Origin of the sequence: Pyrinomonas sp., assembly GCF_040289685.1 — a bacterium.
Lineage (GTDB): Bacteria > Acidobacteriota > Blastocatellia > Pyrinomonadales > Pyrinomonadaceae > Pyrinomonas.
In genome coordinates this window covers 85,480-143,150 of sequence record NZ_PSLQ01000001.1, presented here as the reverse complement: position 1 = coordinate 143,150, position 57,671 = coordinate 85,480, and the positions used below count along the sequence as shown (strand labels likewise).

The 57,671-nt window shown below is 60.5% G+C and carries 46 protein-coding genes and 1 pseudogene (2 of these 47 only partly in view); 25 read left to right on the top strand and 22 right to left on the bottom strand.

The annotated features are described in order from the left end of the window. The 8 genes and pseudogenes from C4334_RS00580 to udk form a co-directional block, all read left to right on the top strand. A protein-coding gene (locus tag C4334_RS00580; protein ID WP_352430126.1) for a PIN/TRAM domain-containing protein crosses the window boundary here: on the top strand, window positions 1-54 show its 3' end. The gene continues 1,065 nt to the left of window position 1, outside the view; 54 of the gene's 1,119 nt are visible here — the last part of the coding sequence; its start codon lies beyond the left edge, outside the window; its stop codon occupies window positions 52-54. Further along, window positions 51-779, top strand: a complete 729-nt coding sequence (ispD, locus tag C4334_RS00575; protein WP_352430125.1) for a 2-C-methyl-D-erythritol 4-phosphate cytidylyltransferase — start codon at window positions 51-53, stop codon at window positions 777-779. The genes C4334_RS00580 and ispD overlap by 4 nt, the downstream gene beginning before the upstream one ends. Before the next feature lie 62 nt (window positions 780-841). Then, entirely contained in the window at window positions 842-1,321 is a 480-nt protein-coding gene (gene ispF, locus C4334_RS00570) for a 2-C-methyl-D-erythritol 2,4-cyclodiphosphate synthase (RefSeq protein WP_352430124.1), read from the top strand. Window positions 1,322-1,474: 153 nt separating this feature from the next. After that, window positions 1,475-2,779: a thymidine phosphorylase gene (locus C4334_RS00565; RefSeq protein ID WP_352430123.1), complete on the top strand. Its 1,305-nt coding sequence runs from the start codon at window positions 1,475-1,477 to the stop codon at window positions 2,777-2,779. Between the two features lie 143 nt (window positions 2,780-2,922). Then, a pseudogene (locus tag C4334_RS00560) lies at window positions 2,923-3,741 on the top strand (WD40/YVTN/BNR-like repeat-containing protein); the annotation flags it as partial. A 192-nt stretch (window positions 3,742-3,933) separates the two neighbouring features. Continuing rightward, window positions 3,934-5,214, top strand: coding sequence for a NupC/NupG family nucleoside CNT transporter (locus C4334_RS00555; protein ID WP_352430145.1), 1,281 nt, complete (start codon window positions 3,934-3,936; stop codon window positions 5,212-5,214). Window positions 5,215-5,254: 40 nt separating this feature from the next. Beyond that, on the top strand, window positions 5,255-6,112 hold the full coding sequence (locus C4334_RS00550; RefSeq protein ID WP_352430122.1) for a purine-nucleoside phosphorylase: 858 nt from the start codon (window positions 5,255-5,257) through the stop codon (window positions 6,110-6,112). Window positions 6,113-6,265: 153 nt separating this feature from the next. After that, window positions 6,266-6,895, top strand: a complete 630-nt coding sequence (gene udk, locus C4334_RS00545; RefSeq protein ID WP_352430121.1) for a uridine kinase — start codon at window positions 6,266-6,268, stop codon at window positions 6,893-6,895. Between the two features lie 343 nt (window positions 6,896-7,238). Here udk and C4334_RS00540 read toward each other — a convergent pair whose 3' ends face one another. Continuing rightward, a complete protein-coding gene (locus C4334_RS00540; protein ID WP_352430120.1) occupies window positions 7,239-10,517 on the bottom strand; it encodes a hypothetical protein in 3,279 nt (1,092 codons plus the stop codon). Between the two features lie 642 nt (window positions 10,518-11,159). Here C4334_RS00540 and C4334_RS00535 point away from each other — a divergent pair. From C4334_RS00535 to C4334_RS00520, 4 genes are all read left to right on the top strand, one after another. Beyond that, window positions 11,160-11,549, top strand: a complete 390-nt coding sequence (locus tag C4334_RS00535; protein WP_352430119.1) for a cytidine deaminase — start codon at window positions 11,160-11,162, stop codon at window positions 11,547-11,549. Window positions 11,550-11,712: 163 nt separating this feature from the next. Continuing rightward, on the top strand, window positions 11,713-13,128 hold the full coding sequence (locus C4334_RS00530) for an amidohydrolase (RefSeq protein ID WP_352430118.1): 1,416 nt from the start codon (window positions 11,713-11,715) through the stop codon (window positions 13,126-13,128). 186 nt (window positions 13,129-13,314) lie between these two features. Continuing rightward, window positions 13,315-14,472 (top strand): energy transducer TonB, encoded by a 1,158-nt coding sequence (locus C4334_RS00525; protein WP_352430117.1) that lies wholly within the window; start codon window positions 13,315-13,317, stop codon window positions 14,470-14,472. 144 nt (window positions 14,473-14,616) lie between these two features. After that, window positions 14,617-15,312, top strand: coding sequence for a hypothetical protein (locus tag C4334_RS00520; RefSeq protein ID WP_352430116.1), 696 nt, complete (start codon window positions 14,617-14,619; stop codon window positions 15,310-15,312). Window positions 15,313-15,677: 365 nt separating this feature from the next. Here C4334_RS00520 and feoB read toward each other — a convergent pair whose 3' ends face one another. The 10 genes from feoB to C4334_RS00470 all read right to left on the bottom strand — a co-directional run bounded on the left by feoB (window position 15,678) and on the right by C4334_RS00470 (window position 27,156). Next, entirely contained in the window at window positions 15,678-17,843 is a 2,166-nt protein-coding gene (gene feoB / locus C4334_RS00515) for a ferrous iron transport protein B (RefSeq protein WP_352430115.1), read from the bottom strand. A 33-nt stretch (window positions 17,844-17,876) separates the two neighbouring features. Further along, window positions 17,877-18,143: a FeoA family protein gene (locus C4334_RS00510; protein ID WP_352430114.1), complete on the bottom strand. Its 267-nt coding sequence runs from the start codon at window positions 18,141-18,143 to the stop codon at window positions 17,877-17,879. A gap of 829 nt (window positions 18,144-18,972) precedes the next feature. After that, the gene (locus C4334_RS00505) at window positions 18,973-19,575 is read right to left on the bottom strand and encodes a DJ-1/PfpI family protein (RefSeq protein WP_352430113.1); all 603 of its coding nucleotides are present in this window, start codon (window positions 19,573-19,575) and stop codon (window positions 18,973-18,975) included. Window positions 19,576-19,796: 221 nt separating this feature from the next. After that, entirely contained in the window at window positions 19,797-20,855 is a 1,059-nt protein-coding gene (locus tag C4334_RS00500) for a DNA polymerase III subunit (RefSeq protein WP_352430112.1), read from the bottom strand. Between the two features lie 139 nt (window positions 20,856-20,994). Beyond that, window positions 20,995-21,663 carry a dTMP kinase gene (gene tmk / locus C4334_RS00495; protein ID WP_352430111.1) on the bottom strand — a complete coding sequence of 223 codons (669 nt, stop codon included), beginning with the start codon at window positions 21,661-21,663 and terminating at the stop codon, window positions 20,995-20,997. Next, window positions 21,660-21,965 (bottom strand): RNA chaperone Hfq, encoded by a 306-nt coding sequence (hfq, locus tag C4334_RS00490; RefSeq protein WP_352430110.1) that lies wholly within the window; start codon window positions 21,963-21,965, stop codon window positions 21,660-21,662. Before hfq ends, tmk begins: the two co-directional genes overlap by 4 nt. A 220-nt stretch (window positions 21,966-22,185) precedes the next feature. Then, entirely contained in the window at window positions 22,186-23,154 is a 969-nt protein-coding gene (gene miaA, locus C4334_RS00485) for a tRNA (adenosine(37)-N6)-dimethylallyltransferase MiaA (RefSeq protein WP_352430109.1), read from the bottom strand. Window positions 23,155-23,600: 446 nt separating this feature from the next. After that, window positions 23,601-24,998 carry a chromate efflux transporter gene (gene chrA, locus C4334_RS00480; protein WP_352430108.1) on the bottom strand — a complete coding sequence of 466 codons (1,398 nt, stop codon included), beginning with the start codon at window positions 24,996-24,998 and terminating at the stop codon, window positions 23,601-23,603. Beyond that, a complete protein-coding gene (locus tag C4334_RS00475) occupies window positions 24,995-26,134 on the bottom strand; it encodes a serine hydrolase domain-containing protein (protein ID WP_352430107.1) in 1,140 nt (379 codons plus the stop codon). Before C4334_RS00475 ends, chrA begins: the two co-directional genes overlap by 4 nt. 41 nt (window positions 26,135-26,175) lie before the next feature. Then, the gene (locus tag C4334_RS00470; RefSeq protein WP_352430106.1) at window positions 26,176-27,156 is read right to left on the bottom strand and encodes a Gfo/Idh/MocA family oxidoreductase; all 981 of its coding nucleotides are present in this window, start codon (window positions 27,154-27,156) and stop codon (window positions 26,176-26,178) included. Window positions 27,157-27,317: 161 nt separating this feature from the next. Between C4334_RS00470 and C4334_RS00465 the strand changes: the two genes are divergently transcribed. The 4 genes from C4334_RS00465 (at window position 27,318) to C4334_RS00450 (ending at window position 36,090) form a co-directional block, all read left to right on the top strand. After that, complete coding sequence (locus C4334_RS00465) at window positions 27,318-28,928, top strand: ArnT family glycosyltransferase (protein ID WP_352430105.1); 1,611 nt, start codon at window positions 27,318-27,320, stop codon at window positions 28,926-28,928. A 128-nt stretch (window positions 28,929-29,056) separates the two neighbouring features. Next, on the top strand, window positions 29,057-31,720 hold the full coding sequence (locus tag C4334_RS00460; RefSeq protein WP_352430104.1) for a DNA internalization-related competence protein ComEC/Rec2: 2,664 nt from the start codon (window positions 29,057-29,059) through the stop codon (window positions 31,718-31,720). Window positions 31,721-32,394: 674 nt separating this feature from the next. Continuing rightward, complete coding sequence (locus C4334_RS00455) at window positions 32,395-34,872, top strand: glycosyltransferase (RefSeq protein ID WP_352430103.1); 2,478 nt, start codon at window positions 32,395-32,397, stop codon at window positions 34,870-34,872. A 264-nt stretch (window positions 34,873-35,136) separates the two neighbouring features. After that, complete coding sequence (locus C4334_RS00450; protein ID WP_352430102.1) at window positions 35,137-36,090, top strand: glycoside hydrolase family 130 protein; 954 nt, start codon at window positions 35,137-35,139, stop codon at window positions 36,088-36,090. Between the two features lie 40 nt (window positions 36,091-36,130). On the opposite strand, the gene C4334_RS00445 is transcribed toward C4334_RS00450, so the two are convergent. Further along, a complete protein-coding gene (locus C4334_RS00445) occupies window positions 36,131-36,295 on the bottom strand; it encodes a hypothetical protein (RefSeq protein WP_352430101.1) in 165 nt (54 codons plus the stop codon). Here C4334_RS00445 and C4334_RS00440 point away from each other — a divergent pair. The 4 genes from C4334_RS00440 (at window position 36,282) to C4334_RS00425 (ending at window position 40,446) form a co-directional block, all read left to right on the top strand. Continuing rightward, window positions 36,282-37,655, top strand: coding sequence for a glycosyltransferase (locus C4334_RS00440; RefSeq protein ID WP_352430100.1), 1,374 nt, complete (start codon window positions 36,282-36,284; stop codon window positions 37,653-37,655). The two genes, C4334_RS00445 and C4334_RS00440, sit on opposite strands and share 14 nt — an antisense overlap. A 151-nt stretch (window positions 37,656-37,806) precedes the next feature. Further along, window positions 37,807-39,051, top strand: a complete 1,245-nt coding sequence (locus C4334_RS00435; RefSeq protein WP_352430099.1) for a glycoside hydrolase 5 family protein — start codon at window positions 37,807-37,809, stop codon at window positions 39,049-39,051. A gap of 215 nt (window positions 39,052-39,266) precedes the next feature. Continuing rightward, window positions 39,267-39,899 (top strand): Synuclein family protein, encoded by a 633-nt coding sequence (locus C4334_RS00430; RefSeq protein WP_352430098.1) that lies wholly within the window; start codon window positions 39,267-39,269, stop codon window positions 39,897-39,899. A gap of 211 nt (window positions 39,900-40,110) precedes the next feature. Further along, the gene (locus tag C4334_RS00425; RefSeq protein WP_352430097.1) at window positions 40,111-40,446 is read left to right on the top strand and encodes a 2-nitropropane dioxygenase; all 336 of its coding nucleotides are present in this window, start codon (window positions 40,111-40,113) and stop codon (window positions 40,444-40,446) included. Between the two features lie 263 nt (window positions 40,447-40,709). Here C4334_RS00425 and gcvPB read toward each other — a convergent pair whose 3' ends face one another. The 6 genes from gcvPB to C4334_RS00395 form a co-directional block, all read right to left on the bottom strand. Next, window positions 40,710-42,233, bottom strand: a complete 1,524-nt coding sequence (gcvPB, locus tag C4334_RS00420; RefSeq protein WP_352430096.1) for an aminomethyl-transferring glycine dehydrogenase subunit GcvPB — start codon at window positions 42,231-42,233, stop codon at window positions 40,710-40,712. A 27-nt stretch (window positions 42,234-42,260) separates the two neighbouring features. Next, window positions 42,261-43,625: an aminomethyl-transferring glycine dehydrogenase subunit GcvPA gene (gene gcvPA, locus C4334_RS00415; protein ID WP_352430095.1), complete on the bottom strand. Its 1,365-nt coding sequence runs from the start codon at window positions 43,623-43,625 to the stop codon at window positions 42,261-42,263. 1 nt (window position 43,626) lies between these two features. Next, the gene (gcvH, locus tag C4334_RS00410; RefSeq protein ID WP_352430094.1) at window positions 43,627-44,019 is read right to left on the bottom strand and encodes a glycine cleavage system protein GcvH; all 393 of its coding nucleotides are present in this window, start codon (window positions 44,017-44,019) and stop codon (window positions 43,627-43,629) included. A gap of 123 nt (window positions 44,020-44,142) precedes the next feature. After that, window positions 44,143-45,261, bottom strand: a complete 1,119-nt coding sequence (gcvT, locus tag C4334_RS00405) for a glycine cleavage system aminomethyltransferase GcvT (protein ID WP_352430093.1) — start codon at window positions 45,259-45,261, stop codon at window positions 44,143-44,145. A 498-nt stretch (window positions 45,262-45,759) separates the two neighbouring features. Then, window positions 45,760-46,551 carry an anti-sigma factor family protein gene (locus C4334_RS00400; RefSeq protein ID WP_352430092.1) on the bottom strand — a complete coding sequence of 264 codons (792 nt, stop codon included), beginning with the start codon at window positions 46,549-46,551 and terminating at the stop codon, window positions 45,760-45,762. Between the two features lie 232 nt (window positions 46,552-46,783). Then, window positions 46,784-47,419: a sigma-70 family RNA polymerase sigma factor gene (locus C4334_RS00395; protein ID WP_352430091.1), complete on the bottom strand. Its 636-nt coding sequence runs from the start codon at window positions 47,417-47,419 to the stop codon at window positions 46,784-46,786. Window positions 47,420-47,830: 411 nt separating this feature from the next. Here C4334_RS00395 and C4334_RS00390 point away from each other — a divergent pair, with 411 nt between their 5' ends. Both C4334_RS00390 and C4334_RS00385 read left to right on the top strand, forming a co-directional pair. Beyond that, window positions 47,831-48,655, top strand: a complete 825-nt coding sequence (locus tag C4334_RS00390) for a hypothetical protein (RefSeq protein WP_352430090.1) — start codon at window positions 47,831-47,833, stop codon at window positions 48,653-48,655. A 21-nt stretch (window positions 48,656-48,676) separates the two neighbouring features. Continuing rightward, complete coding sequence (locus C4334_RS00385) at window positions 48,677-49,801, top strand: metal-dependent hydrolase (protein WP_352430089.1); 1,125 nt, start codon at window positions 48,677-48,679, stop codon at window positions 49,799-49,801. 118 nt (window positions 49,802-49,919) lie between these two features. Here the strand turns inward: C4334_RS00385 and C4334_RS00380 are convergent, their stop codons facing one another. After that, window positions 49,920-51,077: an ATP-grasp domain-containing protein gene (locus C4334_RS00380; RefSeq protein ID WP_352430088.1), complete on the bottom strand. Its 1,158-nt coding sequence runs from the start codon at window positions 51,075-51,077 to the stop codon at window positions 49,920-49,922. 293 nt (window positions 51,078-51,370) lie between these two features. On the opposite strand from C4334_RS00380, the gene C4334_RS00375 reads away from it, so the two are divergent. After that, window positions 51,371-52,171: a hypothetical protein gene (locus tag C4334_RS00375; RefSeq protein WP_352430087.1), complete on the top strand. Its 801-nt coding sequence runs from the start codon at window positions 51,371-51,373 to the stop codon at window positions 52,169-52,171. 41 nt (window positions 52,172-52,212) lie between these two features. Here C4334_RS00375 and C4334_RS00370 read toward each other — a convergent pair whose 3' ends face one another. The 3 genes from C4334_RS00370 to C4334_RS00360 all read right to left on the bottom strand — a co-directional run bounded on the left by C4334_RS00370 (window position 52,213) and on the right by C4334_RS00360 (window position 56,146). Further along, complete coding sequence (locus tag C4334_RS00370) at window positions 52,213-52,938, bottom strand: tetratricopeptide repeat protein (protein WP_352430086.1); 726 nt, start codon at window positions 52,936-52,938, stop codon at window positions 52,213-52,215. A gap of 63 nt (window positions 52,939-53,001) precedes the next feature. Further along, the gene (gene ccsA / locus C4334_RS00365) at window positions 53,002-54,603 is read right to left on the bottom strand and encodes a cytochrome c biogenesis protein CcsA (protein ID WP_352430085.1); all 1,602 of its coding nucleotides are present in this window, start codon (window positions 54,601-54,603) and stop codon (window positions 53,002-53,004) included. 13 nt (window positions 54,604-54,616) lie between these two features. Then, window positions 54,617-56,146: a cytochrome c biogenesis ResB family protein gene (locus tag C4334_RS00360; protein ID WP_352430084.1), complete on the bottom strand. Its 1,530-nt coding sequence runs from the start codon at window positions 56,144-56,146 to the stop codon at window positions 54,617-54,619. Between the two features lie 496 nt (window positions 56,147-56,642). Between C4334_RS00360 and C4334_RS00355 the strand changes: the two genes are divergently transcribed. Further along, window positions 56,643-57,347, top strand: a complete 705-nt coding sequence (locus C4334_RS00355; protein ID WP_352430083.1) for a cytochrome c oxidase subunit 3 — start codon at window positions 56,643-56,645, stop codon at window positions 57,345-57,347. Window positions 57,348-57,531: 184 nt separating this feature from the next. Then, window positions 57,532-57,671, top strand: partial view of a M14 family metallopeptidase gene (locus C4334_RS00350; RefSeq protein WP_352430082.1) — the start only. 1,759 nt of this gene lie beyond the right edge of the window; only the first 140 of its 1,899 coding nucleotides appear in the window; its start codon is at window positions 57,532-57,534; the stop codon falls past the right edge of the window.

The window sequence follows — 57,671 nt, the reverse complement described above, 5'->3', positions numbered from 1 at the left end:
GCGCGATCAGCCATCACGCCGACGCGGCACATAGGGCAAGACGAGAACTCTTGAAACCATCTACGACCAACACGGCGATCATCGTCGCGGCAGGTGAGGGACGCCGCGCCGGATGCAGCAAGCAGTTTCGCCGTATCGCTGGCGCGCCGGTCTTGGTCCATACGTTGCGCCGTTTCGAAGCTTGCGCTTCGATTGCGCGCGTCGTGCTGGTGCTGCCTGCGGGCGAGGCGGCGCGTTTCTTCGCCGGTCTTGAAAGTTACGGTTTGAAAAAGGTCGTGCGCATCGTCGCTGGCGGTGCGTCGCGCATGGAATCGGTTTGGCGCGGATTGCAAGCGACGCGGGCGACGGCGACGAGCATCGTGGCCGTTCACGACGGCGTGCGACCGTTGGTTGCGCCAACGGAGATCGATGCTGTGGTCTGTGCGGCGCACGAGACGGGAGCCGCCCTTCTCGCTGCGCCCGTGACCGACACGATCAAAGAGGTCGATCTCGCGCACAACGTTGTGCGCACGTTGCCGCGCGGCGCTCTTCGTCGTGCGTTGACGCCGCAATGTTTCCGCTACGATCTTCTGCGACGTGCGTACGAGCAGGCCATGGCCGAGGGATGGGAGGAGACGGACGATAGCGCTCTGGTCGAACGTTTGGGCATCGCTGTGCGCGTCGTCCAAGGAAGCGCGCGCAACATCAAGATCACCGCGCCGGAGGACTTCTTGATCGCAGAGGCTTTGCTGCGCGAAGAGATGAGAGCACGGGGCGGCGATTCGGCGGCGCCCGTTTGAGTGACGGCGTGCTCCACATAGGAATCGGACACGATTTGAGTCGGCTCGTTTTGAGTAGAAGCATGTTCCGCATAGGTATCGGACATGATACGCACCGTCTCGTCAGCGGTCGTCCGCTCGTTCTCGGCGGAGTCTGCGTTGCGGCGGAATTCGGCGCCGAAGGCCATTCGGATGCGGATACGTTGACGCACGCGATCATCGATGCGATCTTGGGAGCGCTGTGCGAGGGCGACATCGGCACGCACTTTCCGGATCACGATCCACAGTGGAAGGATGCCGATAGCTTGCAACTGTTGGCGCGCGTCATGTGGTTGGCGAACGAGCGCGGCTACGCCATCGGCAACGTTGATGCCACCGTCATGCTCGAACGGCCCAAGCTGCGCCCATACATCCAAGCGATGCGCGAAAAGCTCGCTGCAGTGCTCGGCGTGCCGCCGGAGAGCGTCAGCGTCAAAGCTAAGACGGGCGAGGGCGTCGATGCCGTTGGCGAAGGGCGGGCCATTGCCGCGCAGGCAGTAGTGTTGTTGGTCCAGCGACGGTGAAGATGGCGAGCGACCCATCGCCCGTTCGCGCTGAGCGGCGCGCGCCCCTTTGCGCTTCGGTGCAAGGCGGTGTATAAATCGGCCTTTGTTTCGATCTTGGCGAAGACTTGCCACGGCCCAACATCATAACTTTGGGGGAAATTTCCGAATCGCATGAGACCGCAAGATGTCATTCGCCGTAAACGCGACCGCGGCGAGCTTTCGGAAGATGAAATCGCTTTCTTCGTGCGCGGCGTGACCACAGGCGAGTGGGCCGATTATCAAGCGGCAGCCCTTTTGATGGCGATCTTTTTAAACGGCATGAGCGAGCGTGAGCGGCTCGCGCTCACCGCGCAGATGCTCAGATCGGGACGGACGCTCGATTTCTCCCATATCTCGCAACCGAAGGTAGATAAACATTCGACGGGCGGCGTCGGCGATAAAACCTCGCTCGTGCTCGCGCCGTTGGCGGCGGCTTTGGGCTTGTGCGTGCCGATGATCTCAGGGCGCGGGTTGGGCCACACAGGCGGGACGCTCGATAAACTCGAAGCGATTCCCGGCTACCGCGTGCGCCTTTCGCTCGATGAATTCAGCGCCGTTCTCGAGCGCGTCGGCTTCGCCATGATCGGACAGACGGAGGAGATCGCGCCCGCCGACAGAAAACTCTATGCGTTGCGTGATGTGACGGCGACGGTTGAATCCATCCCGTTGATCGCCGCTTCGATCATGTCGAAGAAACTGGCCGAAGGGCTTGATGGTCTGGTGCTCGATGTGAAAGTAGGAAGCGGCGCTTTCATGAAACGGCGACGCGATGCGCGCGCCCTTGCACGCGCCTTGGTCGAAATCGGACGCGGCGCCGCAGTGCGCACGGTCGCGCTGCTGACCTATATGGACCAGCCCTTGGGACGAGCCGTCGGCAACGCGCTCGAAGTCGCGGAAGCGATCGAGACGTTGCGCGGGCGCGGCCCGCGGGATCTAACTCATCTTTGCGTCGAATTGACGGCGCATATGCTCGTCGTCGGCGGAACATGCGACGCGCTCGAGCGCGCGCGTCAGAACGCGCGCGCCGGTTTGCGAAGCGGCGCTGGTTTGGAGAAGCTTCGCCAATCGATTGAAGCCCAAGGTGGCAATCCATCGGTGGTTGATGATCCAAGCCTGCTGCCGCGTGCGCAGCGCGTCGCTGAACTTTCGAGCGATGAAGCGGGCTACGTCGCCGCGCTCGATGCCGAACGTGTGGGCGTTGCAAGCATGATCCTCGGTGCCGGTCGCGTGCGTGTGGAGGACGAGATCGACCCTTCAGTCGGGATCGTGCTCGCCAAGAAGATCGGCGACCCCGTGAAGCGCGGCGAGACGCTGGCGCGCATACACTACAACGACGAACGGCGTCTCGCAGAAGCGCGCGATCTGTTGCGTTCTGCCTACCGCTTCAGCGACGCGAGGCCGCGCCGAAAAGGGGTCATCGCCGAAGTCATCGCTTGAGGCCCCGCCGTTTGAAGAAATTGGTTCAGCGCGGCTCGCTTTGCGTCGTCGCTTGAAGAGGCCGATCCGGCGCGATTCGCCTTTATGTCATCTCGCGGCGTTTGCCGTCATTTGTCAGATAATCTCAGCGGAAAGGTTGAAAGATGAACAAGGTGCCCGTCGTTTACCGAGTGAAACTCTTTGCGCTGTTCGCTCTATTGCTGCTCGCTTCCGCGCACGCGCAAACGCAACGCCGGGTCTCAGGCGTTGCCGCCATCGACGCGCAGAGGGTGTTGTTCTACGGTTCAGGTGGCTTGCTGCGTCGCGTGGAAGATGGCAACGCGACCGATGTTGACCTTCCGGTCAAAGCGGACTGGACCGGCGCGGCGTTTGTCGATGGAAGCCGAGGGTTGCTCGTCGGAAACGGCGCAGACGGGACGCACATTCTCCTCACCGAAGACGGCGGGCGCACTTGGCGCGATGTGCGGCCCTCGGGCCTGAGCGATACGGCACGCCTGCATGCGGTCGCTTTCCCGACGGCGCGGCGTGCTTACGTCGTCGGTGAAACGACTGACGGGCGCGGCTTGTTGCTTCGCTCTGATGATGGCGGGAACGTTTGGCAGATCAAACAGACGGTAGCGGAGAAAGCTTTGCGCGGCGTATGGTTCGTTGATGCCGACGACGGTTGGGTGGTCGGCGACGGCGGGCAACTTCTGCGCACATCAGATGGTGGCGAGACGTGGAGACTTCAAGGCGCGCGCGATGACGCGACGAACCACCGGGCCGTCTTCGCGCTCGATGCGCAACGCGCATGGGCGGTCGGCGCGGCGGGCGACGTGCATCGCACTGCCGACGGCGGAGAGAGTTGGGAGCGCAGCACAGTAAACGGCGCACCTGATTTCGCTCTCGTGCGCTTTCTCGACGCTGAGCGCGGGGCGACCTTGGGCAGCGATGGAACGGTTTGGTTGACTTCGGACGGCGGCCGAAATTGGAGGCGCGCCAATGCGCCGTGGCCCGTGGTCGGTTTGGCGGTTGCCGACAACGGGGTGCGCATGTTCAGCGCCGATGGACAATCTTCGCCGTTGACGTGGACGGGGGCTGCTCCGCGTCAAACGCCGCAGAAGACGATTCACGAAGTGTTGAGGGAGAATCCGACGCCGCTTTCGACACGCCTCATCGGTCTGCTCGGAATCATCGTTCTACTCGGGATCTTACTGCTCCTCTCGAATGATCGGCGGGCGATCAAACCGCGCGTCATCTTTTGGGGCTTTGCGCTGCAGATCGTCTTCGCCCTGTTGATTTTGCGGACGCGGATCGGTTTTGCGATCTTCGATCGCATCGGCAAAGGGATCTCGAAACTGCTCGCCTTCTCCGATGAGGGCGCGCGATTCGTCTTCGGGCGTTTAGCCGACCCAACTTACATCGAGGCCATCGCGCGCAACATGCCGGACGCGGCCAATTTCATCAACCGTTACAGCATCGTCTTCGCTTTCAAGATACTGCCGACGATCATTTTCGTCGCTTCGCTATTCGCCATCCTCTACTACCTCGGGATCATGCAGCGCGTAGTCTACGCAATGGCCGTCGTCATGGCGCGCACCATGCGGACCAGCGGTGCCGAATCGCTCTCCACCGCCGCCAACGTCTTCATGGGCCAGACGGAAGCGCCATTGGTGGTCGCGCCATACGTCAAGAACATGACCATGTCGGAGCTGATGACCGTGATGACGAGCGGCATGGCCCACATCTCTGGTGGGGTGATGGCCGCGTACATCGGCTTAGGGATTGATCCCGTCTTTCTGCTGACGGCCAGCGTGATGACGGCGCCGGCGAGCATGATGGTGGCTAAAATCATGTACCCGGAGAAAGAGAAACCCGAAACGCTGGGCGTCGTTCGCATGGAGATGGAGCGCACCGATGTCAACGTCATCGATGCGGCAGCGCGCGGCGCGAGCGACGGCGTGCGGCTGGCGATCAACGTCGCCGCCATGCTCATCGCTTTCATCGCGCTGATCGCCCTGATCAACGCCGTGCTCGGATTGATCGGTTCTGTCACGGGCATAAACCAAGCGCTCGGACGGCCCTTTAACTTGGAGTTCATTTTGGGAGCGATCTTCGCGCCGCTCACGTTCCTGATGGGCGTGCCTTGGAAGGACGCGATGGCTGTCGGCAATCTGCTGGGAACAAAGTTGGTGCTGAACGAATTCGTCGCCTACCTGAAATTGTCTCCGTTGGGGGGCAACGTCCAAGGCATGCTTGAACCGCGTTCGATTCTGATCGCCACCTACGCTCTGTGTGGCTTCGCTAACTTCTCTTCGATCGGCATCCAAATCGGTGGCATCGGGAGCTTGGCGCCGAATCGCCGTTCGGACTTGGCAAGGCTGGGTTTTCGCGCGCTGATCGGCGGTTTCATCGCGACGTGTTTGACCGCTACGTTGGCTGGCATTTTGGTTTGAAATCGTTTCGGCGCTAGATTCGCCGAAAAGGAGGCTGCCGATGAGTGATTCGAGTGTTGGCACCAAAACGGTCGGGAGCTTGTTCGAAAGGGCCGAGCATGCGGTGCGAACCGTGCGTGCGCGAACGCAAGCGGAACCGCGCGTCGGTTTGGTGCTCGGAAGCGGTCTCGGCGGCTTTGCCGACGAGCTAGAGGATGCAACGATCCTGTCTTATGACGAGATTCCGGGCTTTGCCCGTTCGACTGTGGAGGGGCATGCCGGACGGCTCGTCCTCGGCGAAGTCGAAAGAGTGCCAGTGGCCGTCATGCAAGGGAGGTTCCACTACTACGAGGGTTATTCGTTCGAAGAGGTGACCTTCCCCATTCGCGTTCTCGCCCTTCTCGGCGTGCGCGCGCTCGTTTTGACGAACGCCGCAGGCGGCATCAACAACGCTTTTTCGCCGGGGTCGCTGATGGTCATCACCGATCACATCAACATGATGGGCGCTAATCCTCTGCGCGGGCCGAACGACGAACGTTTCGGCCCACGCTTCCCCGATATGACTGAGGTCTACGATCTGGAGTTTCAGCGCATCGCAACCGAAGAGGCGCGGGCGCTCGGCATCGAGCTCAGACATGGCGTTTATGCGGCCATGGCCGGACCGAGTTACGAGACGCCAGCGGAGATACGCATGTTGCGCATCCTCGGCGCTGATGCGGTCGGCATGAGCACCGTGCCCGAAGCGATCGTGGCGCGGCACATGGGCGTGCGCGTGCTCGGCATCTCGTGCATCACGAACATGGCCGCTGGCATCCTCAACCAACCGATCAATCACGAAGAGGTGATGGAGACGGGCGAGCGCGTGCGCGAACAGTTCACGCAGCTTCTGCGGCGCATCATTCCGCGCCTTGTGGCCTGATGCAAGCGGCGCATCGCTGTGACAAGGATTGGTTGATCGACCGAGGATGAAAGACGCGACGAGACGGCTCGGCGATAAAGTTCGTCAACTCGATCCCCACGATGCGCCCGCGATGTGCGGCTTCGACCCTCTAGCGGGAACGAGGATGAAGTTATGCGTACTGTGATTGGTATTTGCGGCGGCACAGGGTCGGGCAAAACCACCGTGGCGCGCGCCATCCTGCAAGCGGTCGGCACGACCGAAGTCGCCTTCTTGCAGCAGGATTCCTACTACCGCAACTTGGCCGATATGCCGCTCGATCTCCGTCACCGAGCGAACTTCGACCATCCGGACGCAATCGACAACGATCTTCTGCTCGAACACGTGCGCGCTCTGAAGAGCGGACGCGCGGTCGAATTGCCCGTTTATGACTTCAAGACGCACACGCGGGCGGCTACGACGGTGCGCGCTGAGCCGAGACCGATCATCATCGTCGAAGGCATCCTCGTCTTCGCCGATCCGCGCTTGTTGGCTGAAATGGACGTTAAGATCTTCGTTGATACGCCCGACGATATACGCTTCATCCGGCGTCTGCAACGGGACGTCGCCGAACGGGGACGCACCGTTGAATCGGTCATCGAACAGTACACAGCGACGGTGCGCCCGATGCACCTGCAATTCGTCGAGCCGTCCAAGCGTTACGCTGACATCATCATCCCCGAAGGGGGGCATAACCTCGTCGGCATAGATCTCATCAGCAGTCGCCTGCGCGAATTGCTCGCCCGCGGAAAAGAGGGGACATAGCGAAAAGACCCTGTGGATGCCGCGGCGCAGGTTGCGCAAGCGACGTTCACCGGAATCGGCTTCGGTCGGATGCGCTCTTTATGTGTGATGGAAGACCGCGCTTTGGGGCTTCGTCTCTCTCGTGCTCGGCGTGCCGAAAGCTGCGACCTCGAAGTCAAAGGGAGAGCGGTTGATCATTGTCCCGAGCGTCATCTCGCTCGAAACAACGAGGGACGGCGTTGAGGTCGTCGCCCGTGCGCTGCCGCGCGCAATCGCCTGAACATCAGCGCTCGAAAAAAGGGACGGCGTTGAGGTCGCCGCCCCTTCGTGCTGTTCTATTCAACGGCGTCGCCGCCGACTTCGATCAAGGCAGCGTGGCTCTTCTGGTGCCGCCGAAACTGCCTCCGTCGTAGGTTCCGCTGGTGCGCAATAACACCGTGCCCGTCAAGCCAGATGAACCAGGGAAGGTGACGGTGCGCGTGACGGACTGACCAGGCGCCAGGTTGCCGTACGTTTGCGGCAACGGCACGCCGTTGATGCTAGCCAATCTGGCCGTATTCAAGGTGACGTTGTTGGCCGTTACGTTGCCGGCGTTGGTGATGGTGATCTGCGCGACGACGTTGCCGCTTCCGTCACGCGAAAGGGCCGATTTCGTCTCCAATCTGACGCCGCCACAAGCGGGCGCGCATACGAACTCCTCTGTGGTGATCTCGATGCTCCAGCCGCCTGCGATGTTGCCAGAATCGAGGCCGGCATCATCGACCACGTATAGGCTCCACGTCCCATTCGGATTATCGCCGCCGAAGACGGAGGCGAACGTCGCCGTGCCTGCCGTCGCTGGGCTTTCATAGGGCGGTCCCGGTGCAGGAGTGGGGAACGTATCGCCGGTGCCGTAGTTGGTCGGTTTGTAACTGGTCGTCGTGTTGATCGGGATCGGCCCGCTGTCGGGGACGAGCGAACCGGCTCCGTCATTGAGGATGATAGTCGAGTTCACTGCGTCCGGCGATCCGCCGGCGTCGGACAGAATGATCATCTTGCGTCCGGTCGGGCTGACCAAGAGCACGTCGACGTCATCGGGGAAAGTGTGATTGAAGTTGAAGAGGGTGACGCTGATGGTCCGCACGCGGCCCGTAAGTCCCGCCACGTTGATTGATGACGGATAGGGGGAAGCCGCTCCAGAGTCCGGAATGACGATGGTGGTCGTGTTGGAGAAGGTGACGGGCGGATTGGGTTGCAAAGCGCCAAGCGTAACGCTGAAGGTCACCGTGCCCAAGTTGGTCGAGCCATCTTGTAGTTGTAAAGTCAGGGTTATTTGGTTGCCGCAGTCGCCCGCTGCAGTGAAGGTGAAGTCGCGCGCTGCCGAGCCGCCCGGCGCAATCGTCCCGTAATTTTGCGGATCGCTCGGCGCGATCACGTTGGGCGAAGGCAGCAAGGTCGCCACTAGGTTTGAAGTCGAAGCCGTGCCGACGTTACGCAACGCGAGATTGAGCGTCACGCGCTCGCCCGGATCGACCGCGCCATTGGTCGGAGGACAACTCTCGTTGATGAGCGTCGCGCCACCAGCGGCGAGCACCGGCACTCCCGTGAAGCATTCGTTGAGCGTCGTCGTCGCTCCATCGCTGATGGTCACCGTGCGCGTGATGCTTGAGGGCGTGTAGCCAGCAGGCGGCGTGATGACCACAGTGTGTGTGCCGGGTGCGAGCTGCGCCTCGAATGCGCCGTTGGCGAGGGTTGTTCCGTACAGACTGCCATCAATCGTCACCGCTGCTCCTTGCACCAGTTGCCCTGAGTTACATTCGGTGATGAGGAGGCGGAGCCTCCCTTTGCTCGGCGGCGTGCAACTTGGGAAACGAAAACTGCCGACGCGCGTTCGCCATCCGGCACTGCTCGTGCTTGCGTAATACTCTTGCGTGTACCAGAAAGTGCAATCGTCTACTGGATCGACGTTCATCGAACTGTAATCGCCCCAACGACCGGAGGTGCTCGTTTGTACGCCGCCGCCGTTGATCAGACTCGCCTCCGGTTGGAGCGCGTTCGGCGGATCGCCTGCCAGTCGGCCAGTAACGCGAATCGAGGGGAAGATGAAGGTCGAGGGATCGTTTGAATTGCCGCGATTCGACACGCTGTAGCCGAGCGCGAGGTTGCCGTCGTTGTCAAGCGAGACACTGCTCATCCAGCGGTTGGCGGCTGTGGTCGCCGTTGGGTCGATGCCATCCGGAACAAACGTGCCTTGATTGAGGACGGCGAAACCGCTTCCCGTGTTGCGCAGTTCGTAGTAACGCGGGGCCGCTTGGTGCGTCGCCACGGTGGTCCCAGTGCCGACGTTGACCGTGTGGCTGACGACCAGCGCTTCGATCGGGGCTGACGGCGTGCCGAAATTGCGGTATTGCAAGCGATGCATCAAGCGGTCGCCGATGCTGTCCAGATAGTTTGTCGTGGCAGCCGGCGGCGGTTGCTCGATGTCGTTTCTGCCCGACGGATTAAGCGGATTGAAAGCGGCGACCGCGATGGGGCTATCCGGTCTTTCGGTGAAGGTGGAAGCAGAAGGGTTGTTGAAATCAACGCGAAAATCGAACAACCGTAAAGCATCGCCTTGCGGGTCGCCGTATTCATTAGCCGTAAAATAGGCGAACGTGTTCGGTCTTCCTGGCGGAGGCGGCGCTGTCGCGTTGTCGAGCGTCGAGGGGAGCACTCCGCTGATGACTTGCCCGGGGAAGAGCGCAGCCGAACTGAAATAGATGTATGTGGCCGTTGGATCGCCGGCCAACATTTTGCGTCGGTCGAAGGCGTAGAAGCCGGCGCCAACAAAGGTCGTCGGCGGCGGGTTGGTTCTGAACTCATTGGTGGTCATGTAGTAGGCATCTGGCCAGACGCCGAATTTCGGATAATCATTCAGCACGTTCTGGCTGACGAGGAACTGGTAAGCGTAGTAAGCTCCAGTGGCGTCGCCCGTCTGCGAAACCGCGATGCACTGATAGAATGGACCGCTCGTGCCGTTGGGCAACGCAAACTGCGTGATCACCCAACGGTCGGCCAGCGCGTCGTAATTGACGGTTGGGTCGCCGCTGTCGGTGCTGCCGCATGCCGATCCGGGCCTGAAGAGACTGCTCAGTTTGCGCGCCGGCGTCAGAGGCGTGCCCGTTTTATCGAAGACGCGCCACAGAAGATTGACGGCCTGAACGTACTGCGTCGGGCCGACGTCGCCGATGGTATCGGGCGGCAGTACGCGAAAGCCGAAGACGGCGTTGTTGTCGTCGCTGCTCAGACCCTCGAAATTCGCGCCCGCTGGTGTCGGCGCTTCGATGGTCATGGCGCGCAACGTCGTTTCCGGTTCGATGAGCGCACCGTCCTTTTCACCCATATCGAGAACGGAGCGGCTTATCTGCTGATTGGGGATGACGCGGATAGGACGTTCGGTCCCACCGGCGTTGACCTGTCCCGTGTCTTTCTCGGTCTGGTCGGGCGGGAGATCACGCACCGGAGGTGTGACGTAGAAGTCTTCTGCTTGGCGAACGATGGGGCTGAGAGGTTGATTCTCTGCCGTTTGCGCTCGAGCGATCGGACGCGGCAAACTCGAGTAGGTCAGCGCTCCGATGGCAAGCAAGACGACGACAAAGGCAATCGCGCGAAACCTTTTTCTCATGTGGGCCTCCTTCCGAAGAGATCGAAGAATCGCGCGCGAGGTGAAACGAGACCTCGCGCCGTTGTTGTTGAAGTTGAGACGACGTCGGCTGTGTGATGCGATCCGCACGCCGCCGCATGTGGGCCAGCGACGTTGAGCGATTGAATCGCGGGCGTCAGACGCGTTCAACCGGCATGAAGGCTCACCGACCAAGGAACTCGCGGCGAGGCAAGCGGCGACCGGCAAACCGCTCTCCACCATTCGTTGAAGAGAGCTTCGTGCGAGAGGGAAAACGCCGCTCGCTAGCTCACGCCGAACACTAATCACCATTGCCGTGTTGAATCGAAGACTCGATCAAACACGACGCATCCCTCAATGGACTGATTGATGCCGACCGTGCAACAAGCTTCCAACCGGTGAGGTTAAAAGCTTAGGCGCACAGTCGATTCCGAATGGCGGTAATTATGTCGCAGTTTACGAAGTTGTCAAGGAAAATTTTTCGCTCTATGATCGCAGCACGAGCGCTCGCAAGTGGACCAGCTACTCGCGATTTGAGCTCTGTTTTTCAGACGCGATCAAAACGAGTAGGCGACTCGCTTCGTGCGCCTCGCTTGCGAGCGCAAGCCGAGTGCAGCTTGACTTGAGGTGGATATGGAAGAGAAGGTGCAACGCTTGATCGACCGCGCGCGTGCTGCCCGCGAGATGGCCGTCGCCCCATACTCCGGTTTTCGCGTCGGCGCTTCCATCGAGGCTGAAGACGGAAGCGTCTTCACCGGTTGCAACGTTGAAAATGCGACCTATGGTTTGACCGTGTGTGCCGAACGGGTGGCGATCTGGAAAGCGCTCTCGGAAGGCGCACGCGCTTTCCGTCGCCTCGCTGTGGTCGCCGACACGGAAGAGTTAACTCCGCCGTGTGGTCCTTGTCGGCAGCTCATCTGGGAGTTCTGCGGCGAGATCGAGATCACCATGGCTAACCTCAATGGAAAAACCGAAACGATGCGGACGAGCGACCTGCTTCCGCGCGCTTTCGACCGCCGATTTCTCCAGACCTGATCTTTCTGTTGGTGCTAACTATGCCAACTGACTTCTTTCGGTCGGCAAGCAACCGTCATTCAGCTTCAGGCGCGAAAGGCCAACCATGTTGATTTACTTCGAGAGATGGGAGTTCATGCGCTGCGTCCGCAAGAAGATCTCGCTCGCGAGATCTCGCCACGCGATGTTGATAAGAGTTGTGGCGATCTGCTCTGTGTTGGCGCTGTTCATCTTTGCGCCGCAAGCGTTTGCGCGCCAGCGCGTTGATCTCGTCATCAGCGGCGGCATCATCGTGCCTATGGACGCGGGCTTTTCGGTGATCGAGAACGGAGCCATCGCCATTCGACGCGGTCGCATCGTCGCCGTCGGACGGCGCGATGAGATCGCGCGCCTTTACGTTGCGTCGCGCACCATTGACGCGCGCGGGCGAGCCGTCATTCCAGGCCTCATCAACACGCACACACACGTGCCGATGACGCTTTTTCGCGGCATCGCCGACGACCTCGAATTGAACGAATGGCTGACCAAGTTCATCTTCCCGGCCGAGGCGAAAAACGTCGACGCGAGCTTTGTGCGCGCTGGCACGAGGCTCGGATTGGCCGAGATGATCCGTGGCGGAACGACCACCTATTGTGACATGTACTACTTCGAGGACGCGATCGCTGAAGAGACGGCCAAAGCCGGCGTGCGCGCCGTGCTCGGTGAGACGGTGATCGACTTTCCCGCTCCAGACAACAAGACCTTCGCCGCTGCGCTGATTTATGCCGAAAGGTTTGTTCAGCGTTGGCGCGGGCATCGGCTCATCTTTCCAGCGATTGCGCCACACGCTCCGTACACCGTTTCCGAGGAGCATCTCAGAGAAGTGCGCGCGCTGGCCGATAGGTTGAACGTTCCGGTGATCATTCACGTGGCCGAAACGCGCAAGGAGGTCGCCGACATCATGCAGCAGAAGGGGGCGACGCCAGTGCAGTATCTGGCGCGCATCGGGTTCTTGAACGGACGCACGACGGCGGCTCACCTCGTTCATGTCAACGACGACGACATCGCGCTGCTGAAAGAGTTCGGTGTGGGCATCGCCCACAATCCGCAGTCGAACATGAAGCTCGCTTCCGGCATCGCCCCCGTGCCGAAGATGCTTGCCGCCGGATTAGCCGTGGGGCTTGGAACAGACGGCGCGGCATCCAACAACGACCTGAACCTTTGGGAGGAGATGGACACGGCGGCCAAGCTGCACAAGGTCGCGACATTCGACCCGCGCGCGGTCTCGGCGCGGCAAGCGTTGTGGATGGCGACCGTCGGCGGGGCGCGTGCTCTTCATCTGGAGAGCGAAATAGGCTCGCTCGAAATCGGCAAGCGCGCCGACATCGTCATCGTTGATCTCGATAGCCTACATCAAACGCCGCGCTACGACATCTACTCGCATCTCGTCTACGCGACCAAAGCTTCGGACGTGCGCACGGTGATCGTTGACGGGCGCGTGCTCATGCGCGACCGCCGACTGTTGACGTTGAATGAGGCAGCCGTCCGGCGCGAAGCTCGTCTGTGGCAGCGGAGGGTCGCGCAGAGCTTGCGCATCCCGGCTCAAAGCGCGCCGCAATAGGTTTCCCCCGAACGCTTCGCGCGCGAGGCGAGAACGCCCCTCGAACTCTGATCTGCGGGGCGGGATCGCGGCGGGCGCGGTTGATTCCGGACGTTTTATCGTGCCATAATAGCCACACCAGCAATGAACGTACTCTTGAAGCGAGCTTGATTAGGCTCGCTTTTCCACTTTTACGGAGTTTGACCCATGACGAAAGGCTCGTTCCCCCGCCGCGCGTGGCGATTGGCGATCGTCCTGTTGATTGCGACCTTTTGGCACGTCGCGTTGGCTCAGGATCTCACAGAAAACCCGGCGCAGCGCATCGCACGTGCGCGTGCGTTGGCTGCCATCGGCGAGCTTCAAACTGCTGCCGCCGAACTCGAAAGCGTGCGCGCCGGCGCACCGGATGAAGTTGCGCGCGATGTGGCGCGCATCATGTTGATGAACGTCTGTGTGGAACGCGGCGACTATGCGCGCGCGCAAGTCCTTCTCGATGAGGCGTTCAATTTACGCGCTTCGCGCGGCGAAAAGACCAAGCAGTTCTATTTCACTCTCGCCGGGCAGTTGCTCAACAGCGCGCGGGCGCGCGTCGAGCGCTTTCGACAGTTCGGCCTCAACTTCGCCGCCAGCGATCTGCCGCCCGAAGCGCATCGTGATCTGGACCAGTTGAGGCGCCTTCTCGAACACGTCATCGAACAGGCGCAACGTCTTCATGCCGAAGGGACAAAAGACGCAATGGCGCTCGTTGAAGATGTCGTCGGCGTGCGCTTGACTCTGGCGCGCAATGCGGAAGAACGCGCCGCTTGGCAGCAGCGACTCGCGGAAGTAAGACAGTGGCTCGTCGTCGCTGACCCACGCATCGCCAGCCTTGATCCGACCATTCCTAGCTTCGACGTCAGGCGTGAGGTCGCCGCTTCCTTCGCTCCGACCATGGCCAAGAGCGAAACGGCAAGCGTCCCCGTTGCGCGCGCCGAGGGAGCGCCTTCAACCGTGGTCCCGGAAAGAACAGGCGCTGAGAATAGGTCGCAAGATGCGAGCGAGAGGCCGGATGTGACTACTCCGCAAGCGAACAAGAGCGCGCCGAGCACGATCGAAGTGGGTGGCTCCTTGATCGAACGCGCCACGCAGAAGCCAGCGCCTATCTATCCGCCCGCTGCAAAGACGGCGCGCATCACCGGCACGGTGACGGTTTACGTATTGGTCAATGAGCGCGGCGAAGTGGAAGCGATCGTTCGTTCCGTTGGTCCAGCGATGTTAAGACAGGCCGCTGAGGAGGCTGTGCGTCGATGGCGCTTCCGCCCGGCGGAAGTCAACGGGCAGCGCACGCGCATGAGCGGGTTCGTCAATTTCAATTTCTCGCTCTAGCCGTTTGTGGAGTCTTCATGCTCGGCACGACGGCAGCGATGAGCGGATCGCTTACCTTTTAACTTCTCGCTCCGAAGCCTTTCCGAAAGGCGCGAGGTTTCGCCATCATCTGTTCGGTGATTTCGATTCGAGCGGGAGGAAGATATGAAGCCCAAGAAATGGCAAAGAACGCTCGGCAGAATCTGCTTGAGCTTGGCTTTAATCGGCACGCTTCTTTCCGAACATTCTGCGCAGGAATCGGAAGATAAACTGGTCTACGCCGATTTCGAGACGGCGAAAGAGAATCGTCCAATCAGCAACCGGGGCGGCGCCGTTCGCTTGTTCTCTTATCAAGATAACTCGCTAAGGCCGAGCCGTTTCCGTGGCATCGGCGACTCCAACATCCCGGAGTTGGTCCGTCCGAGCAAGGATAGCCCGAACAAGGCCATCGCTTTCGAATACGAATTGCAGGTGCCGAATCAATACGCCGGAGTGGGCGTCGAGATCGTCGCTCAGGAAGAGAGAGAGGGCAGAGTGCCGCCTTTGGACGTCAGCCGCTACAAGTATCTTGCATTGCAGCTCTATGCGACGGGGACGCAGTCAATCAAAGTTGAGCTGATCTCGCGCGGACACGGCATCACCACAAACGCCTATCCGCAAGCCAGCTTCAGGGTACAGCCGGGATTCAACATCTATCGTGTGCCCTTGAAGTCGCTGGCGCAGCCAGCGTGGACCGAAGAGAAGGTCTCAACCAAGGCCGTGTTGCAGAAATTGACGTCTATCAACCTCGTCGTCGCCTGCGAAAACTGCACGCCGAGCAGAGGGATGGTGGTCGTCGATAACATCGCGTTTCAAAACTAGGCGCGGCGCACGCGGGTCCCACGATGTGCCTCCGCTAGAGCGGTGAGAGAAGATGCGTTCTTTCGAGCGAGAAGGGCGCGTCACGGAACGCTTCGTCGAAGTTTCGATCCCGCGTTGTCGGAACGGGCGCATTAGCGGGGTCTCTTGGTGCGAGTAAGTTGCACCAGCGTCTTTTGTGTAGAGCGCTCCGGCGCGCAGCACCCGCCCTTGGGCGCACGCAACTGGCGCGCCGCCCGCCGCGTTAGATAAAAGAGCGCGAACAAGACGACGACGACGACGAGCGCGTTCTGCCAATCCATTGTTGCACTCCCGGTCGAGCCTACGGCTCCGGTCAACCGAAAACCGATCCCCGAAAACAGCTTCGATCAGTTGAAGCCGAGCAGTCGTCCGCCTTGGTAGGTCACCAAAGAGGCGATGTAGGCCACCAAAGTCATGTAGAGCACCATGAAGATGGGCCAGCGCCACGAATTGGTCTCACGGCGGACGATCGCCACGGTCGACATGCATTGGCACGCGAGCACAAAGAAGACCATCATGGAAACAGCGACCAGCGGCGTCCATGCTGGGCGCCCATCGGAGCGGGTCGCGTTGCGGATCGCTTCGATCAACGACGGCGAAGAAGCGTCAGCTTCCGTCCCAACATTGTAAACGATGCTCAACGTCGAGACCAACGTCTCGCGCGCCGCAAAGGACGAGATCAAGCCGATGCCCATTTGCCAATCGAAGCCGAGCGGTGCGATCACGGGTTCGATTAAGTGGCCCAACCGACCGGCGAGACTCTGTTTGAGTTGTTCGCTTGCCAGCATCCTTTCGCGCATCGCCGCGTCTGCGGAAGCGATGTTCGCCGTCCTCATGAATCCTTCCCGATCCAAGCGCGGGAAATTGGCCAGCGCCCAAAGGATGATGGAGATGGCGAGGATAACCGTGCCGGCACGACGGATGAAGAGCCAAGCGCGCGACCAGATGGTTTGCAGCACTGTCAGCGGATTGGGCCAGCGATAGGGCGGTAGCTCCATGATCAGCGGCGGCGTCGGGCCGCGCAAAATGGTTCGCTTGAAGATCGAGGCGGCGCAGATGGCGACCATGATTCCGAGCAGGTACATCGCCATAATGAGCAGCGCGCCGACCGAAAGGAAACCGAAGACCGTGCGATCGCTGAAGAAGGCGGCGATCATCAACGTGTAAACGGGAAGGCGCGCCGAACAGCTCATAAAAGGCGCGATCAGAATGGTCGTCAGCCGATCCTTTGGATTCTCGATCGTTCGCGTCGCCATGATGCCCGGAATGGCACAAGCGAACGAGCTGAGCAGCGGAACGAACGCTTTGCCGTGCAACCCGACGCCGCGCATCAAGCGATCCATGATGAAGGCCGCGCGCGACATATAGCCGCTATCTTCGAGCAGCGTGATGAAAAGGAAAAGAAGCGTGATTTGCGGTAAAAAGACGAGCACGCCGCCCACTCCGGCGATGATGCCATCGGCTAAAAGATCCGTGAAGAGACCGGGCGGAAGCCACTCGTGCGTCTTTTGCGCGAGCGTGCCGAAGGCTCCGTCGATCAGATCCATCGGGACTTGCGCCCAAGCGAAGATGGTCTGAAAGACGAAAACCATGATGGCCAATAGGATGAAAGGCCCGAAGAAGCGGTGCGTGACGATGCGGTCAATGGCGGTCGTCGCATCGCGCGTTGTCGCGGCGACGCGCTCGACTTCGGCCACCACGCGCTCAATGAACGCATAACGCGCCAGCATCGGCGCTTGCCACCAGTTCGGATCGCGCTCTTGTAGCCGACGACGCGCTGCTTCCACCCTTTCGCGATGAGTCGCATCATGCGTCAGTTCTTCGCCGAACAGCGCTTCCAGCGCTGCGCGATGTGCGTGCGGCGTCGCGTCTTCGCGCAACGCTTCGAGTTCGCGCTCGACATCGGGCGGAAGCTTCCATCTCGGAGCAGTGCCCGAAAATTCTTGCGCGGCGCGTACGACGCAGTGGGCCAGTTCATCCAAGCCCCGTCGTTGCGGCGCGACCACCGGCACCACCGGCGCGCCGAGGAGCTGCGCAAGGCGCGCGGCATCTATCTCTACGCCGCGGCGCTCAGCCATGTCCATCATGGTGAGCGCGATGACCACCGGACGCCCGAACTCCAGCAGTTGCGTCACCAGATAGAGGTTGCGCGCCAGATTGGTCGCATCCACCACGGCGATGATCACGTCGGGCGGGGCGAGTCCGGAGACTTGGCCGGTCAATACGTCGCGCGCGATCTTTTCGTCTATGGACGAGGCTTCGAGGCTGTAGAGTCCAGGAAGGTCGATCAGACGCGCCGCCGGAAGATCGTCCGAAAGATGCCAGATCCCTTCTTTGCGTTCCACCGTCACGCCGGGATAGTTCGCTACCTTTTGCTTGAGGCCGGTCAGCGCATTGAACAGACTGGTCTTCCCCGCGTTCGGATTGCCCGCAATGGCGATCACAAGCGGGCGCGCTTGCCGCGCGCGTTGGGTGCCCTTGGCTTTTTCCGGCGATTCGAGTACGGTGCTCATTCGCAAAGGGGATCAAACGGCTCGCGGCGCGCTTTACGTTTCGAGCGCACAGGCGATGACACGCGCATCGGCGCGCCGCACGGCCAAGTGACAGCTACGAACGCGAATCTCTAATGGATCGCCTAACGGCGCTTGACGAACGACCGTCACGGGCGCGCCCGGAACCAATCCCATCTCCATCATGCGGCGGGGGACGGCGCTTGCGCCGCCGATGGCGACAATACGTGCCGAGCTGCCGATGGGCAGTTCGGCCAGCGACAGCGAGTCGTTCGAATCGTTTTTGGTTTTCGGTCGTTTCATGCAGCAGGAAGAGTATAGAACGATTTGAAAACCGATTTCAATTTCAGCGCAGCGACGGAACACCACTCTCTCCTTTCCGAGACGGCGGCGGCAAACGAATTCCTCTCCCGAAAGCATGGGGTCAGCTCGCCCGCTCGCCCGTTTCCCGGGCGAAACGCGCGACGCACGAAACGAGCTCCATCTGCCGCTTGCAAAGCCTTCGGCCAAGGCTTGCGCGAATACGATCGCCTATACAGCGGCCCGAAAAAGGATGATCGCAAAAATCCGACGCCGCGCATAAAACTCATGAGGGTTATTCGTCAAAGCGACCATCTCCTTTCTGGCTATGCTGACGACGATAAGCGCATGGATCTCGTGATCGGTTGGCGTCGAAGCGACCGTTTCCCGCGCGTCTTCTGTACGCGCCACCCATCTTGGCCTTCGGCGGAGCGTTTCCAATCGCAGTCGGCAAAAGCGAACGGCGCAGCCTTCGCGCTGCAACGGCTTTGTGCGATCGTTGGCGAGTTTCGCCGCTCTTTGCCCACCTCGATTGCTATCCGTTTGCGATGACGCGGTGCGATCGTTTGCAAAAGCATCGGCGAAAGAGGCGACCCGCGTTGGTGTCGCCTCTTCGTTCGTAGGTATTTCAGCCTCGGCTTGGTGCCGCTTTCGTTTGTCGCTTAGTACGCGCTCGTTGCGCCAAAGGCGTCTTCAGAATTCGTTTCGCGCGGGCACCTACACGGGTTGCGGCGCGGAACGCAGCGAAAGGGTTGCGCCAAAGGCGTCTTCAGCAGAATTCGTTTCGCGCCCGTTGCGAGCGCGTGCCGCCTCGATCTTCGGATCGCAGACGTCACGCTGCGGCACCAGCCGATTCTTCATGGGTGATCCTTGTGCCGAGCAGCGCGAGGAACTGGCGCAACCATTCGACGTGCGCCGTCCAAGCTGGGCCGGTGACGAGATTGTCGTCTGTGATGGCTTCGGTGAAGCCTATCTGTTTGTACTCACCGCCGGCGGCAACGACTTCCGGTCCAACTGCGGGATAAGCGGAGATCTTCCGTCCTTGGACGACGCCTGCGGCTGTAAGCACCTGCGCGCCGTGGCAGATGGCCGCGATCGGTTTACGCGCTTGCGCAAAGTGGCGCACGATGTCAAGCAGGCGTTGGTTCAAGCGGATGTACTCCGGCGCGCGTCCGCCGGGGATGACGAGCGCATCGTAGTTTTGCGGATCTATGTCGGCGAAGGTCGCGTTGAGCGCGAAGTCATGCCCGCGCTTTTCCGAGTAGGTCTGATCGCCTTCGAAGTCGTGAATCGCCGTTCTCACCTTGTCGCCCGCCTTCTTGTCAGGGCAGACAGCATGAACCTCGTGACCAGCGATCTGGAGCGCTTGAAACGGAACCATCACCTCGTAATCCTCGACGAAATCGCCGACGAGCATTAAGATCTTTTTCGGCATGGTTTGTACCTCCTAGCGACTGGATTTGACTCACTCATCATAACACCATCGCCAAACGTGACGAACTGGACAGATGCTCGTCGTGAAGGGCCGAAGCGAACGCGCGAAAAAAGGCTTGCGAGAGAATCGCGGATTCGTCTTTTTTGGGCGGACTCAAGGCCGTGAAGCATCATCAACTGACCGTGTGGTCAACTGATGTCGCATTTCGCAGTTTATCGCGCTCATAGGTGACGTGAAGCATCATTGATCGTGCGGTCAACCCTCGGCCATGGTGAGCAGCAACGCATCTGCCGCGACGCGGCGGTTGATGTTGACATCAAGGCGGCGGCGCACCTCTTCGACCTCCTTGATCCACCGCGTTGCGCGAGGGGCAGATATTTGTTGCGCGAGTTGGACCAAACGCGCCTGCAAGTCGCGGTTGACAATGCGCGCTTCAGTCGTACAGAGCAGCAGCCAAAGATCGCGCGCAAGCAGCGCGGGAGCCAGTCGAGCGTTGGTTCGAACTCCTCTTTGCGCGTGGCGTCGCTGAGTTCTTCGGCGAGGCGAAGCAGGCGCGCGCGATCACGCGCCGCTGCCGCTTCGATGATGGCGAGCGCGCGCTGCGCGTGCGCCCGTTCGCGTTCCCAATCGAGGCGCATAGCGCGGCCCCAACTGCCGCGCGCGATCTCTGCGATGGTGCGCGCTTCATGCATACCAACGCCCTTTTCGTCGGCTATGGCGGCAGCCAGTTCTTCTGTCGGAATGGGAGCGAAACGTACCTGCTGGCAGCGCGAAACCACGGTCGGCAGCAACGCTGCCGGTCGGTCAGTGATGAGCGCGATGTGCGTTGTCGTCGGCATCTCTTCCAGCGTTTTCAGCAGCGCGCCTGCGGCCGTGTCATTGAGCTTGTCCGCTTCATCGATAATGAAGAAGCGGACGAGCCCTTCGTACGGCGCGGAGTTAGCCTCGCGCGCCAGTTCGCGCGCTTGTTCGGCGACGATGTGGCGGCCCGCGGGCTGGATCAGGCCGACATCCGGGTGAGCGCTCCAGACGATCTGCTTGTCAACTTTCTCCTCGGTCGGCCAACGCATGATGCGTTCGCAGGCAGAGCATTCGTTGCATGCCTCGCCTGAAGGAGTACGCGCGCGGCAGTTGAGCGCGGCGGCGAGTTCGACGGCGAAAGCCTTTTTCCCGACGCCTTCTTCGCCGATGAAGATGAGCGCGTTTGCCACGCGCCCCTTGGTCAGCATACGGCGAAAGAGGTCTTTGACTTCGCGATTGCCTTTCAGTCGGTCGAACATTGGAGGGCGCGCCTCACCACCCCTTCACCTTTCGCAAGGGCGAAAGAGTCTCACTATCTCTTGATCTTTCGCAAGCGCGCGGCTGGAAGTTACGCGCGCAAGAGATTGCAAAACGGGCCGTTCTCTTGCCGCTCTCGCTTCATCCTATCGTTCGCGAGCGCGCTTCCACAAAGGGCAAGACGATCTCCATGATGCGGGCATGCGTCTCTTCCACCGAAGAGCTGGCATCAACGAGCCGCACGCGGTCCGGTTCGTTGGCGGCGATACGTTTGTATGCGTCGCGCACGCGCGCGTGAAACTCCATCTCCTCGCGCTCCAGGCGATCATCTTCGCGCTTCTCGCGTCTACAGCGCAAGCGCGCGTGCGCCATCGCCACCGGCACGTCGAGGATCAACGTCAGGTGCGGATTGAGACCATCGGTGCCGATGCGGACGACGTCGGCGACTAATTCAGGGGGAAAGAGTCGCCCAGCCCCTTGGTAAGCGACTGTGGAATCGGCGTAACGGTCCGACAGGACGATGTGACCGGTGGCGAGCGCCGGACGGACGAGCGTGCGCACGTGTTGCGCGCGGTCCGCGGCGTAAAGAAGGAGTTCGGCGAGCGGATCAACCTGTTCGTCGGCGTTGAGCAAAAGTTCTCGGAGCTTTGCGCCGAGCGGCGTGCCCCCGGGTTCGCGCGTCGTCACGAGGTTGTAGCCACGAAGCCGAAGATCGCTTGCGAGCAGGCGTAGTTGTGTGGATTTTCCGCTCCCGTCTATGCCTTCGAAAGTGATGAAGATCCCTTGATCCATCTGTTTTGCGCCGCTCATTCGTCGCCCGATTCCGGCGGCGAAGACGACGATGTGTGTTGGCTGCTCGTTTGCTGGGAAGTTTGCGGTTGGCGCTGTTCGCTCGGCCCGCGGCGCGCATGGACGATGTTTGAAATAGCGTGTTTGAAGACGAGGTGTTCCTGCGCGCCCGATTCGACGAGCACCGAGAATTTGTCGAAGCTCTTGATGCGCCCGGTCAGCTTCGCGCCGTTCATCAGGTGAACCGTCACAGTATCCTTCTCGCGGCGCGCCGTGTTGAGAAACGCATCTTGAACGTTTTGCGGTGCAGGTTTGTTGTCCACTCTTGTCTCCACGCACAAACTATGCAACAAAGAGCTTGTGCTTTACATTACAACAGCCCGCCCATCATGACAAGTAGGCGGTCCATGGCTACGGGCACCGCCGTCTTCAAGGCACCGGAGAGTCACGCCGGGAAGCATGAGCGGCCAAGCGTCGCCTGCAGAATGCCGCCCTCTTCAAAGCGCCGGAGATATCCCACTTTTGCGCCTCGACGCAGGCGAATCAAGCTGATGAAAGGAGTCTGAAGAGTCGCGCTGCCAGAAGCTCCTGCACGCGTGGATCGTCGCCGAAGCCGCGGATCCACTCGACACCCGGTTCACGTCGAAACCACGTCCACTGACGCTTAGCGTAGTGGCGCACGTCGAGTTTGGTCTGCGCGATGGCGCTCTCCAAGGTACGCTCGCCGCGCAAGTATTCAACGGCGCGGCGGTAGCCGTGCGCGCCGAGCGCGCTGGAAGTGGGCGGCACGCCCCGCGCGAGCAGTCTTCGGACCTCTTCGACCAACCCGGCGCGGAAGTGCTCCTCCGTGCGCCGGTCGATGCGTTCGTAGAGTTCGGCCCGCGGCGGATCGAGCGCGAAAATGCGTATGCGGCGAGCAAAAGGCGGCGGCGGCTGCCTTTCTCGTTGTTGCTCGGAGAAGCGACGACCGGTTTGGAAGATGACCTCGAGCGCGCGCGTGATGCGTGGCCAATCTCTCTGGCTGAGTCTAGCCGCTGCTTCTGGGTCGAGACGTCGGAGCATGCGATGCAGGTGTTCGGCTCCGCGGCGCTCTTTGATCTGCAGCAAGCGGCTTCTCAGCCGTTCATCGGTCGGCGGGCTTTCGAAGAACGGTTCGCGCAGCGCGCGCAGGTAGAAGCCTGTGCCCCCGACGAGAAAGGCCGTGCGCCCGCGCGCTTCGATCTCAATGATCTTCCCGCTCGCCGCGTGCGCCCAATCGGCAGCCGTAAAACGGACATCGGGCGGGACGAAATCGAGCAGGTGATGCGGCACGCCGCGCCGTTCGGCGGGCGGGACTTTGGCCGTCGCGACCTCGATGTCGCGGTAGACCTGCACAGAGTCGCAGTTGATGATCTCACCGTTGAACCGGAGCGCCATCTCGATGCCGAGCGCGCTTTTGCCCGAAGCCGTCGGTCCAACGATGGCGATGATCGGACGTCGCTCTGCGTTCAGTTCTTCGGAGAAAGCCGTCATCTCGCGTCGTTCGAAGTCGGCAAAAGAAAGGCTTCGCTCTTGGTGAAAAACCACGTCGCGCTGCCGAAGAGGGGAAGCGGCAGCGAAAACCTACGATGGGCTCTCCCGTGTCGCGTTTGCGAGAGCGGAAACGCTGCACGCTTCGCGAAGCAGAGAAGCAGCATGCTGCTCGAACTTTTCATGAATCCGTTCATCGAGCGCAGTCGTTCCGAAAAGCAAGCTGGCAACCGCCCAGAACTTGCTCCGCCGCCCCTTCAGTAGTCTAGGACGTAACGTAGCGCGAGGGCGAGCCCGATCAGGCAAAGCAAGATGAGCGCGCCTACGATTTGACGACGCGAAAAGATCACCGGGGAATTGTAGAGCATAGATTTGCGCGAGACCAACGAGACGGTGAGTGGAAACGGTTCGATTTGACTTTGGATTCGGCAGCGTTCGACGAAGATGAGCTAAAAGATGCTCTCCAACAAATAGCGCGCGAAACCGGCGACGATGTCGGCGACGACGATCCACACCGCTTCCGCTTTGAAACGAACCAGTGCGACCGTTGTTGCGGCGCTCAAAGCGAGGGCGAACCAGTCTGGCGCGGCAGCGAAGCCTCTGGGCCAGAGGACGGCGGTTCCGAAAACGAGGGCGAGGTTCAGTATGACGCCGACCACGGCAGCAGTGATGCCCGACAACGCGTCGGTCAGATGCCGATTCCGACGCAATCTTTCGATGTACGGCGCGCCTGAGAAGATGAAGATGAACGAAGGGAGGAAGGTGACGTAGGTCGTGATCGCTGCGCCGAGCGCTGCGCTCGCCGTCCGCCCTATGTCTTGCGGTTCGTTCCACGCGGCCATGAAGCCAACGAATTGAAGGACCATGATGAGCGGTCCGGGAGTGGTCTCCGCCAAGGCCAGCCCATCGATGGCTTGCGTCGGCGAGAGCCAGCCGTAGGTCGAAACCACCGTCTGCGTCGCGTAAGCGAGCGCGGCGTAGGCTCCGCCGAAAGTCACGAGCGCTGCTTTGGAGAAGAACAAGTACTCGGCGACGTGAAGGCTAGCCCAGCCGCGCCATTCGCCGAGCAGTGCGAGCGGAAAGATCCAAAGCGCTGCTCCCGCGCCGAGCGTGCGCACTAAATGCCCTCTTCCGCCGCCTCCTTGCGCTTGATCTTCTCGGTTCGTCGCAACGAGCGTGCTCGCCGGGTTTGCACCTTGAGGGACGTCGCCTTCTCGTCGGGCATTTCGTTTGCCGAGCAGAAGCAAGCCCGCGACGGCGGCACCGAGCACGATGAGAGGGAAAGGAACGCGAAAAAGGTGGATCGCAAAGAAACTGAGCGCCGCGATGACGAAATGCGCGCCGCCGTGCAACGCGCGTTTGCCGAGGCGCAGCACGGCTTCGACGACGATAGCGATGACGACTGCTTTGAGTCCGTAGAGCGCGCTGCTCACCGCTGGCAAATGTCCATAGGCCGCGTAGATGTACGAAAGGGCGAGCAAAATGAAGATCGAGGGAAGGAGGAAGAACGCGCCCGCTACAAGGCCGCCGCGCGTCCCGTGCAGGAGCCAGTCGATGTAAGTCGCAAGCTGTTGCGCTTCCGGCCCAGGCAACATCATGCAGTAGTTGAGCGCATGGAGGAAGCTCTGCTCATCGATCCACCGACGACGCTCGACGAGTTCACGGTGCATGATGGCGATCTGGCCGGCTGGTCCACCGAAAGAGATGAAACCTAGTTTGAACCAGAAGCGGAGAGCGGCGGCGAAAGAGATGCGTGATTTTGGTTCATTGGGCGATGCGGCATCTGTGCCACCTTGCGCTGCGGCACGGGACGAAACGCGTCGGTCGCGATCGGCGGTGCGGCTCATGCGTCCCTTTCCGAAGCGTCGAGCGCGGCGACGGCCAGCGAGTGAAAGCGACGGCGCACACCGTTGATGTTCGCAAAGGTTCTCGCGCGCACGTGCGTGCGGTTGGTCAAAAGCACGAAGATGCGCTCGCGTTGCGGATCGAGCCAACAGCTCGTGCCGGTGAAACCCGTGTGCCCGAAAGCGTCGGGCGGAAGGTCTGGTCCGGCGGTGGAATCGGGCGTCGCTGCGAGTTGCCACGCCAGCGACCGCGCTTCGTTGAGATCGGGTGTCATGTTGGTCCGGAAAAGCTCGCATGCGGCGGGCTGGAGCAACGTCGCGCTCGATGCGAGGAATTCCCGCGCCAGGCGCACCGTTTCATCAACTGAAGAGAAGAGTCCGGCATGGGCGCTCGCTCCGCCGAGAAAGCGGGCGTTTTCGTCATGAACCTCGCCCCAAATCACCCCTTCGCGCCAATTGTGGCGCGAGATCTTTGCTCCCAATTGACGACACATCTCGCGTTCATAGGTTGTCCCCTCCATCTCGCTCGCGGCGATTTCGGCGCGTAAGCTTTCGCTCGGGTTGAAGAGAGTGCGTTGCAAAGCGAGCGGCGCGAAGATCTCCTGATGGGCCGTTTCGCCGAACGGGCGGTCCGTGAGCCTTTCAATCAGAAAACCGAGCGCGATGAAGCCCAGATCGCTGTAGATGACGCGCTCGCCCGGAGCGCATTCGAGCGGTTGTTGCGCGATGACGTCGAGCGCTTTGTGCGGATCGCCTTCGGCGAGAAGGTAGAGCGGACGCCATGCCGGAAGCCCTGAAGCGTGCGTTACGAGATGGCGTATGGTGATCTTTCGCTTGTCCTCGCGGCGAAACGGCGGGAGGTAGTTCGCCACCTCATCGTCGAGACTGAATGCTTCTTTATCTAGCAGGCGCGCGATGAGCAGACCTGTGACCAAAGGCTTCGTGAGCGAAGCTAGATCGTAGATGGTCTTAAGCGTCGCCGTTCGCCTTTCCGGTTCGATGACGCTATCGCCGAGCGCATCGGCGAAGAGCGCGCATCCGCGTTGTGCGATAGCGTAAACGGCCGATGGGAAATCGCCCGCGGCGATGCGTTCGGCGAGAAAGCGCGAGATGTTCGGTTCGGGCCGAGGGTCGTTCATCGCTGGCGCGTCTTGTGCCGAGGCGGCTCAGCGGTTCGTTCTCAGTCGGTTCCGAGCGACACGCCGGCGCGCGCGGCGTGCGCGTGAATGCTTTCAAGCGCGCGAAGCGCCAGCGCCAGCGCCCGTCTGCCGTCGACTCCTGAAACGGGCGCGGGCAAGCGTCGTTCTGCCGCGTGGACGAAGGCTTCGATCTCAGCGCGCAGCGGCTCGACGTCCGCCACTTCAAGGTGTTTGGTGTTGACGCCGGGCCACATCCTCTCGGCGCTCGCTGGCGCGAGGTTGCTGATCGAGGCGCGGCGCGCGGCGTAGTCGACCGCGATGTAATCGTGTGGTTGAAAGAAGCGCATTTTGCGAATCTTCTCCGTTCCAACGCGCGAGGCGGTGATGTTGGCGACCGCTCCCGAAGCGAACTCAAGTCGCGCGTTGGCGGCGTCGATGCGGTTGGTGAGGATGGGAATGCCAACGGCGTGGATGGCCGTCACTTCCGTCTCTTCGCCGACGAGCCATTGCACGATATCCAGATCGTGAATCATCAGATCGAGCACGACGTCGATGTCGAGCGAACGCGCCGTGAACTGACCGACGCGATGAATCTCGAAATAGAGCGGTCCACGCACATGGGGGCGAAGCGCGACGAGCGCCGGATTGAAGCGTTCGAGGTGGCCGACCTGCAGCACGCTCCCGCCTCGTTCGGCAGCCGCGATCATGCGATCGGCCTCTTCAAGCGTGCGCGCGATCGGCTTTTCCACCAACACATGGATTCCGGCTTCGAGCAGCGGCACGGCGATTTCGCAATGAACTTCCGTCGGCACGGCCAAGCTGACGGCGTCAACGCGCCCGATGAGCTGACGCCAATCAGAGGTCCACTCGATTTCGCGTTCGCGTGCTGCCTGCTGCGCGATCTCGGTGCGAACGTCGCAGACGGCGACGAATCGCGTCTTGCCTTGGCCGGCAAGCGTTGCGTGAATGCGCGCGTGTTGACGCCCCAGATGACCGACACCGATGACCGCTGTTCTCAACATGATTCGACAAAGCTCGATGGTTTCGAGCAAAATTACCACGAAACCGGAAGAGGGAAAACCCGCGAGCGCGCAAATCGCACGGAACCAAGGCGGGTAACGACCTTTCCCGGCGGACGAACTTCGCCTTGTTGGGTGATCGGATTTTGCGAGCGAAAACGAACTTGCGCTTCTGGTTGACGCTGGCGGCGATCTGCGCCGTCTACTTCATCGGTCTGGGACGCATGCCGCTAGTCGGACCGGATGAGCCGCGCTACGCCCAAGTGGCGCGCGAGATGTACGTGCGCGGCGACTTCGTCACGCCGACGCTCGGTGGTCACACGTGGTTTGAAAAACCGGCGCTTCTTTACTGGTTGATGATCGGCGCTTATCGCCTTTACGGCGTTTCAGAGTTCGCCGCGCGCTTCGGATCAGCGCTCGCCGGAGTGTTCGCCGCCTTGATGATCTTCTGGCTCGGGCAGCGCATAGCGCGCGCAAGCGACGAAACCCTGAAAAGCGCAGGCGAATTTTCGGGCTTCGTTTTCGCCACAAGTCTAGGCGCCATCGTCTTTTCGCGCGGAGCCAGTTTCGACATGTTGCTGACCGCAACGGTCACGTTGGCGCTCGTCTCTTTCTTTCTCGCCGACCTCGAAGAGAGACGGCGTCTGCTCTATCTCGGTTGCTTCTACGTCGCTTTGGGGCTAGGTCTGCTCGCCAAGGGACTGGTCGGCATCGCCTTGCCGCTGGGGGTGATCTCCCTCTACTCGTTGATGCAAGGGCGACTGCTCGAAACGGCGCGTCGTTCGGGCTGGTGGTGGGGCGCGCCGCTCACGCTGGCTACCGCCGCTCTGTGGTACGGACCGGTGATCGCGCGTCACGGTTGGCTCTTCGTAGATGAATTTTTCTTGCAGCACCATTTCGCGCGTTACCTTTCGAACAAGTATCACCATCCGCAGCCTTTCTACTTCTACTTGCCTGTGATAGCGTTGCTGACTCTCCCGTGGACGCCCGTGCTCGTCTCCGCTCTGGTCGCTTTGCGCCGCACGGATCGTAGCACCGGCGATGTCGTTGATCGCGCCAAGTTGTTCGCTGCCTTCTGGTTGATCGTGCCCATCGCCTTCTTCTCTTTCTCCGGTTCCAAGCTCCCCGGATACGTCTTGCCCTCGTTGCCGGGGGCAGCCGTTCTCGTTGGCCTTCATCTGGCTGAAAGATCGCGGCGCGCCGATGGCGGACGTTGGATCGCTGTTGCGCTTGGCCTCCTTTTCATCGCACTAGGCGTTGGCGGAACCATCTACGCCGTGCGCGTGGAGCGAACGAGCTTTTTATGTGCCGGACTGGTCGCCGTCGTTTTGGTTTTGGTGGGGGTGCGTTCGCTGCTCGTGGCTCGATTTCGCTCGCTGGATGTTTGGTGGACGGGCGGAGCTGTGCTCGCTTCGATCTTTTTGATCTCCTTGTGCGCTGCTGAAAGCGTTGCGCTGCGCCATTCGACCCGCGATCTGCTGCGGCGCGCTGACGCGCTTGGCTTCGGTCAGGCTCCGATCCTCAACCTGCACACAGTGGAACGAACGGCTGAGTTCTACGGTGCGGGAAGAATCGTTTACGATGAACGCGGCGAACCGCTGAAACTCGAAGGGACTTTTCAAGTCGCTGACATCGCGGCTGCGCATGGCGGACCGGCGCTCGTCTTCGTTCCAACAGAGCATGCGCATCAGTTAAACGAGGACGCGCGCTTGCGGGCCGAGAAGATCGGCGACAACGGTCAGGTGGCGCTCTTCGTCGTGCGCGCGAAAAGATGAGCTTGCCCTCATCGCGCGGACGCAAGCGCTGACAGCCCCACCTCTCCGGCGCGCTCAGAAAGGTGGGATCCGTCGGCGGGAAAGATTCTGAACGCGCCTTGCATACGGGAGAATCCGTGTTGCTTCTTATGGAGCATCGTTCGCCGAACTTCAATCCTCACCCGCTGATTTGGCTCGCTGCTGCTTTAGCGGTCGGTATCTTGTGTGCTCCATTCATCACCTCAACCATCGCGCTTGGGGGGTGCGTTGTCGCGATGGCGTCCGCCTTCTTGATGCGCGGTCGAGCGATGTCTGCAACCGTCGCCGTGATGCTCGCCTATGCTTGCATCGGCGTCGTTTTATGGCATCTCGAAGAAACGGCTTATGATCGAAAGCTTGGGACGCTCTACGATGCGGGAGCCATCAAATCAAATGATCCGGTCACGCTCGAAGCCGTGCTCGTGCGTGCGCCGGAGCATACGCCTGACGGTGTGCGGTTGCGCGCCGACGCGAAGCGAATCATCCACAGGGAACGAGAAAAGGAGATCGAGGGCAGGGTCGAGCTGTTTCTCCCTCTGCGCGATGAGGAGTCGCGCAACGACTACCATGCGCTGGCCCTCGGCTACGGAACGCGCTTTCGCGTGCTGGTGCGTTTAAAGCGCGAAGAGGGGGCGCGCAATCCGGGCGTCGAATCCCGTCTCGATTGGGCGCGGCGTTTTGGCATCGAAGCTTGGGGCACGATCAAAAGCCCTTTGCTCATTGAGCGTTTGGGCGATGAGCGCGTGTTCAGCCCGCTTCGTTGGTTGGAGGAGCGCCGGACGCAGCTCGCACGAAGTCTGGATGCGACCTTCGAGGTGCGGACCGCTGGCGTCATCAAAGCGATGACGCTCGGCGAAAGATATTCCATTTCGCGCGAAGTGGGCGAAGCTTTTCGCGAAGGCGGCATCTTTCATCTGCTCGTCATCAGCGGCTCGCACATCGCCTTTATCGGCGGCTTCACGTTGCTCCTTCTACGTCGGCTGACGCGCAATTTAATCCTGCGGTTCTCGTTGACCAACGTCGTCGTTTGGGGCTACGCGCTGTTGGTCGGATTCGACGTGCCTGTCGCGCGTGCAGCGTTGATGTGGACTTTCGTGAGCTTCGGGCCTGTGGTCCAGCGTCGCGCCCCTTCGCTCAACGCGCTCGGCGGCGCGACGCTCGCGTTGTTTGTGTGGAACCCGCGCACTCTATTCGACTGGTCTTTTCACTTGACCTTTCTTTCTGTTCTCGCCATCGTCGCCTTGGCGTGGCCCGTTTGCGAAAGAATGCGGGCGGTCGGGCAATGGCATCCGACGCGCGCGACTCCTTGTCCGCCGGAATGCGCGCGTTGGTTTCGTCTCCTGTCCGAAGCGCTCTTTTGGAGCGAACGCCAGTGGCGGCGCGAGATGTCACGTGTGCCTTACAGTTACCGCTTGTTCAAAACGCCCGTAGCTTCTTGGCTTGAACGTCTAGGTCTGCAACGTCCGCTGCGTTATGCGGCGGTGGCCGTGGTCGTCTCGCTCTCGACCCAGATGGCGCTCGTCCCTGTGCAGGTGCTCTACTTTCATCGGATCTCCATCGCTGGGTTGCTCTTGAACATCATCGCCGGTCCGTTGCTCGCGCTGTTGGGTTTATGTGGATTGTGTGCGCTGTTGTTCTCGTCGGCGAATGGATCCGTGGTGAAGTGGTCGGTGGAAACGGGCGCGTGGCTGGTCCATGCGTTGACGGCGATGGTCGAGCCGTTCTCAAACTTGGGTCTCGCTGCGGTGCGCGTGCCGACTTATTCTGGCTGGCGCGCGGTGGTTTACGCGCTTTACTACGCCGCTTTTCTCCTGCTCCTCTGGTCAGTCAACAGAAATCATGCCAATCTGCGAGAAGGAGAGCGAGGCGGCGCTGCGTCCAGCGCGTTGCTGCTTTCGATCCTAGCATGGTTGATGATCGCTCATCCGGGAAGCGCACGCCCGGCGGATGGACTGCTGCACCTCGATTTCCTCGACGTCGGGCAAGGCGATGCAACGCTCATCACGCTGCCCAATGGGACGACGCTTCTCGTCGATGGCGGTGGGGAACCGCGCCGCGCTGAAGAGGAAGACGAACCGGACTTTTTCGAGCCGGACGCGCGTCCCATAGGCGAGCGCATCGTGGCGGAGCATCTCTGGTGGCGCGGATTGGATCGCCTCGACTACCTCATCGTGACTCATTCGGATGCCGATCACATCGGCGGATTGATCGATGTCGCGCGGCTGTTTCGCGTGCGTGCGGCGTTGGTCGCCACGTTTGACTGGGCCAGTCCGAATTTCATGCGGTTCGCCGAGGTTCTGCGCGCGCGCAACGTGCCGCTCGAAAAGCTCGAACGCGGCGACGCGCTGCGCGGCCAAGGCGTCACATTCGACGTCCTTTGGCCGCCAGCGGAAAGCTCATCGCTCGAAGATAATCAGCGGTCGCTCGTGTTGCGCATTCGGTACGGCGCGCACGCGGTTCTTTTGACCGGTGACATAGACGGCGAGGTGGAAAGGCGTTTGGTTCAAACATCGGCGGACAGTTTGCCGTGCGACGTCATCAAAGTCGCGCATCATGGCAGCCGCACCTCTTCCGTTCAAGAATTCGTCGCACGCACGCGCCCGTCTTTCGCCATCATCTGCGTCGGTAAGCATTCTCCTTTCGGCCACCCACATGAAGAGGTCGTTCAAAGGTGGCGCGACGCAGGCGCGCAAGTCTTGACGACGGCGGAAAGCGGAATGATCAGCGTGCAGTCGGATGGCGAAAGGTTGTCGGTCGAGCGGTCCGTTCGTTGAACGACGATCTTTCGCTCAGATGAACGGATCAAACGATGGTACGATACCCGCACTCAGGCTGGTCGCTTGTGATCCCGACGGTGGGCTGAGCGCCGCGTCGCTGATGCAGTGCGCCGCTCGATGTGCTCCCGCGTTCTTTCCCTCGTTGGAGATTCGAGGCCCGTCTTGCTCTGTGCTTGTGTTGGTTGGTTTCAACTGGCTTTCGAGTCGCCATTCAATCGCCAGACATCTTCCTTAGCGCATTTCGGTCGTTCGATTTCAGTTTCGCCTCACCGATAGTTTGCGCGCTGTTTGCGTCGGAAGTTTGAGAATGGATGGTCGCTGCCCGTCGCCTTTCCGCGCACGTTTTTAAGTGCAGAGAGGTCGCGGGCGCATCGACGCGATCTCTTCAAGCGCGGTGCGGATCTCCACTCCTTTTTGCGCGGCGAGCGCTGCATGTGAATCGAAAGTCGGTCGGCAAAATCACGAGGCGCTTTGGGGGTGGTGAACAGCGTGGGCGAATTGAAAGTCAAAAAACGCGGGCTTCTTTACGCGAGCGACCCCCTTGTTGAAAGCTTCGCCGTCGAACGGTTAATATGTTTCGGTGATTCTTTACGATCGACGCTTGTAGTATAGAGTGCCAATCCGAGCGCTGAAGTTCATGCGCTCACCATCGAAAGCGAAAAAGGGGGAGCATGAAGGTGAAAGTCACCGGAGATCAACGTGCAACGAATTCGGCGGAGAAAGAGGCCGAGCGCGCGCGGCTTGCCAGAGAGCGACTGGAAGAGAGCGCCAATACGCCGAGCCTTGCGCTCCAGCGACGCGGTCGTGCGCCCGCGTCGACCGAAAAAGAACTTGGTGAACGACCTCTCAAAGTCTGTTTGATCGGCACGTACCCTCCGCGCGAGTGCGGCATCGGGACTTTCACGCGTGATCTGCGCGAATCCATTTGCCAGACCTCCGACAACGTGGAATCGTTCGTCATCGCGATGACGAATCCGCCGAACAGCTACAAATATCCGCCGGAGGTTGTCTTCGAGATCAGGCAAAATCAACTGAACGATTATCGTCTCGCCGCCGAGTACATCAACTTTTCGGGGGCCAACATCGTCTGCGTGCAACACGAGTTCGGCATCTTCGGTGGCCCAGAAGGGCGGTATATTCTCGAACTGCTCAAGAACCTGAACAAACCGGTGGTGACGACGTTGCACACCGTGTTGAGCGAGCCTTTGCCGGGCTATCGCGTCTCGCTCATTCGCGTTGCCAACGCTTCGGATCGGCTCGTGGTGCTTAACAGCCGCGCGATTCGATTGCTGCGCGACGTTTACGGCATCAGCGAAGAGAAGGTCGCGCTCATTCATCACGGCGTGCCCGATGTGCCGTTCGTCGATCCGAATTACTACAAAGATAAATTCGGCGTCGAGGGACGCTTCGTTTTGCTCACTTTCGGCCTGCTCAGCCGCAACAAAGGCATCGAGATGATGCTCGATGCTCTGCCGGAGATCGTGCAGGCGCATCCTGAAGTGGTCTATATCGTTCTCGGCGCGACGCATCCGGAAGTGAAACGCCGCGACGGCGAAGAGTACCGTTTGATGCTGAAGCGGCGCGTGCGCGAACTCGGCTTGGAAGATTACGTTATCTTCTACGATCGTTACGTTGATGACGATGAGCTGCGCGAATTTCTAGGCGCGTGCGACATCTACGTCACTCCGTACCAATCGCGCGATCAGATCGTCAGCGGAACGCTCGCCTATGCCGTCGGCATGGGCAAGGCTGTGGTCTCAACGCCCTACTTGTACGCCGAAGAGTTGCTCGCCAACGGGCGCGGCAAGCTGGTCCCGTTCGGAGATTCCAAGGCGCTGGCGCGCACCATCATTCGGTTGATCGAAAACGAAGCGATGCGCCATCAAATGCGCAAGCGCGCCTACAAGTTCGGGCGGCAGATGACGTGGCCCGAAGTCGGACGCGCCTACATAGAGCTTTTCCGGCAAACGGTGGCTGAATATCAAGGGCGGGCGACGGCGACGCTGCCCCTCTTGCGGGCGAGCTTGGATGTGCCTGAGATCAAGCTGGACCACCTCGTGCGTCTGACCGACGATACGGGCTTGATTCAACACGCGACTTATGGCATACCGGATCGTCGCTTTGGCTATTCGACCGACGATGCCGGGCGCGCGCTGGTGGTCACGCTGATGCACTACCGCAACTTCGAGGATCCGACGGCGCTGAAGCTCGCCACGACCTACCTGAGTTTTCTGCAACTGGCGCAGTGCCCCGATGGGCGCTTCCATAACTTCATGAACTACGCGCGGCGGTTTACGGATGAAGTGGGCAGCGAAGACACCTTGGGGCGCGCGCTCTGGGGCGTCGGCATGGCCGTCTCCTTGGGGCCGACCGAGGGAATGCGCGCGCTCGCGCGTGAGATGTTCGAGCGCTCGCTCGAGGCGCTCGATATGCAGCACCCGCGTGCCATCGGGTACGCGATCTGCGGCTTGCACGCCTTCTTGCAACGTTACGACGGAGCGGCGCTGGTGCGGCGCAAGCTCGACGAACTGGCCTGCCGTTTGGCATCGATCTACGAATCGGCGCGCGCCGATGACTGGCGGTGGTTCGGCGACGAGTTGACCTACGCCAACGCCAAACCGGCACAAGCCATGTTGCTCGCTTATCAAGCGACGGGCGAGGAGCGGTTCTTGCGCATCGGCCTCGAATCGCTCGATTTCTTGCTGGAGCAGACCTATTCGGGCGGGCAATTCGATTTCGTTGGAAATCAAGGCTGGTATCGGCGCGGCGGCGAACGCGCGACCTTTGGACAGCAACCAATAGAGGCAGGTTACACGGCTGAAGCGTGCGCCGTGGCCTACGAGATCACCGAAAGGAGTTACTACCTAGAGATGGCGCGCGCGGCGGTCGAGTGGTTGCTCGGACGCAATCGGCTCGGCGCACGCCTGTACGATTTGGTCACGGGCGCTTGCTCGGATGGTCTCGATCCGCAAGGGCCGAGCCTGAACCAAGGAGCCGAATCGGTCATCTGCTGCTTGCTTGGATTGCTGGCTGCAGCGCGGTTGCGCGAAAAGAAATTGGAGATCGCCGCTGCCGCATCGGTTTCGGCAGCGCTGCCCGCTCCGCTCGAAGCCGCTGCCACGAGTGACCGAAGCGAAAGTTCCGATTGAGGATGACGCCGAAAGCCCTCACAAAGCGGAGCCGCGCACGCTCGGCCAAGGCGTGGTGTGGCATCGGCTTGCCTGAACAGCGATCTTCGAACAGCCTCGCCCCCGACGGAAGAGCTTTCCGAGGCAAGGCTTCGCCCGAAGAGCCGTCCTCTTTCTCGGAGAGGGTCGGGCTTTTCGAGGAAAAAGAGCTGCATCGAACCTATCTTTACCCTTCAAGGGGATGTTGGATGACAATTTCGTTTGCGATCCGGGAAGAAAGGAAAGATGAAGAATAGCAAATTCAAAGAACTGTTCCACCGCTACGAGGGGAATCCGATTCTGACAGCAGAGATGTGGCCCTATCCGGCCAACAGCGTCTTCAACGCCGGGGCCACACGCCTCGCTTCAGGCGAAACGTTGTTGCTCGTGAGAGTCGAGGACCGGCGCGGCATTTCGCACCTGACAGCAGCGCGCTCTGCGGACGGCATCTCGAATTGGCAGATCGATCCGGAGCCGACGTTGCTGCCCGATCCCCAAAATTACCCGGAAGAGGTTTGGGGCATCGAGGACCCGCGCATCACGTGGGTGCCGGAGCTTGAGTCGTTCGTCATCGCTTACACTTCCTATTCGACTTCAGGACCGCTCGTGTCGTTAGCGCGCACCGTGGATTTCCGAAGTTTCGAACGGTTAGGCGCTGTGATGCCGCCCGAAGACAAGGATGCAGCGCTCTTCCCACGCCGCTTCAACGGGCGTTGGGCGCTGATTCACCGGCCCGTTTCAAACTTCCCAAACACCAAGGCCAATATGTGGGTCTCTTTCTCGCCCGACCTGCGCCACTGGGGAGATCACACGGTGATGTTGGAAGCGCGGCGCGGCGCCTGGTGGGATGCTAACAAGATCGGTTTGAGTCCGCCGCCGATTGAAACCAACGAAGGGTGGCTCGTCATCTATCACGGCGTGCGCATGACTCCCGCAGGCTGCCTTTACCGATTGGGCTTGGCGCTCTTCGATCTCGATGATCCGCGGCAGGTGATCCGCCGCGGCGACGAGTGGATCTTCGGTCCTGATGAGCCTTACGAGAGGACCGGTGACGTCGGCGATGTCGTCTTCCCGTGCGGTTTCGTTCACGATACGGAGACAGGCGAGCTGCGTCTTTACTATGGCGCAGCCGATACTTCGATCGCCCTTGCGACGGGAAACGTCCGCGAACTCCTCGATTGGTTGAAGGAGAACAGCTAAGCGCCAAAAGCGGCATCTCGCGCGACGTTGAGCGCGCGACTCACCTCAAGCCGGGATCGTTGAGTTCGATCCCGCTGGCGAAGTCGTGGGCGACGTAGGGCGAAGAATCCTTGGGACGCTGTCGGCGGGCAGACGGACTGTAGGCCCATCTGTTGAGGAGGATGCGCGTGGCATCAAAGATGCGAATCGCTATGTTGGCTCCCATTTCGTGGCGCGTGCCGCCGCGCCACTACGGGCCGTGGGAACGCGTCGTCTCGCTGTTAACAGAGGGGCTGGTCGAACTTGGTCTCGACGTGACGCTGTTCGCTACAGCGGATTCGATCACGCGCGCACGCTTGGTCGGCATCTGCCCGCGCCCGTACTCAGAGGATCCAAACATCGACGCGAAGGTCTGGGAGTGCTTGCACATTTCAGCGGTCTTCGAGCGGGCGACGGAGTTCGATCTCATCCACAACCACTTCGATTTCCTGCCGCTCTCCTACAGCGGACTGGTCAAAACGCCCGTGGTGACGACCATTCACGGCTTCTCTTCCGAGCGGATCTTGCCCGTTTATGAGAAGTACAACGGCCGTGCTTACTACGTTGCCATCAGCAACGCGGATAGACATCCGCGTCTCGATTACGTCGCCACTGTCTATCATGGCATCCCGCTTGAAGAGTTCAGTTTGCGGCGCGAAGCGGGCGATTACCTCCTATTCTTCGGGCGCATTCATCACGACAAAGGCGTGCGCGAAGCCATCGAGGTCGCGCGGCACAGCGGCGAGCGCTTGATCATCGCCGGGATCATACAGGATCGCGATTACTTCGCGCGCGAAGTCGAGCCTTTTCTCAACGATCGCATACGCTACATCGGTTCCGTCGGGCCGGACAGCCGCGATGCGCTCCTCGGCGGAGCCAAAGCGTTGCTTCACCTGATAAACTTCAACGAGCCGTTCGGCTTGAGCATGGTAGAAGCGATGGCTTGTGGCACGCCCGTCATCGCCACGCCGCGTGGTTCGGTTCCCGAAATCATCAAGGACGAAGAGACCGGCTTCATCGTTCGCTCGGTGGATGAGGCTGTGGAAGCGCTCGCGCGGTTGCCGTCGCTGGATCGCGCGCGCATTCGCGCGCACGTCGAGCGAAATTTCAGCCGAGAGCGCATGGTCGAAAATTACATCAACGTTTACGAGGAGGTTCTGCGAATGGAAGAGAAACGAAGGCACACAAGCGCTGATGGATCGCCGCTTTACGACGAGCGTCCGTGGGGGAGTTTCACCGTGCTGGACGAAGGCGCCGGGTATAAAGTCAAGCGCATAGAGGTCTTGCCGCACAAGCGTTTGAGTTATCAAAAGCACGCTCACCGCGCCGAGCATTGGATGATGGTGCAAGGCACGGGCAAGGTGACGTTGGACGGCAAAGAGATCATCGTGCCGACAGGCGGAACGATCGACATCCCCAAAGGCGCCGCTCATCGCATCGAAAACCCAGGCGATGAGAAGCTCGTCTTCATCGAGATCCAACGCGGCGATTACCTCGGCGAAGACGATATCGTTCGTTTGGAAGATGATTTCGGACGAGCGTCGTAACACAAACGACGAGACATGGAAGATCGTAGCGACGTGGCGCATGCTCTCGCCCGTTGAGCGACGAAGATGCGTGCCTCTTTGCTGGCATGATGGAAGAGCAGGGTGAGGTCCCATCTGCTTGCTTTTCGACCATACGACCAATAAGAGCTTGATGGAAGAGCTACACGAAATCCCCCCTCGAAAGGCGCGCGCGCGCGACGCCTTCATCCTCGGCATAAACTACTGGCCCGCACGGAGCGCGATGCGCTGGTGGCAGCGCTTCGACGAGGATGAAGTGGAAAGAGACTTCGCGCGCCTCGGTCGGGCAGGGTTCAACGTGGTGCGCATCTTCCTTTTGTGGGAAGATTTTCAGCCGACGCCAGCTTCCGTCTCCGAAACGATGCTCCGTCGTCTTGTGCGCGTCGCCGACATCACCGCAAACAACGGCTTGCGGCTCATCCCAACGCTCTTTACAGGGCACATGAGCGGCGTCAATTGGTTGCCTGCGTGGGCGCTCGACTTTCGCGCGCCGACTTCGCCGCCGCGCTTTCGCATCGTCGCCCAAAACAGGGTGGTACAAGCCGTTCCGAAAAATTGGTACGCCGACGACGCGATCATCGCCGCGCAGGCTTTGCTGGCACGCGCGGTGGCCCAGACGCTCGCTGGCCATCGCGCTGTTTGGGCATGGGATTTGGGGAACGAAAATTCCAACTGCGTCGTGCCGCCTTCGCGCGAAGCGGGTATCTCGTGGCTTGTGCGCATGAGTGATGAAATACGCGCCGCGGATCCGCACCGTCCCGTGACCATTGGGCTTCACATGGAAGACCTCGAAGAGGATCGAAAAATCGGTCCGGCTGAAGCCGCACAAACTTGCGACTTCCTTTGCATGCACGGTTATCCGCTTTACGCGGGCTGGGCTGAAAATGAGACCGACGAATTCGTTTTGCCGTTTCTCGGTCTGGTGACTTACTGGCTCGGTGGGCGCGATGTCTTCTTTGAAGAGTTCGGCGCGCCCACTAAACCGCCTGGGTCCGAAGCCGGCGTCTCGCCTTTCAAATTGCTCCCCGAGGACGAGGCCGCACGCTTTACGCGGCGCGCGCTCGCTTCGCTTCACCGCTTCGGTTTGATGGGCGCCGCGGTCTGGTGCGCCAACGACTACAGCGAAAAGATTTGGCACGAACCGCCGCTCGATCAATCCGTGCACGAGCGTTTCTTCGGTCTGTGGCGCGCCGATGGATCCGCGAAACCAGCCGTCTTCGAAGTCGAATCTTTCGACAAAAGGGAACGGCTCGTTCTGTGCCGCGATTTCTCTTGGGTGGACCTCACACCTGAAAATTTCTACGAGTCGCCGCGCCGCAATCTGGCCCACCTTTACCGCCGTTTTCGGACGCACTTCGCCGACACGCTTCGCCCTTGAAAGCTCACTGCTCGCGGGGCGACGCCCGCACGCGAAGCTTCTTCCCGCAGAAAGGGGCTGCCTTCCTTCACGTTCGATTCGGTTGCCGTTCGTTCTTTCTTTGTTGCGATTTCGTTGTCATCGCGCGTCGTGAGCGCATTCGGGTTGCTTCCAGCAAACGGTTTAACTTATGCTACGGAGCGCAAACTTTCGATCAAGAAGGGAGGATGCGAACTTTGAACAGCAAGATGACCGTGGTGCTCGTTCTGGCATTGTTGGCGGCGGGCTGTGCGCAGAACGAGCAAACATCGAACGCTAACGCCAACGTGGCCGTGAGCAACGTTAATGCTAACATGACCGTCGCGCAGCAGGCGCAAACTGGTCCGGATAACACCGAGATCACCGTCAGCGAAGAGAACGGCGTCCGCACGGAGACGCGCGTTTTTCGCGATCCGAACAGCCGCGTCGAGAAGGTGGTCGTCACGACGGACCGCAGCGGACGGCGCACGGCGCGCGTCTACTCACGCACGGGCGAAGTGAAGGAGTTGCCCGAGAACAAGGTGGCGGCAGCGTTAGAGGCAACGGGCGATGCTTTGGCCGATGCGGCAGGCTTCGTCGTTGATAAATCCAAGGAGGCGGCAGGCGCGGTCAAGGAAGGAGCTGGCACGGCCTTTGAAAAGACCGCCGAAGGTGCAAAATTCGTCGGCGAAAAGACCGTTGAAGGCGCAAAAACCGTTGGTTCTAAAGCTGCCGAGGGGGCCAAGACGATCGGCGAGAAGACGGCTGAGGGTGCCAAGAGAGCAGGTGAAAAGACGGTGGAGGGCGCCAAAAAGGTTGGCAACAAAGTGAAAGAAGCGGTAACGCCCTGAGCTAACTTCTTCGACAAGTCAGATCATTTCAAGCGATTGTTGGTCGAAAGCGGCGGCAGTCGTTTGCTCACCGTTCATCGGCAACCTCATGATGGGGTTGCCGATTCCATTTTCAGCGGCGTGAGGCGCTTTGGCTCTATGTTTGTTCGGAGAAGTTGGCGCTTTCATGCTCGTCGGCGCGTAGATCCGTTGAGTCTCAGGTGGGGAGAAGTTGTATACTGGCATTTTGAAAATCGAAGTGGCGGGAGGTGCCGAAATGGCGGAACGCTGGACCGTGATCTGTCCATGTTGCGAGGCGACGTTGATCATCGATGCGCAAACCGGCGCGATCATCTCGCACGAAGAGAAGAGCAAACCGCTCGCTTCTTTGGAAGAGATGGCGCGCGAACTCGAAAAACAGAAGCAGAAGCGCGAGCAGATCTTTCAGCAAGAACTGAGTTCGCTACGCGAGCGCGAGCGGGTGTTGGAAGAAAAATTCCGCGAAGCCCTGAAGAAAGCCGAGAAGCAGGGCGAAGGTCCGAGCTTTAATCCGCTCGATCTTGACTGAAAGCGCCGTTGCTCGTCGTTCCGCTTTCGTGATTGAACCGGGACGTTTCGGTGCTCCGATCCGCGCTTTGAATCAAAGCGATCTGCGTTTCGTTTTGCGCCCCGCTTTTAGCTCGCCTGATGACAGCTTTTCGCCCTGAATGGCGCATGCTTTGTTCTTTCGGTGGAGCGAAGGAGACGTTTTGTCTGTGCAGAGCAGCGTTTTTCGCCAGTCCGGCGTGCTGTGCTCTGTCGATGGAGCGAAGCATGCGTCTTTCGTGACGATCACGCCGATTCTGCTTTCGCCGCCGGTCTCCACCGAAGCACAGGACGGCGTGCCGCCGCCGCTTCGTCCAACCGCCCGATGCGCGTCGTGTGCGGCGCGCTGCGCACCGTTTCGGGTTCTTCTTCCGCTTCGCGCGCGATGGCGCGCATGGCGGCGATGAATTGGTCCAATTCTTCGCGCCCGACTGACTCCGTTGGCTCGATCAACATCGCGCCCTGCACGATCAGCGGGAAGTAGATCGTCGGCGGATGAAAACCGTAATCGATCAAGCGTTTGGCGATGTCGAGCGTGTGCACGCCCTTGCGCGCTTGCCGCTTATCGGTGAAGACGACTTCGTGCATGGGCGGCGCTTGGTATGGTTTTTCGTAATCGCTCGTTAGCGCTTGTGCGACGTAACGCGCATTGAGCACGGCCGTTTCCGTTGCTTCGCGCATGCCGTCAGGGCCGTGAGCGAGGATGTAAGCGAGCGCGCGCACGGCCATGCCGAAGTTGCCGTAGAAGGCGCGGACGCGCCCGATTGAGTGGGGCCGGTCGTAATCGAGTCTGAAGCCGTCGCCTTCGCGCACGATGCGCGGCACCGGAAGGAACGGTTCGAGTTCCGCCGTGCAGCAGCAAGGTCCGGAGCCGGGGCCGCCGCCGCCATGGGGCGTCGAGAAGGTTTTGTGCAGATTCAAGTGGATGACATCGACGCCCATCTCTCCAGGACGCACCCATCCGACCAGCGCGTTCATGTTCGCTCCGTCCATGTAGACTAGACCGCCGGCTTCATGGACGATGCGGCATATCTCGCGTATGTTGCGCTCGAACAGACCGAGCGTGTTCGGGTTGGTGAGCATGAGTCCGGCGACATCGCCCGTCGCGCACAATTCACGCAATTGGTCCAGATCGGTCAGCCCTTCGGGAGTTGTACGCACCGTTTTGACGCGAAAGCCCGAAAGATTGGCCGACGCCGGGTTGGTCCCGTGGGCCGAATCGGGAACCAACATCACGTCGCGCCCGTGCCCTTTGCCGTCGCGCGCATCGAGGTAGGCGCGAATCAGCATGACGCCGGTCATCTCGCCGTGCGCGCCCGCCGCGGGCTGAAGCGAAACGCCAGGCAAGCCTGTGATCTCGGCCAGATGTTGCTGCAATTCGTAAAGCACCTGGAGCGCGCCTTGTGCATCTTCTGCTGGCGCGAGCGGGTGGAGGTTGGCGAAGCCAGCAAGGCGCGCGACCCTTTCGTTAAGGCGCGAATTGTACTTCATCGTGCACGAACCGAGCGGATACATCCCATGATCGACCGCATAGTTCCACGTTGAAAGTCGCGTGAAGTGTCGCACGACGTCGACTTCGCTCAGCTCGGGAACGCCTTCGAGATCGTCGTCGCGGCGCAGTTCCGCCGGTACGATCTCGTCGATCGGCGTCAGTTCGACATCAAGCGCCGGCAGACGGTAACCGATGCGTCCACGGCGCGAACGCTCGAAGATCAGATCTTCGTTCTGCGTCACGTGTGGCGTCGCTTTGGTGATCTTGCTTCCGTTCATCAGCAGTGCCTTTCGATCCACGCTTCGTCAAACCGCAACGGCGGCGACAGCAAGCTGTTTTAAGCCGGCCACGAGCGCATCGATCTCCGCGCGCGTGTTCAACTCAGTCACGCAGACGAGGAAATCGTTGGGCCGGTCTGCAAAGTAACGCGATAGCGGTAGTCCGCCCGTGATGTTGCGCTCAACGGCCAACTGCTTGAGCAGCTCGTCGGCGCGAACCGGCGCGCGCACGACGAACTCATTGAAATGAGGCGCGCTGTAGGGCAGCGAGAAACCGTCGAGCGAGGCTATCTGACGCGCCGCATAAGCCGCTTTCTGTGCGCACTGCTGGGCCAGCTCTTGCAGCCCACGACGCCCCATGGTCGCCATGTAGATGGTCGCTGCGAGCGCGATCAAGCCTTCGTTGGTGCAGATGTTCGAAGTCGCTTTCTCGCGGCGGATGTGCTGTTCGCGCGTCGCTAGCGTGAGCACGAAGCCGCGCCGCCCCGCTTTGTCGTAAGCGACGCCGACCAGCCGGCTCGGCATCTGGCGCACGAACCTTTCGCGCGTCGCAAACAGCCCGACGTACGGGCCGCCAAAAGAGAGCGGCACGCCGAAAGATTGGCCTTCGGCGACGACGATATCGGCGCCACAGGCTCCGGGCGGGCGAAGCAGGCCGAAAGAAGCGCTCTCGGTGACGGCGACGATGAGCAGCGCGCCCTTTTGATGAACGATGTCGGCAAGTTTCGAGAGCTCCTCGATGCACCCGAAGAAGTTTGGCGATTGAACGACGAAGGCCGCCGTGCGGTCATCGATCGCTGCCAGATCGGTGGTCGAGGTGCGGCCCGAATGCGGGTCGATCGCCGCGCGCGCCAGTTCGATGCCTGCGTGCTGGACGTAGGTGTGGACCACCTCGAAATACTCAGGGTGTACCGCTTCGGAGATGACCACGCGACTGCGACCCGTGACGCGCTCGGCCATCAGGACCGCTTCGGCCAGCGCCGTCGAGCCGTCGTACATCGAAGCGTTGGCGACATCCATGCCGGTCAATTGGCAGACCAGCGTCTGAAATTCGAAGATCGCTTGCAATGTTCCTTGCGATATTTCCGGCTGATAGGGCGTGTAAGCGGTGAAGAACTCCGCGCGTGAGATCAAGTGGTCAATGATCGTCGGTGCATAGTGCGCGTAAGCGCCTGCGCCGAGAAAAGAGGGGCGGTACGCCGCAGCGTTGCGCGCCGCCATCTGCTCGAATCTCGCGATGATCTCCGGTTCCGAGAGCGCCTCCGGCGTGCGCAACGGCGCGGTCAGCAGCAGATCGCGCGGAATCGAATCGAAGAGTTGCTCTGCTGAGTCAAGCCCGATGGCGCGCAACATCTCTGCGCGTTCTTCGGGCGAATTGGGTATGTAACGCAATCTACTCCGTCTCCTTCTTGATGTAGTCTTCGTATTCGGCTGCTGTCAGCAGACTGTCGACCTCGCCCGGATCCGACAACCGGACGCGGATCATCCACCCATCGCCATACGGGTCAGAGTTGACCTTCTCCGGCTCATCTTGGAGCGATTCGTTGACCTCGACCACTTCGCCGGAGACGGGCGCATATACCTCGGAAACAGCCTTGACCGATTCGACCGAACCGAACGCATCGTGCGCGGCGAACGAGTCGCCGACGCGCGGCAATTCGACGTAGACGATGTCACCCAGCGCGTGTTGCGCGTAGTCGGTGATCCCGATCAAGGCCGTGTCGCCTTCGACCCTGACCCACTCGTGATCTTTGCTGTAATGCAAGTCTTCCGGAACGTGTGCCATGAGACCGTCTAATTCTCCCCCATCTGGACTATGCAAAGCGTCATAACTTGCCGGTCCGTTCGATGTTTAACCGAAAACTTTCGCTAAGCGATGGCAGCCGGGTCGCTTTTGTCTCTCGCCGCGCTACTGCCGCGGGCGCTTGTAGAAAGGCGTCGGCACGATCTGTGCCGCGAGCAGTCGCCCGCGCACATCGAGTTGGATCCTTTGCCCTTCGCGTGCGTATTCAACCGGGACGTATCCGAGACCGATGTTCTTCTTCAGGTAAGGCGCCGGTCCGGCTGAGGTCGCGCGTCCGCACCGGTTGCCGTCGATGATGATCTCCTGACCGTCGCGAGCGATGCCGCGCTCGACCATCTCGAAGCCGATCAAACGCCGACGCACGCCCTCTTCCTGTTGCTTGAGCAACGCTTCGCGTCCGACGAAGTCGCCTTTGTCGAACTTGCAAATCCAAGCCAAGCCGGCTTCAAGCAACGTCGTCGTCTCGTCTATCTCGTGACCGTAGAGCGGCATCGCAGCTTCGAGCCGCAAAGTATTGCGTGCGCCGAGTCCGCACGGGAGCAGTCCATCCGGCGCGCCGTAGCGTCCAGCGTCGAGCAACAATTCCCAGAGATGTTCGGCTTTATCCGGCGGCGCGTAAATCTCGAACCCATCTTCGCCCGTGTAGCCGGTGCGTGAAACGAGCGCTGGAACGCCGCCCACTTCGCTCGCGCGGAAGTGGTAGCGTTTGATCTCAGCGAGCGCCGTTTTGGTCAGCTTCTGAAGGACATCGAGGGCCGCCGGACCCTGGACAGCGATCTGACAGAAATCGTCGCTTGCGTTACGCAGCGCTACGCTCTCGTCGGCCTTGTGTTGTTGTATCCAGTGCCAGTCTTTGTCGGTCGTCGCGGCGTTAACGACGAGCATCAGGTGGTCCGCTGCCAAGCGATAGACCAAAAGGTCGTCCACCACTGTTCCTTTGGGCGTCGTCAGCGTGGAGTACTGCGCTTGCCCGTCAATGAGTTTGGCGACGTTGTTGGAAGTCAATCGGTTGACGAACGCCACCGCGTCGGAGCCGCGCACCTCGATCTCGCCCATGTGCGACACATCGAATAGGCCCGCGCGAGTGCGCACGCGCATGTGCTCTTCGATGGTTCCGGCCCCGTACTGCACGGGCATCTCCCATCCACCGAATTCGACCATGCGCGCGCCCATGCGACGGTGAACTTCGTTGAGCGGCGTCTTTTTGAGCGAAAGCTCGGTCACGCGATTCTCCCTTCGGATGCGGCGGCACGCGAGATTTTGACGATGGTTTGAATGAAGCCAGTCAAATGGGAAACCTAGCACGCCAAGGCGGGCGCGTCAAGCGCGGCGCTTGCTTGAAAATAGAGGTTGGACGCAAGTTCAAGTGGGCTTGATGCCGGACCGACGGGCAGCCCCATCAGGATGGGTGGGTTTGTTAGAAGGTTTTCAGATCGGATGCGACTAGGTAAATGCGCTTGGCCGATTCTCAACGAAAGGGTTCGCTGCAGACCCCTTTCAAACTCCTCTCATCGGAACGGAGAGATTCGTGCAGAGAGCGAGCGCGCCGCGAAGGTGATCGCCCGCTTTTCAGGATGAAGGGATTTGCCGAAAGCCCCCTTCGCAAAATGATGCCGCGTGGCTTTGCTCGGAGCGACGGGTTTGAAGCTCGCTAGAAAAGCTCTTTTGACGAGGCGCAATCTTTTGTGCGACGTATGCGCTGCGATGAGAGAGAGGACGCTGCTAAAAGCTTCTTTCGCGCACGTCCACGCGGTGGACCACGAAGACTACGCGCATGGTCTGCGGTCGTTGGTCGAGCGTAGCGGGAACAAAGGCTGGAGCGCGTCGGAGAGCTTCCTCCAGTTCTTCGAGCGCGCGCCGGTCGTGCGGAGGTTGAACGACCTCAGCGAGCGAAGCGTAGCCGCTGCTAAAGACGTCGGCGATGACGACCATCTCATCGCGCCCGATGCGAACGCGCCCCTCCCGCCATTTGAGCGAGGCGAGCGCCCCTTGCGGATTGAGGCTTGGCGATTCCGGCGTGAACGGAGCGCGGCTGGCAACATAGGCGAGCGGCGAGATCTCGCCGCTCGGATTGAAACCGGCCATCTCATCGAGCCAAGTAACGCGCGCGGCGGCTTCGGAAACCCGCTCCAGCTCGTGGAGCTTGCGCAAATGCGGGCTGATCGCGCTGAGGAGCGCGATGAAGAGAAAGAGCGAGGCGAGCGAACCGATGGTATATGGCATCAGACGCGGGCGCAGCCAGTCTGCAAAACGCACGCGCAAGGGGCGCGGCGGCGCCTGACGTCGTGCGGCGCGCTCAATGGCGATTGCTTGACTGATGCTGCACGCAAGATCGGGCGGCGGCGCAGGCCGTTGCATGGTCCGCAGCCCGCGCAAGACGGCTTGTAGTTCGGCGAGGTGGGCGCGGCAGACAGGACACTCGGCAAGATGCATCTCGACTGCGACGCGCGTCTCCGACGAGAGCCCATCATCGAGATAAAGAGCTAAGTGTTGCTGCGCCTCTTCGCAAAACATCGTCGCATGCCACTGGGAAGCGAATGGCTGACCAACCCCGGCTGCTCCTCCAAGGAACATGCGTGACCGAAACAGCGACCTACAGCTCCGGCAATCACGGACGGAAGAACGGGTGTTGCTGGCCGCGTTGTCAAACCCGACCGCTTGCCGCTTCGGTTTGCTTCGGCGTCTGCTCCCTGACCCACTGGCACCGGGTTTAGTTGGTCTAGCCGGGGCAGGTCAACCATTCGCTTCATGTGAAAGAGCTTTCGAGTCGGCGACGCAACTCGGCGCGCCCGCGCGCCAGCCGCGACTTGACGGTTCCAAGACTGATCTCCAGCGTAGCGGCGATCTCTTCGTAGCTGAGACCTTCGATATCACGCAACACGACGACTTCGCGAAAAGGCTCACCGAGCGCTTGCAATGCTGCGTGCAGCGCTCGTTCGCGCTCGCGTTGCAGCGCCGTTTGCTCTGGATCGCCTTCGGCCACGGGAACACCGTTACCGCTAGGCTCGTCGAGCGAAATCGTCTCATCGCGGCAGCGGCGTCGCCACCACCGGCGCCGGTTGCGCGCTTGATTGACGGCGATGCGGTAAAGCCACGTGCGCAGGCTCGCTTCGCCGCGAAACGCGGCGATTGAGCGAAACGCTTGCAAAAAGGTCTCTTGCGTTAAATCGCGGGCTTCTTCCGCGTCGTCCACCAAGCGATGCAACAGCGCGTAGATGCCGTTGGCGTAGGTGCCCACAAGTCGGTCGAACGCCGCCGCGTCGCCTTCACGTAAACTTTCAAGGAACTGCGCGTCAACTTCACTGCGCGCTGGCTCGGAAGCGGCAGCGATCTCGTCGAGTTCAACGTGTCCGCTGAGGACGATTGGCTCACCGACGCTCACCCACCACCTCCAGCGCTCGCCTGCCGCGCGCCGGCGCGCTCTTGTTCTGTCGCCAGATTAGACACCGGCGGTCTCGAATTTGTTCCCGCATGTGCGGCCTGCAACCGGACATCACCATCCTTTTGCTCTCCAGTTGATTCAACTGAGCAACATTCTCGATCCCATCAAAACCGATCATCGGCCCTGAACGCGCTCGCCAGCGATCAGGATTCATCGATCAAGCTATAAGTTTAGTTGATTACAGCAGAGTGCGCGTTGCCGCTTTTCGGGCGCAGCGGAGAGTAGCACGCGCATCGCGGCGGGTCAATTCGCCACGCGCCATTTTCGCGCATTCAACGGCGCTTGACACGAATTGGGACGCGCCGCTAGATTCGTCTTTTCCGTGAAATCCGCAAGCAAGGAACTTTCGACGTGGCTGGATACAAGCAACGCGCGCGCCAACTCAAGCACGACGCTTTTCGCGATACCACCGTTGGTCTGTTCGAGCGGCTCGGCGATCGCCTAGAGGGCAAGGGGCGCACCATCCTCTACGCCCTCGGCGCCATCGTCCTTTTTGGTTTGCTCCTTGGCGCTTGGTCTTGGTGGAGCCAAAGGCGAGACAACCAAGCGCAACGCGCCCTCGGTGAAGCCATTCGCATCGCACAAGCGCCGGTTGGTGCCGAAGCTGCTGCCGTGACTGTCGGCCCGAAGTTCTCTTCCAAACGCGAACGGGCCGAGCGGGCCGTCGAAGCTTTTCAAAAGGTTGCCGCACAGTACGGCAATCCTTACCGTGATAAGGCGCGCTATTTGGCTGCCGTTACCCTGCTTGAGATGGACCGCGCGCGTGGCATCAGCGAACTGGAGGCGCTTGCCAAAGGCGCAAGCCCCGATGTCGCTGCTTGGGCTAAATTCGCGCTGGCACAAGCGCGCGCCGCAAACGGCGAACTCGATGCAGCGCTGGCGCTTTACCGCGAGCTTGCCAGCGCGCGCGACTCAGCGGTTCCGCTCGACGATGTGAAGCTACGCATGGCCGAAGCGCTCATCAAACAAGGCAAGCGACAGGAAGCTGTTGATCTCCTCTTCAATTTGGTCGAGACGGCGCGCACAAGGCTTGACAGCGAAGGCAAGCCAACCCCGGATACGGCGACGGTGCGCCAAGCGGCGGAACTTTTGCAACGACTGGACCAAGCGCGCTACGCTAAACTCCCGCCGGAGCCCGCGCCGAACCTGTCGCCGCTGGCGAACCTACCGTTCTAGTGGGCCAGCCGCGACCTCAGCATGGAGAATTTGACGCACACGCTCGTCGGACTCGCTGTCGCCAAGGCGGGTGCCGAGCGCGCGTCGCCCTACGCGACAACCGTCTGTTTGATCGCTGCCAATGCTCCGGATGCGGACATCATCGCGGCTCTGGACGGGTGGTGCACGTACTTGCATCACCACCGCGGAATCACGCACTCGGTTGTCGGAACGCTGGCGCTCGCGCTGTTGATCCCCATTCTGTTTTGGGGAGGCGACCGGTTGCTCGCGCGCCTGCATCAGCGTGCGCCGCGCGCGCGTTTGCGCGGTTTGGCGCTCGCTTCGCTTCTAGCCTGTGTTACGCATCCGCTGCTCGACTGGACCAACAACTACGGCGTGCGCCCATGGTTGCCGTTCGATGATCGCTGGTACTACGGCGATCTGGTCTTCATCGTTGATCCTTATCTCTGGCTCATCCTCGGCAGCGCGGGCTTTCTGCTCGCTTCGCGCACGGCTTGGCAAAAGGCTTTCTGGATCGCGCTGGCGCTCGCGCTGACGACGCTCATCTGGGCAGTTCCGGCTCGTGAAAGGTTTGATTTGCCCCTGACGACGCGCCTCATCTGGCTCGCCGGTTTGGCCGCCATCGCGTGGGGTGCGAAGACCCGCGTTGCAGAACGTTGGGGGAGCAAACTGGCCATCGGTGCGCTGGTGGTCGTCGCCCTTTATTGGGTCACGCTTTCGATCTTTCACGGCGCAGCCACGGAACGGGCGCGCGTGCGCGCCCATCAGATTGCGCGCGGCGAGCGCGTCGAACGAATGGCGGTGATGCCCACGCTCGCCAACCCGACGCAGTGGCGCGTCGTGTTCGAAACGGAATCGGCCGTCTATCGATTCGAGCTGTCGCTGGGCGAAGAGACGACGGGAAACGAATCCGTTCTCCGTTACGAAAGGCCGCGCGGGCGAGAAGCCGAGGCAGTCGCGCGCGCCGCCGACGAGGACCGTTGCGCGAGGATCTTTCTCGATTTCGCTCGTTTTCCGGTGGCCCAAGTCAGCTTCGATTGTCCTCGGCGCATCCTCGTGCGCTTGGCCGATCTGCGTTATGCCGAGCCAAGCGGCGGACGCAACTTCACGCTCGACGCGGAACTTCCGTGCGCGGCGCATCGTTGACCAAAGCTTTAGGCGCGTGTGATTTCTGTGGCCCGACTAGGCAGCCAAAAAGCGAAGCGCGTCGCCAGTGTGTGTTGAATCCGATGCGCGCAAGGAGCCTGCTTTTTAGCGCTTCCCTCTAGGAATGTCCTTCTGGCTTTTTGCGTCGTGGCGAAGAGGGCTTCCTGCTCGTCCCGCGCGGCGAACGCGAACGTTTTGGCTTATCCTCTTCAGGACCGATCACCGAGTCGATCACATCGTTGACCACAGACGCCGCTTCGCTCACGATGTTGCCGACGGTGGCTGCCACTCCGGCTCCGATCTCGCGCACCGATTCGGGAAGCGCTTGCAAGCCGGAGGCGCGGCCTGTAAGCAGTGCATCCCATTGGTAAGCGACGTGCGCTCCCTCTTCAAGCTTGCGAAAGACCAAATCGGTGACTGCGTCTGTCACCCAGTTGTGGTAGAACTCGCCGACCGAGTAGAGATCGGCATCTGGTGCCGGATTCATGAAGTCGATGGCATAAGGGGTCGCGTCGCGGATGGCGAACTCCACTGTGTTGATGTCGTAGCCGAGCGCGCGGCAGAGCGTGCGCACATCTTGCGCGACGCGTTCGGCCAATTCGGGCGACAAGTAGTTTGGATCGTGCCGGTACTGCTCGCCAGACAGGTAAGGTTTGGTCGGATCATAGGGCATGATCATCACCTCCTGCTGCCCTATGCAGTAGCAGCGGACGAACTTGTCGAATGGGATGAACTCTTGCAGCACCATGCAGAGCGTGCCCGTCTGATCGTACACGGCGAGCAGTTCTTCGAGCGAATTGACGCGCGAGACGTGTTTCCATCCGCCTCCGTCGAAGGGTTTGAGAATGGCGGGCAGTCCGACGTACTCAATGATGCCTTGCCAATCGAGCGGGTACTCCAGATTTCGCAGCGACTCGCTCGTGATGCCTTCGATGTAGGACTTTTGCGGAAGCAGCACTGTGCGCGGCACGGCGACGCCCAGTTTGTTGGCCAACGAATAGTTGAAGAATTTGTCGTCAGCCGACCACCAGAAAGGATTGTTGATGACGATCGTCCCCTCGAGCGCGGCGCGCTTCATGAAGGCACGATAGAACGGCACTTCGTGCGAAATGCGATCGATGATCAGATCGTAGCGAGGCGGCTCGTCGGCGGCTCTGACGCCGCCCACCTTGACCATCTCGGCGATCACTTCGCCTTTGCCTCGCTCGTTGATGCGTGTGATCAGCGCTTCCGGAAAGGTGCGTTCGCGTCCGACCAGAAGTCCAACTCGTTTCATCTCAAAAGTTCCTTTCGATGCGTTCGTTTTCAGCATGCGGGCGCGGGGCTCTGCGTCCCGTTTATCGTCTGAGTCGTCCTCGCGTAAAACCGAGCAATCTACACGCCCCACCGTCTGCTTGTCAACGCCGCGCGCGAGGCATCCGCCTGTACTGGTTCGCGCATCGCATTCAAGCCCGGTCGAAGGGACGCACATCTTCTGCTCATGTTACAATTTCATTGCAAATCGCGTTGCCCGCGTGAAAGTCCGATTCGATCGGGTTAAGATCTGAGAGTAGAGGGAGTCAACCAAAGGTGACCCAAACTTGGAAAACGTTGTTCGTGGTCGGCTTGCTCAGTCTAGCGAGCTTTACTGCGAGAGCCGCGGACGAAAAACAGCCGACCGCTGAGCAGATCGCCGAGACCGTTATCTTCATCTACGGGACGCGTCCAGGGCTTGCGCAAGTTCGCCGCAGCGGCATGGAGCGCGGGCGTATCGTCCGCTTGCGCGAAGACGGGCGCAACGAAGAGGCGACTTACGAGCGGCGTTTCGTGCGCGGCGAGAATCTCGAAAAGGACAAAGTCCGCCTCGATCAGAAGTTGCCGAACATGGAGTTCTCGCTCGTCTACAGCGGCGGACGTATTTGGGGGCGTATCGGCGACGCTTTCTTCACGCCGCGCCAAGAGACGATCGATGAGTTCACTGCCGAGATGCGGCATGGTCTCGATGCTCTTTTGCGTTACAAAGAGAACGGCTCGACGCTCACGTTGGTCGGCAAAGACAAGCAGAAGAACATAGATCTTTGGGTGCTCGACGTGATCGACAAGGAGAAGAACCGAACGCGCTACTACATCAGCGCGAAATCCTGGCGCGTCCTCTGGTTGGAGTACGAAAAACCGGGCGTTGGGTTAGGTACTCCTCCCATCAAGTACAAGAAGAGTTTTCACGATTACCGCTATGCGCAAAGCACGCTGGTGCCTTTTCGCACGGTGCTTTACGTCGACGGTAAGGTGCGGCAGGAGACGCAACTTCTGACCGTCACCTACGGCGTGCGTATGGAGGATGCGCTGTTTCAATCGCCTGAAGCGGCTGCCGCCGCCTCCACTACGCCGTGAAGATCGCCCGTAGTCTGTTTGCTCTCTCCAGCTGAAGGCTTTTATCGTGCTCCCTGTGCGGAAGAACGGAGCCGCTCGAGTTCGGGCTTCAGCCTCTGTAGAGCTGGATTCTGCGGGTTTACCTGTTCGAGTTGCGCAAGGGCTTTTTGCGCTCCCTCCGGATCGCCCTTGCGCAAGAGGGCGACGGCCAAGTTCTGCAACGTCGGTTCGTGACGCGGGTCGCGTTCCAGCGAGCGGCGAAATTCAGCGATGGCCCGATCTATGTCGGGCGGCGTGCGGAAGAAGAAGGTCAGACCGAGATCGGTTCGCACGTTGACATCATCGGGATTCCTCTTGAGCGCTTCGCCGTACCATTTCTCCGCTTCTTCGTAGCTCCCCTTGTCGAAATTGAAATCGCCGAGTCGCACCAGCGCCTTGTAGTCGTCGGGGCGGACCTTACGTGCGCGTTGAACGAATTCGATGGCTTGATCGTAGCGTTTGATTTGCGCATACAGCTCCGCCGCTTCCATCTGCGCCTCGAAATTCTCCGGCTCATTGCGCGCCTTCTGAATCGCCGCCAGCACGTCGCCCATCGGATTTGGTGCGCCGCTGAGATTGGCGTCCGTCGCGTGTTGATCGACGGGGACGTTCGTGCCGCTGGCCATCATCGGTGCCGCAAGCGGAGCCTGTTGCGCGTACCTTTGATTGATCGTGTTGGCGAAAAAGAAGCCGATGATGAAACCTAGAAGTACGCCGATGATCGCGAAGAGGAGGTTCTCTTTGGTCATAACCTGTCGCTTTCAGTCTGCATTCAAGAGGCCGCACGCGCGTGCGGCCTCTTCGCGTTCGTCCTAAGCGTAAGAGTGTAGTCCGGGCAGAAGATAGCTGACGCCCAAATAGGTGAAGACGATCAGCAAAAAACCAACGATGGCGAAATAGGCTGAGCGTCTTCCGGTCCAGCCGCGCGCGATGCGCGAGTGCAGATAGGCCGCGTAGGTCAACCATGCGACGAACGCGCCGGTCTCCTTCGGGTCCCAACCCCAGTAGCGGCCCCACGATTCGTTGGCCCAGATGGCGCCGGTGATCAGCAGCACGGCCAACAGGGCGAAGGTGATCCCGGCGGTTTTGTACATCAGGTTGTCGAGCCGCTCCAAGGACGGCAGCGCGGCGCGCAACCTGTCGGTGCGGAAGCTGAAGAGGATGACGAACAACGTGCCGGCCAAAGCCGTGATCAGCGCGGCGAGTTCCACCGGATTTCCTTTCAAGCTCAACTGCAAAGACGCGCCGTTGGCCGTAATCCATTGGTTTGCAACTTGCTGCAATTGAGTTGGCGGCAGCGCGGCGATCTGTTCCGCGGTCGCACCCGACTGTTTCAACACCCACTCGCCAAACGACACGTACTGGCGCGGATCGATTCGTGCGACCAGATCGCTCGCGGAGGAGCGAAGCTGCGCGACCAGCGTTGCCACGGAGAGGGCTTGCACGACGAGCGATAGTTTCAACAACCGATGGCCCCAACGGCGAACGCTTTGATCTTCGCTAGCTAGGTACTTGGCGAAGGCGCCGATGACTCCCACAAGCAGCAATGCCGCCGCGATCAGCAACGGACCGACATACGGTAGTTCGGCGCGCAACGGGAGCGAAATGCGCGTTCCATCTGCCGTTATGAAGACGGTCGAAGCGGCATAGTCGCCCGTGAAGAAGACGCCGAAGCGGTTGATCGAACCGGTCACAGCGATGGCGAAGATGCTGGTCCAGATGGCCATGGCCTCCGGTTTAACGCCGTCCTTGAGCAGGTAGAGCACGGCGATGGCGAAGCAGACGAGCGCTATGCCATAACTGAGCGAAGCTACGCCGACGTGAATCGGACGCCAGTAGGAATCGAGCACGGGCGGCAGATTGATGAAATCGTTGCCGATGAAGATGGCCAGCGTCAAGATGAGCGCCGTCAGCGGCAAGCTGAGCGCCGCGATGATCCGCCCCGCAGCGCGATGCGCCAAAAGCAGCGCCGTCAAAGCTGCGCCGAAGGCAAAGGCGATGCTCAAGTCATACAAGTTGGCGAAGGGGATGTAACGCCAAACCCATGGCATTTCGCCGCCGTTGCGTAGGATGATCTCCATTTCGCGCTCGCGCGCAGCGATCCACCGGACGCCCCAACTGGCGAGGTTGAAAAAGGCGCCGAGGCTAGCGATCCAGATCCCAGTGCGTTGCATGAAACGCGACGGCGCATAGATATCGGTTAACAGAAAAGCCGCCGACGCGACGTAGCAGGCAAGCGCCAGCACGATCAACGCGCCATCGCTCGGAAAGCCTTGTTTGCCCAGTTCCAGCCGCGCCAGCGAAAACAGGACGGCTCCGATGATCGGCAACGCAGCCGGCAGATGTGAACGCCACGACCCGGTAATGACAGGCAAGCTTTTGGCGACGACGTTCTCTTTGATTACCTCGCTCATGATCTTTGCCCCTTCAATCCTTTTTCGCTCCCTTTTTGGGGGAGAGGTTTATTTCGTTCGCGTTCTGCCCAAGCGCTTGCACGAGGCGCTTGAAGCGGTCTTCGAACCCGAGTTGATTGCGGTTGGTGTGGCCGGCGAGCGTCACGGTGTAGCCTCGCGTTCCATCCGGCTCGACCATCGCCCAAACGCGCTGATGCGAGAAGAAGAAGACGAGCGCCAGCGTCAACGCCAGCAGCGCGAAGCCAAGATAGACGACGCGCGCGCCCGGATCATATTGAATCGAGAGGACGTGAGCGAGCGGCGCCTTCTCGAAATCGAGGAGGCGAAAGCGATAACCGCCAACCGGTCCAGCGACGGGCAGCTCTGTGGGAAGGGCACGTCCGAAGGCAAACGCCGTGTGCTCTTGGCCGAGTGGCGTAGTGATCCTCAGTTGCGCCGCCGGATTGTTGTACTCTCCTGACGCCGTATCGGGGCGGCCATTGACGAAGCGAAAGTCTGGGAAGAACTGGACGTAATCGAGGCGTGTGCCGTCGGGCAGCGACGCCGAGCCGTTACGCGGGATCACCACCGTATGCGTCGTGCCGTCGGTGGAAGTCGCTTGTACGGTTATCTGGCGCGCGCTTCCGAGCGAGATGAAGCTCGCTTGGAAGAACCTGTAACCGCGATAGTCGTGCGGATTGTTCAGATGGACCAGCGCTTCGTGCGTCCCGTTCTCATCGTGAATCCTGATGCGCGTTAACCAATCGATGGTGTTGTTCGGAAGGATCGGTCCATCCTTGTGAATCAGCTTCTGTTGAATGTCCACACACTCGACGGTGAAGGGAAGGCGGATGCCAACGCGCTTTATTTGATTGAGTTCGAAGCGTGGCTCTGACATCACCGACGACGACATCCCCGGCGCTAATTCCATCAATCCGTTGCGACCGAGCTGCGCCGTCATGAAGCCGCCGAAGAAGATCGTCAGCAAGGCCAAATGAACAGCGTAAGCGCCCAACCGATTCCACGCGCCGCGCTCGGCGAAGACGAAAGTCCGTTCGCCTTTGTCGGTGATGGTCGGTTTCAGGCCAGCGCGTCGGCAAGCTTCGGCGATGCGCGCGACGACTTCGTGCACGCTCTCGCCGTTCAAACAGAAGGTCACATTCGGTCGCTGCGAACGCAAGTAGGCTGGCGCCACCGTCTTTTTCGGACTTCTGATGTAGGTCCACGCCCCGGGAAAACGCTCGATCGATGCGAGCGTGATGTTGAGCGAAAGCAGCAGCAGCAGCGCGTTGAAATACCACGTGTGGTAGATGTCAAAGAAGCCGAGCGCTCCGTAGAGCACCCGCTGCGCCGGCGTCAGCTTGGCGTAGTACTCGGCGAAGCCATCGACGTTCTGCTGCATGACGAGCATGCCTATCATGCAGACGATGACCAGCAAGACGAGCAACACGATGCCGAAGCGCACCGAACTGAGCAATTTCAAGGTGCGCTCGAGCAGGCGTGTGAAAATCGGCACGCGCGCCGCACGAACGACTTGTTCCTTTGTTTCCGTAACCGCCGACATCAGCTTTAGTTCCTCGCTTCGTCGCTGCCCCATCATCGTAACGATGGACGCGCAGCGCGTCATAAAACTTTCGATATACCTGCTTGATCGCGCTTTCGAAGAGAAGTCGAGCAAGCAATCATAGCCGAGAACGCGCCGCTTTGTCATTCCGTTGCGGCTTCGCACGCCGATTATCTTCGCGAATCAATGGAAGAAGCGGCGCTTATTTACGAGCGCCAGCGGGCGGTTAGCAATCTTTTATGAGTCCGCAAAGCGCGCCACCATTGGCTAACGGCGCATGATTTGCGCGCTAGGTCCATCAAGGGGCAACGAAGCGCAAACGGCGGCGCAAACCGCGTTCAGCGAGTAGAGACGCGACAGAAATTTTAAATCGGCGTGACAGCTTATTGGGCGCATGAGGTTTCTGGAACTGCGCGAGATGGGAGTAAAATGGCCTGCGAACGGATCTCTGCTGTGAACGTGAGCGGTTCATCCGGCGAACGAGAAAGGGCCCTCGATGCCTACGACGGTCAAAGACGCGACGAGCACTAGAACGGAAAAGCGTACGGTTCGCCCGCGCGGTTTCAGCATCAATGGCAACGGTCACCGCAGCAATGGGTTTCGCGGTGGAGGTGGCGGCGGCGATAATAGCGGTCGCGACGATGCGGCACACGATCGGCGTCCGATCAGGTACAAGCTCGGTTTGGTCATCGGCCTCGTCGCCATCACGATGACGTTCGGCGCGCTGGCCGGAGCTTTCGTTCTTCGGTTGGCGACGAATCACGATTGGCAGCCGATCAAGATGCCATCCATTTTGTGGGCCAGCACCGCGTTGATCGTCGTAAGCAGCTTGACGCTGGAAGCGGCACGACGCGCGTTGCGCCAGCGATCTGCGCGTTCGTACAGCCGTTGGTTGTGGACCACGCTCGGGTTCGGTATCGGCTTTCTCGTCGCGCAACTTTTGGCTTGGCGCGAGCTGGTCGCCCGCGGCGTCTATTTGGCGACCAACCCGCTCAGCTCTTTCTTCTACGTCATTACAGGAGCGCATGGCTTGCATCTGGTTGGCGGCATCGCCGCGCTCGGTTACTTGATCGCGCGCGCAGAGACGCTTGATGCTCAAACCTTGACGCGGCAGCAAGCCGCATCCGAGGCGACGGCCATCTACTGGCACTTCATGGATGCGCTTTGGATCGGATTGTTCGCCCTTCTTTCGCTGTGGTGAGGGCGCTCTCTGCTCGGCGCACGACTGGCTGCTGCGGTTGAGAGTCCCACTTTCGTCTTCGGCGCTCGTTGCGGTGACCCATGGAAGCAGCGCACTGAAGACAGCATCATTTCGCTCGATCTGTTAACATAGCCCGCATCTGGTTCTTTCAGTTTCACAGACGAGGGAGAAGATCGAGCCGAGCATGAGACGTGTAATCTTCGCTGTGAGAGCGGGCTGCTTGCGTCTCTTCTGCGACCACAAGGGGCGAACTTCTTACATCGAATCAGCGATCTTGCGCACGCTGTCGGTGTTCTTCTTCATGGCAGCCATCAACGGTGGAAT

What these genes read in the sequence shown, in the direction of transcription:
- ispF (WP_352430124.1), top strand. Translation starts at nt 842, where the DNA reads ATGTTCCGCATAGGTATCGGACATGATACGCACCGTCTCGTCAGCGGT.
- C4334_RS00565 (WP_352430123.1), top strand. Translation starts at nt 1,475, where the DNA reads ATGAGACCGCAAGATGTCATTCGCCGTAAACGCGACCGCGGCGAGCTT.
- C4334_RS00550 (WP_352430122.1), top strand. Translation starts at nt 5,255, where the DNA reads ATGAGTGATTCGAGTGTTGGCACCAAAACGGTCGGGAGCTTGTTCGAA.
- udk (WP_352430121.1), top strand. Translation starts at nt 6,266, where the DNA reads ATGCGTACTGTGATTGGTATTTGCGGCGGCACAGGGTCGGGCAAAACC.
- C4334_RS00540 (WP_352430120.1), bottom strand. Translation starts at nt 10,517, where the DNA reads ATGAGAAAAAGGTTTCGCGCGATTGCCTTTGTCGTCGTCTTGCTTGCC.
- C4334_RS00530 (WP_352430118.1), top strand. Translation starts at nt 11,713, where the DNA reads ATGTTGATAAGAGTTGTGGCGATCTGCTCTGTGTTGGCGCTGTTCATC.
- C4334_RS00525 (WP_352430117.1), top strand. Translation starts at nt 13,315, where the DNA reads ATGACGAAAGGCTCGTTCCCCCGCCGCGCGTGGCGATTGGCGATCGTC.
- C4334_RS00520 (WP_352430116.1), top strand. Translation starts at nt 14,617, where the DNA reads ATGAAGCCCAAGAAATGGCAAAGAACGCTCGGCAGAATCTGCTTGAGC.
- feoB (WP_352430115.1), bottom strand. Translation starts at nt 17,843, where the DNA reads ATGAGCACCGTACTCGAATCGCCGGAAAAAGCCAAGGGCACCCAACGC.
- C4334_RS00510 (WP_352430114.1), bottom strand. Translation starts at nt 18,143, where the DNA reads ATGAAACGACCGAAAACCAAAAACGATTCGAACGACTCGCTGTCGCTG.
- C4334_RS00505 (WP_352430113.1), bottom strand. Translation starts at nt 19,575, where the DNA reads ATGCCGAAAAAGATCTTAATGCTCGTCGGCGATTTCGTCGAGGATTAC.
- C4334_RS00500 (WP_352430112.1), bottom strand. Translation starts at nt 20,855, where the DNA reads ATGTTCGACCGACTGAAAGGCAATCGCGAAGTCAAAGACCTCTTTCGC.
- tmk (WP_352430111.1), bottom strand. Translation starts at nt 21,663, where the DNA reads ATGAGCGGCGCAAAACAGATGGATCAAGGGATCTTCATCACTTTCGAA.
- miaA (WP_352430109.1), bottom strand. Translation starts at nt 23,154, where the DNA reads ATGACGGCTTTCTCCGAAGAACTGAACGCAGAGCGACGTCCGATCATC.
- chrA (WP_352430108.1), bottom strand. Translation starts at nt 24,998, where the DNA reads ATGAGCCGCACCGCCGATCGCGACCGACGCGTTTCGTCCCGTGCCGCA.
- C4334_RS00475 (WP_352430107.1), bottom strand. Translation starts at nt 26,134, where the DNA reads ATGAACGACCCTCGGCCCGAACCGAACATCTCGCGCTTTCTCGCCGAA.
- C4334_RS00470 (WP_352430106.1), bottom strand. Translation starts at nt 27,156, where the DNA reads ATGTTGAGAACAGCGGTCATCGGTGTCGGTCATCTGGGGCGTCAACAC.
- C4334_RS00460 (WP_352430104.1), top strand. Translation starts at nt 29,057, where the DNA reads ATGGAGCATCGTTCGCCGAACTTCAATCCTCACCCGCTGATTTGGCTC.
- C4334_RS00455 (WP_352430103.1), top strand. Translation starts at nt 32,395, where the DNA reads ATGAAGGTGAAAGTCACCGGAGATCAACGTGCAACGAATTCGGCGGAG.
- C4334_RS00450 (WP_352430102.1), top strand. Translation starts at nt 35,137, where the DNA reads ATGAAGAATAGCAAATTCAAAGAACTGTTCCACCGCTACGAGGGGAAT.
- C4334_RS00440 (WP_352430100.1), top strand. Translation starts at nt 36,282, where the DNA reads ATGTTGGCTCCCATTTCGTGGCGCGTGCCGCCGCGCCACTACGGGCCG.
- C4334_RS00445 (WP_352430101.1), bottom strand. Translation starts at nt 36,295, where the DNA reads ATGGGAGCCAACATAGCGATTCGCATCTTTGATGCCACGCGCATCCTC.
- C4334_RS00435 (WP_352430099.1), top strand. Translation starts at nt 37,807, where the DNA reads ATGGAAGAGCTACACGAAATCCCCCCTCGAAAGGCGCGCGCGCGCGAC.
- gcvPB (WP_352430096.1), bottom strand. Translation starts at nt 42,233, where the DNA reads ATGAACGGAAGCAAGATCACCAAAGCGACGCCACACGTGACGCAGAAC.
- gcvH (WP_352430094.1), bottom strand. Translation starts at nt 44,019, where the DNA reads ATGGCACACGTTCCGGAAGACTTGCATTACAGCAAAGATCACGAGTGG.
- C4334_RS00400 (WP_352430092.1), bottom strand. Translation starts at nt 46,551, where the DNA reads ATGTTTTGCGAAGAGGCGCAGCAACACTTAGCTCTTTATCTCGATGAT.
- C4334_RS00385 (WP_352430089.1), top strand. Translation starts at nt 48,677, where the DNA reads ATGGAGAATTTGACGCACACGCTCGTCGGACTCGCTGTCGCCAAGGCG.
- C4334_RS00380 (WP_352430088.1), bottom strand. Translation starts at nt 51,077, where the DNA reads ATGAAACGAGTTGGACTTCTGGTCGGACGCGAACGCACCTTTCCGGAA.
- C4334_RS00370 (WP_352430086.1), bottom strand. Translation starts at nt 52,938, where the DNA reads ATGACCAAAGAGAACCTCCTCTTCGCGATCATCGGCGTACTTCTAGGT.
- ccsA (WP_352430085.1), bottom strand. Translation starts at nt 54,603, where the DNA reads ATGAGCGAGGTAATCAAAGAGAACGTCGTCGCCAAAAGCTTGCCTGTC.
- C4334_RS00360 (WP_352430084.1), bottom strand. Translation starts at nt 56,146, where the DNA reads ATGTCGGCGGTTACGGAAACAAAGGAACAAGTCGTTCGTGCGGCGCGC.
- C4334_RS00355 (WP_352430083.1), top strand. Translation starts at nt 56,643, where the DNA reads ATGCCTACGACGGTCAAAGACGCGACGAGCACTAGAACGGAAAAGCGT.